Origin of the sequence: Salinicoccus siamensis (genome assembly GCF_042429615.1) — a bacterium.
GTDB lineage: Bacteria > Bacillota > Bacilli > Staphylococcales > Salinicoccaceae > Salinicoccus > Salinicoccus siamensis.
Genome location: NZ_JBHMAH010000001.1, coordinates 1 through 56,926 on the forward strand (window position 1 = coordinate 1; position 56,926 = coordinate 56,926).

Here is a 56,926-nt window from a genome sequence, read left to right on the forward strand (position 1 = left end):
CAGCAGTTAAGCTCTCCAGCGCCGATGGTAGTTGGACTGACGTCCCGTGAGAGTAGGACGCCGCCGGGCAATTTATAGATTGATCCACAGTAGCTCAGTGGTAGAGCTATCGGCTGTTAACCGATCGGTCGTAGGTTCGAATCCTACCTGTGGAGCCATTTTTTTGTTTTAAATAAAAAATTATCCTGGCCCGTTGGTCAAGCGGTTAAGACACCGCCCTTTCACGGCGGTAACACGGGTTCGAGTCCCGTACGGGTCATTTATCTTTAGGAGAATTAGCTCAGCTGGGAGAGCATCTGCCTTACAAGCAGAGGGTCGGCGGTTCGAACCCGTCATTCTCCATTACGGAGGAGTAGCGAAGTGGCTAAACGCGGCGGACTGTAAATCCGCTCCTTCGGGTTCGGCAGTTCGAATCTGCCCTCCTCCATTCTATTATTGGGCTGTCGCCAAGCGGTAAGGCAACGGTTTTTGGTACCGTCATGCACAGGTTCGAATCCTGTCAGCCCAGCCATGAGCCATTAGCTCAGTTGGTAGAGCATCTGACTTTTAATCAGAGGGTCAGAGGTTCGAATCCTCTATGGCTCATCATCAAGACACTTTCTAACGGGAAGTGTCTTTTTTTTATACTTTATGCGAAATATTATTTATATTTGCATAAAAATCCAATGTTGTATATTATATATGTTGTGAGAATTGACTGAAAAGGGGATTGTTATGAGTCAGAATATACATATTATCGGTGCTGCGACAACATTTGGACAACCCAGGTTAGGAGTAGATCTTGGACCAGACGCAATACGATATGCAGGTCTTGATAAAGCGCTTTCTTCGTTAGGTTATACAGTTACTGACGCGGGGGATATACGAAGTAAGTACCGGGTTAATGCTTCCAATCATTCCATTAAGAATGAAACGAATCTATTAAATTATAGGGAAGTGATGGATTTCAGCCTCGAGCTTGCGGCTGAAGTGGACAACACAGTCTCTTCAGGACAGTTCCCTTTGATACTTGGAGGAGATCATTCTTTATCGATTGGTTCTTTAGCGGGCATAAGCAAGCACTATGAAGATTTGGGAGTCATTTGGTACGATGCGCACGGTGACCTCAATGATAGCCGCACATCGCCTTCAGGCAACATCCATGGGATGCCGTTAGGCATATCATGCGGAGTGGGCGACGAGGATTTGGTCAATCTCTACAATCCAGGCATAAAGGTAAAACCTCAAAATGTTGTGCTTATAGGTATGAGGGATCTGGATGAAGGGGAAAAGTTATATATTAAAGAGAATGGTATATTGACATTTACAATGGGCGACATCAGAACAAAAGGTATAGAAAGTGTCATGAAAGAAGCTTTAACCCATTTGGAGGGACGTACAGATGGCATTCACCTATCAGTGGATGTAGATGCCTTGGATCCACTGGAAACACCGGGCACAGGCACTCCAGTAGATGGAGGATTATCGCTCTCTGAGTCACAGCTCGCTATGGAGATACTGAACGATAGTGGGAGGATCACTTCGATGGATCTGGTGGAAGTGAACCCTCTACTTGATGAGAAGAATAAAACAGCTGAAAAAGCCGTGAAGATTGCAGAAAGCCTATTCGGAAAAAAGCAGCTTTAATAAAAAGAAACCTGTAGCCGTTCGAGATGACCTCAAAACGTTCAATTTTTGGGTCACGTCGTTTTCCGGCACAGGTTTTTTTATCTGCCTTCAGTCTTCTCCTATAGGCATGATCTGGACCTTATAATCTTTTGAGTTTTTCGTACTTTTCTTTACTGAATTATCTTTAACGAACTTTTTCAGCTCTTTTTTAAAGGGTTTGAGATCATCTTCCTTGATTCTTAAGTTATAGGACATGCTATCCTTCTTCTTTTCATCTGAACTATATTTTAGAAGATCTATATTAGGAACTACTTTTTTGGCGATGGGCTCATAGAACTTCTGTACAATACTATTCTTCTCTTCTGTCTTCACTACATGGATAATTCCGTTTTTGAGCAGTTCATTCAGATGATAATGGATTTTGGCACGAGGAATTTCAAGTTCGTCAGCAAGCATCTGTCCTGTCTTTGGTTTTTCTCCAAGCATGGTGAGGAGTTGGATGCGAAATGGATCGCTGACACTTTTTAATTGAGCGAGATTATCTATTACAAGCAGTTTTTTCACATTTAACACCCCTTATAATGTATGTTTATAGTATGATTAAGTGAAATTGTTATGTCAACGGAATAAACATTCATTTATTTGACTGATAACACTTGTAACATTTGTTGCATAAAGGGCAATTTGATATGATGGAATTGTTAAGTAAGTGGAGGGGGCACCTTTATGATAGGACAGCGTATCAAGGAAATCCGCAACAATAATAATTTGACTCAAGAAGAATTGGCCGAGGGAATCATCTCCAGAACCTATTTAAGTCTTATTGAAAAAGGCAGTGTCCATCCTTCCACAAACGTTTTGATCAAACTGAGTGAACGGTTGAATTGTTCAGTCAATGATTTCATGCAGGAAGTTTCTCATTTCAGGTATAATGATGTGGAGATACTGCGCGAAATCTCTTATTATGAACAGAAGGTGGATCAGGGCGATTTTTCCTCATTTGAGTACTTCATCGATAAAGAATATCATAGGGTGGATGAGGTCCCAGCACCGGATAATGGCAGGATCCATTTATTATATGCTAAGTATTATAGGCATATCGGGGACAGAAAGAATCTTAATGTACATATCGGTCAGGCTGTAACACTCCTTTCAGCTGTCTCCTTCAATCAAACCTATATTGATGCGATTCTTCTCAAGGTGGAATTAATGGTCGAAGAAAGAAGGGTGGAGGCTGCCCTGGATTTGTTGGAAGATACTTTATTCACAATCCTCCGGTTTTCCGATCAGAATTTCGGAGTGATCCGTATCATGTTTGCCGTGGCGGACTGTTATCAGAGATGCGGAGAGTATCTTACATCATTAAGGATGCTTAAAAGGGTGGAAAAGCAGTCCAGAATGCTTCAGATCCAATACAAACCAAGTGAGTTGGCTCTGATCGAAGGAAAAAATTTTGCGATGATTGGCAATTATGAGCTGCTTCAAAAAAGAGTGGAAAACATGAACATTCCAGAGGCAAAATTATTGATGAGTTATGCCTTTTTTAAAAAAGGGGACATTGAAAGTGCCGCAGCACTTTTTGGTGATATCAAATCTGATATCCGGCCTGTGGGAAATGATGAAGTGCTGGCTTTAATTCATCGGGAATTGGAAAAAGAATTCGACAGTATATGAATGATTAAGTGAGGGACATATTATGCAGATGGACAGTGTTTTAGGAAATTTCACAACAGCTACTATAATTACAAGTATTGTCGATCTGCTGATCGTATGGTATGTCATTTACCTTTTGATGACAGTCATGAAAGGTACAAAAGCAATTCAGCTGATTAAAGGTATATTCTTCATTCTCATCGGCCGGTCGATAAGTAACTATTTTGATCTTACCACGACCACTCAGATGTTCGATACAGTTTTAGAATGGGGTTTCCTGGCAATAATCGTGATCTTCCAGCCTGAATTAAGGCGTGCCCTCGAGCAGCTTGGACGGGGCAGCCTGTTCCGTACAAATGGTAATGGAAGTTCTACATCGGAACACGATAAACTTAGGGAAGCAATGGTGAAATCAGTGCGTTATATGGCCAAACGGCGCATCGGGGCACTGATTGTTTTTGAAAGGGAGACTGGATTGAAGGATTATATAGAAACAGGCATACCCATAAACGGAAACATAAGTTCAGAACTGCTGATCAATATATTCATACCAAACACCCCGCTACACGACGGGGCGATGATCATCCAAGGGAACCAGATAGCTACGGCAGCGAGTTATCTTCCATTATCCGACAGCAACAAAATAGCTAAAAATCTTGGAACGAGACACCGCGCTGCAGTTGGTATCTCGGAAGTGACCGATGCCTTCACGGTAGTTGTGTCAGAAGAGACAGGGAACATATCTGTTTCATACGACAGCAACCTGACTAAAGAAATTACACTCGAAGAGCTAGATGACCTGTTGAAGACACATTGGCATATACTTCCACCTGTGAAGGAAGGAGGCGGTTTATTTGCTAGAAAGTAAATGGGGGCTCAGATTTGTCGCCTTGGCATTGGCACTGTTCATGTTCTTATCGGTCAATAATGTATTTGATGAATTATTGAATGCGGACAGTGATACAGCAGATATGGAAATAATTGAGGATGTCCCAGTAGAAATCCTCTATGAAGAAGAAGATTATTACGTGTCAGGTGCGCCTGAACAAGTCAATGTACAATTATTTGGTAATGCTTCGAACATCAAAAGGCTCCAGACTACGAGGGATCTCGCTGTCTATCTGGATTTGAGGAATCGCGATATCGGAGAATATGAAGAACATTTTACAATAGAAGGTCTGCCAGAAAATGTGACGGCAGAAATAGTCCCAGAAGCGGCGAATGTAGATATACAGGAGCTTGTAACGAAAACGTTTGAAGTACAGGCAGAAATCAGTGACAGTCGCATAGGATCAGATCATGAACTTAAATCAATTACGGTGGAACCTGAAACAATCACTGTCGTGGGTGGAGAAAGTCAGATGAATCGTATACAATATGTACGTGCCACCTTAAGTGACAATTCAAAAATTACTGAAGATCGCGTTGAAGAAGCTGAAGTCAGTGTATTCGATGCCCAATTCAATAAACTGGACGTCAAGTTAGATCCAGGGCGTGTCCGGGTTGAAATCAAGGTTGATGAACGAAGCAAGGAAGTACCGGTAAGCTTTGAGGTGAATGGCCAAGTCAAAAAAGGATATTCATTGAAGAGTGTAGACCTCAATTATGAAACGGTAGAAGTATTCGGTTCAGAAGATGTATTATCAGGAATCGATGAAATGAATGTAGATGTAGATATAGACGGTTTAAGCCAATCTACTTCACAAGATGTGAAAATCGATCTACCGGAAAATGTGGACCGCACAGAACCAGCGGTTCTGCAGGCAAAAATACAGGTTGAGGAAAACAGTTAAATCTTGGGTTAAAAAGGAGAAAGAGATGGGTAAATATTTTGGAACTGATGGAGTCAGAGGTGTTGCAAACACTGAACTCACTCCCGAATTGGCGTTTAAGCTTGGCAGATTTGGCGGCTATATATTAGCGGGAAATGAAAACACCAACCCCACCGTGCTGGTAGGGCGGGACACACGCATTTCAGGGGAAATGCTCGAATCCGCTCTCGTGGCCGGACTTTTATCAATTGGAGCAGAAGTGATGCGACTTGGTGTCATCTCGACTCCAGGCGTCGCTTATCTGACCAAAGAGATGGATGCCGATGCAGGCATCATGATCTCAGCTTCACATAACCCTGTAGGGGATAACGGCATCAAATTCTTCGGGTCCGATGGATTTAAGCTGAGCGACGACCAGGAAGCTGAAATAGAAAAACTTCTGGATACAGATAAGGATACATTACCAAGACCGACAGGTGCTGAACTTGGCAGCAAATCGGATTATTACGAAGGTGGGCAAAAATATATAAGTTATCTGAAGTCCACAGTGGATATCGATCTCGAAGGAATGAAGATTGGCCTGGATGGTGCACATGGTTCGACGTATTCTCTGGCACCTTATCTTTTTGGTGATTTGGAAGCAGATACAGTGACTATCGGCTGTAACCCTGATGGCAAGAATATAAATGCGGGCGTAGGCTCAACCCATCCTGAAAAACTTGCAGAGCTTGTTGTAGAAGAAGGTTGTGATTTCGGGTTCGCTTTCGATGGGGACGGCGATAGGATAATAGCAGTGGATGAAAAGGGCAATATTGTAGATGGTGATAAGATCATGTTCATCCTGGCTCAGCATATGAAATCGGAAGGCATGCTGAAAGATGATATGGTTGTATCGACAGTCATGAGTAATCTAGGTTTCTACAAAGCATTGGAAGCCCATAAGCTCAGAAGTGACAAGACTAAAGTCGGGGATAGATATGTTGTTGAAGAGATGAGAGCAGGAGGATATAGCCTTGGCGGCGAACAATCCGGCCATATCATCATGATGGACTACAATACAACGGGCGACGGACTTTTGACAGGTGCCCACCTCGCAGCGATCATCAAATCCTCCGGCAAGACGCTAGGACAACTTGCAAAACAAGTTGAGACGTACCCTCAGGAATTGGTGAACATCCGGGTTTCCGACAAATATAATGTCGTCAAAAATGAAAAAGTGTCTAAAAAGATTGAAGAAGTTGAGAAGGAAATGAATGGCAATGGTCGTGTCCTTGTCAGGGCTTCAGGTACAGAACCACTTGTACGGGTAATGACTGAAGCGGAAACAGAAGAGCTTTCAAGCGGTTATGCCAATGCTATAGCTGAGGTGGTTCAACAGGAAATGGGACTGGAATAAATCTTAGGCTTCCGGATGAATAATCCGGAAGCTTGTTTTTTCGAGGAGACAATATCTGTTATCCATATTTATATTGCGGCAGTAAAGCATTTCCATTAGAATGAAAGCATTGACAGTAAAGGAGAATAAAGAGAGTTCAAGAAATCGGAATAGCGCCTGGACAGGGTTTCCTGTTGACGAGGAGGACAGTTATCGAAAATCGGCGGATGCTGTCCCGGATACTAAAGTATTCGTGAAGCCAATTGATAAAACTGCCGGGTGACTGGTGGGACAGAACGTTGGCATAAATCTACTAAATTGGAAAGGGTGTTTTTTATGTGTGGAATTGTTGGTTATATAGGAAGCAAAGATGTGAAAAACATATTGCTCAACGGCCTTGAAAAGATGGAGTATCGCGGCTATGACTCTGCAGGTATCGGTGTCAGAAATGAACAGGAAGTAAAGGTCTTCAAAGAAAAGGGTAGGATCAAGGATTTGACAGAAAAGGTCGATATGGATTTTGCTTCGACAGCGGGTATCGGTCACACAAGATGGGCCACCCACGGGGTACCGAATGTCAAAAATGCCCACCCTCATCAAAGTACGGATAAACGCTTTACATTGGTCCATAACGGTGTCATAGAAAATTATGAACAAATTAAAGGAACGTACATTCCGGAGGTTGAATTGGTCTCGAGCACTGATTCTGAAATCATCGTCGAGATCATCGCCAAGTTCGCGGCGGAAGGAATGACTACTGAAGAAGCTTTCACGAAAACTTTGGATCTTCTTCATGGATCATATGCCATCGGTCTGCTGGATGAAGAGGAGCCTGAAGTCATCTATTCGGCAAAAAATAAATCCCCACTTCTACTGGGCAAAGGCAAAGGTTTTAATGTCATCACTTCTGATGCAATCGCAATGCTTAAAGAGACAAATGAATTTGTTGAATTGATGGACCGGGAGATCGTACTTCTGAAAAAAGATGAAATCATCATTAAAGATGCTTTGGGTAAAGAAATTAAAAGGGAATCCTTTATAGCCGAAATTAATGAGAGTGAAGTTGAAAAAGGGACTTACGACCATTTCATGCTCAAGGAAATCAATGACCAGCCAGCAACCATGCGCAAAATTATACAGGAGTATCAGGATAAGGACGAAAACCTTAAAATCGACGGTGCAGTGATAGATCAACTCAAAAGTTCGGACCGCATATACATTATAGCCGCCGGAACAAGTTATCATGCCGGTCTGATCGGCAAAGAATACTTTGAAAAATGGGCGGGGGTGCCGACTGAAGTGCACGTGGCTTCGGAATTCGTCTATAATACACCGCTCCTATCAGAAAAACCGCTATTCATCTTCATTTCCCAATCGGGTGAGACGGCAGATAGCCGGGCAGTACTGGTTGATGTCAAAAAGCAGGGGCACAAATCCCTGACTGTGACTAATGTACCTGGATCCACCCTTGCCCGGGAAGCGGATGAAACACTTATATTGCATGCGGGGCCTGAAATCGCCGTTGCTTCAACAAAAGCCTACACGGCTCAAATTGCAGTACTCTCGATTCTGGCTCAAGTCACTGCAAGGGAGCTCGGCAAAGATACTGAAATCAATCTGATGCGTGAACTCGCTAAAGTTACAACAGCCATTACAGCTGTTATCGATGATGCGCCTGAAATCGAACAGATCGTCAACGAATACCTTGAAACAACAAGAAATGCTTTCTTTATCGGCCGCACTATGGATTATTATGTTGGTGTCGAAGGCGCTTTGAAATTGAAGGAAATATCCTATATTCAAGCAGAAGGCTTTGCCGGTGGTGAGCTTAAGCATGGCACCATCGCATTGATTGAAGAGAATACACCAGTATTTGCCTTAGCGACACAGGAACGGGTCAATTTGAATATCCGAGGCAACGCCCAGGAAGTCGAGGCGAGAGGGGCTAAAGTCTGCATGGTATCCATGGAAGGAATGGATCAGGAGGGGGACACCTATGTCATTCCACAAGTGCATGAGATGCTGACACCTCTCGTTTCGGTAGTGGTCTACCAGCTTATTGCCTATTATGCTGCGCTACATCGTGGCAACGATGTGGACAAACCGAGAAATCTCGCAAAATCAGTGACAGTGGAATAGAAAGCAGAACATTTAATGATGCCCTTATGGATAAAAAACTTCTGTAAAGGGCATTATTTTATATTTTCGGTGAGCTAAAAAGTCATATGTACTTCATGTAATGTTCACATTTCAAAAAAATTAAGCGATGTGGCCCCCTTAAAAAATGGAAATAAGTCCATGGTGTGTTAAAATGACGGACAGTAAGTATTGGAAGGAGTTCTAAAATAATCATGAAGAAAATATTAATGGCTCTGACTCTAGGCACATTGGTTCTTGCCTTAGCAGCATGCGGAGGGGAAGAGTCAGCTGAAGATAAGAATAATGATGCGAAGAAACAAGAAGAAACAGCAAGTAAGGGTGAAGGAGAACAGCCAGAAATGCCTGAACCTGAGCTTGATGATGTGCCAGACGTCGTGGCAGAAGTGAATGGCGAAGAAGTGAAGAAAGATGAGTTTGAAAAAACTTATACAGCACAGTTTCAACAGCTTGCGATTCAGCAGCAGATGGCCGGTGAAGAAGTAGATCAGGATGAATTGAAGAAGCAGATAGCAGATGGAATAGTCGGTCAGAAGCTGCTTGTTCAAGAAGCTGAAGAACGGGATTATAAAGCTTCCGATAAAGAAGTTGATGATATGCTTAGTGACCTGGTTGAGCGTAATGGCATGGAATCCAAAGAAGATTTCTATGCTGCAGTAGAAGAACAAGGCATGTCTAAAGAGGAAATCACCTCCCAGATTAAAACTCAGGTGAAAGTAGATAAGCTGATTGCTGAAGAAACGGGCGAAATTAAACCGACAGAGAAGGAATTGCAGTCACTTTATGATGATGCGAAAGAGCAGCGTGAACAAATGGAAGGTGCCGAGGAACTCCCATCTTTTGAAGAACTTAAGCCTGAACTGGAATCCCAGATCAAGTCGCAGAAAGAGAGTGAAGCCGTCCAGAAACTCGCCGAAAAACTTCGTGAGGATGGAGATATCACTATACACCTGTAAAATGCCAGTAAATGAAAAACGACATTACAATCCCCTGTATCCGGGTTTCAATACCGGTGCAGGGGTTTTAAGTTTAGAGGTTCAACGACGATAGAGGCTTATTATTATATCACGATTTTAAGGTTAAACACTTGAAAGTCAAACAAGGTCAATGTATAATAATAATATAGTCAAAGTTAGTCAAACAAATAAGGGTTCAAATAAAATTTCAAGCAAACTCTTTGAAATGATGTCTGAGGAGCTTTATAATATGTATATAGTCAAAGTTAGTCAAAGTCAATTATATAGGAGGTATGACTCATGAAATGCCAAAATTGTGGGATAAATGATGCAAACGTTAATGTTGCAATGAAACTCAACAATAAAAAAGTACAGATGCACTTATGCAACCAATGTTTCCGGGATATCAGACAACAAATGATGAACTCTGATGGATTCCAATCCGGATTCCCTTTCAATGGTGAAGGGCATAATGATGGATATTATGAAGGAAATGGATCTGGCCATACCGGCACCACCGTCAAGCAAGGCCAAGAGGGTAATGACAGCCTGATAGAGCAACTTGGCAAAAACGTTTCAGAAGCGGCCAGAGCTGGAGAAATCGACCCTGTCATCGGTCGCGATCAAGAAGTGAAGCGTGTAATCGAAACATTAAACAGGCGCAACAAAAACAACCCGGTATTAATTGGTGAACCAGGGGTAGGTAAGACGGCCATCGCAGAAGGACTGGCATTGAAAATCACTGAAAGTGCAGTGCCGACAAAATTGATAGGCAAAGAAATATATATACTGGATGTCGCTTCGCTTGTAGCCAATACAGGCATCCGCGGGCAATTTGAAGAACGCATGAAGCAATTGATCGAAGAAATACAGCAAAGGGATGACATCATCGTATTCATTGATGAAATTCATCTGCTGGTTGGAGCAGGTACAGCGGAGAGTTCACAGATGGACGCGGGAAATATTTTGAAACCTGCGCTCGCCCGTGGGGAAATGCAACTCATTGGGGCGACCACGTTAAAAGAATATCGTCAGATTGAAAAAGATGCGGCCCTGGAGCGTCGTTTGCAACCGATTATAGTGAAAGAACCAACGCTGGAAGAAGCGGAACAAATTCTTCAAGGGATTAAGGATCGCTATGAGAACTTCCATGAAGTACGTTATTCCGACGAAGCGATTCACGCTTTTGTATCTCTTTCTGACCGCTATATCCAAGACAGGTTCTTGCCGGATAAGGCGATTGATCTGATGGATGAGGTCGGTTCACGGCTGAACTTGGCAAATGCAGAAAACGATGCGCATGCCATACAACAGCATTTGGATGAAATCGAGAAAGAAAAAACCGAGGCGGCAGAACGAGAAGATTATGAAAAAGCAGCAAACTTGAAGTATGTGGAAATCCAGCTCGAGAAACAGCTCGAGAAAGTTAAGGATGAAGAGAAGACCATCGACGTTGATGTCTCTGATATCCAATTGATAATCGAGGAGAAAACTGGCATTCCTGTAACGAAGTTGCAGGCAGATGAGCAAGAGAAGATGCGTGATCTGGAAGAGAGAATGACCAGCAAAGTCATCGGTCAGGAAGAAGCTGTCGCAAAAGTTGCGAAAGCAGTACGCCGTAGTAGGGCAGGTCTGAAATCGAAATACCGTCCGATAGGTTCCTTCCTCTTCGTCGGACCGACTGGGGTCGGCAAGACAGAACTGACTAAGGCGTTGGCGGAAGAATTGTTCGGTTCCCGAGAGTCCATGATACGCCTTGATATGAGTGAGTATATGGAGAAGCATGCAGTGTCTAAGATCATTGGTTCCCCTCCGGGTTATGTTGGCCACGAGGAAGCTGGACAACTGACTGAAAAAGTGCGGCACAACCCGTACAGCATCATCCTGTTGGACGAGATAGAAAAAGCACACCCTGATGTACAGAACACTTTCCTTCAGATTATGGAAGATGGCCATTTGACAGATTCGCATGGCCGTATGGTCAGTTTCAAGGATACAGTCATCATCATGACAAGTAACGCAGGTACAGGAGCCAATACAGCGAGTGTAGGATTCAACGCAGATGCACATGAGTCTGTATCGACACTGGAGAATCTGAGCGACTACTTTAAACCTGAGTTCCTGAACCGTTTCGATTCAATCATCAACTTCAATGAACTCTCTGAAGATGATCTATTCCTGATAGTTGATCTCATGTTGGCAGAACTTCGGGAAACTGTCGAAGACAACGACATCGGAATCACGATTACGGATGAAGCGAAATATGAACTGGCAAGGCTCGGATATGACAAACGATTTGGAGCAAGACCATTAAGAAGAGTCATCCAGGATAAGGTTGAGGACCAACTTACAGATCTTATACTGGAAGAGGAATCAGTAGGCAATGTTGAAGTAAGACTAGAAGAAGGAGAAGTGAAAGTTGCAGTGGTCTAAAAATTGAGACGGACACATGTGATATGTGAACTTCTTGAAATGAAAGCATGAAAACAGATGATGAGTATCGGCTGAAGAGACTTCCGGGGAATCCCGGGAGTCTTTTTCATATATGGAACTTTTATCAATCGAATCAAGACATGCGGCGCTTAGACACAACCCGGTCTCGCTGTTAGAATGGTTTTAGAAGTTTGTCTGCAGCCATTGAAATGGAGAAGGATGGGTGAAGACAGATGGAGTCCAGATGAGGAGGTAGTTTCATGAAAGCAATCAAACTATTGGTGGCCGCCGGTATGACACTCATGCTGTTGACCGCATGTGGTACAGGCGATGACGAGGAAGAGTTCAATAAACAGCAGACCATCAATGACTATTGACGATAAGCTTACCAATTCTTATAAAGTTTAAGGCCTCCTGGTTAAGGGAAGATGAAAGATAAATATTTCTAGGAGGCGTCGTTGTGCAGGAACATAAATTGTACATTAACGGACAATACGTCGAATCATCCGGTAATGAATGGCTCGACATCATCAACCCGGCAACAGAAGAAAAGATTTCCAAAACACCAAAAGGTACTGAAAAAGATGTAGACAAAGCTGTAGAAGCGGCATTCAATGCCCAAAAACAGTGGGAAATGACCCCAAACATTGAACGCGGTAAAATTGTACGCAGGCTAGGCGATGAGATTGAAAAAAACAGGGAAAGATTTATCGATATTCTTCAAGAAGAGCAAGGTAAAGATTATGAGTTGGCAAGCGGAGAAGTAGATCTTGCCATAGACTATTTCCGCTATATGTCTGAATGGGCGAGAAGGATTGAAGGGGAGATAGTTCCAAGCGATCGCCCTAATGAGAACATCTTCATCTATAAAAAGCCGATCGGTGTTGTAGCGGGAATCATACCATGGAACTTTCCAATTTTCATCCTGGCAAGGAAAGTTGCCACCGCGCTTGTAACCGGTTGTACAATTGTAGTGAAGCCGAGTCAGCACACGCCCAATACAACAATGGAATTTACAAAACTTGTGCATGAAATGAAAGATATACCAGATGGTGTATATAATGTTGTGACAGGTGTCGGTTCCGCAATAGGCAATGCGTTGGCTACTCACAAGAAAGTTCACATGGTGACCATGACAGGAAGTATCCCAGGTGGCTCGAAAGTGATGGAAGCCGCTGCACAGAACATCACGAAAGTCAATTTGGAATTAGGCGGGAAGGCGCCAGCGATTGTGACGAAAAACGCAGATTTAGATCTTGCAGCACAAAATATAGCAGCATCACGGCTTGCGAATAATGGTCAGGCATGTACAAACGCAGAGAGGGCTTATGTACATGAAAGTGTAGCTGACGAGTTGACTGAAAAACTAAGAGCAATATTCGAATCTAAGAAAATGGGTGATCCACGCACAGACAAGGAAATCTCAGTCGGACCGTTGGTTAATAAGGAGCGGCTCGAAACTGTAGATGGAATGGTGCAGCAAGCAATCCAAGGTGGTGCTGAAGTGGTCACTGGAGGCGCACCTGCCGAGATGGACGAGGGGTTCTTCTATAAACCGACCATATTGACTAATGTCACCCATCAGTCGAATATAATGAGCGATGAAATATTCGGTCCAGTAATTCCCATTTCTACGTTCACCACATTGGATGAAGCGATTGAAAAAGCGAATGATACAGTATATGGCCTTTCATCTTCAGTCTATACAGATGATTTGAATGAGGCCATGCGCGTAGTCAATGAAATGAAATTCGGCGAAACGTTTGTTAACCGTGAGAACTTTGAAGCGGTGCAGGGCTATCATGCAGGAATGCGTCAGTCCGGACTTGGAGGTGCGGACGGCAAGCACGGAATGGAGGATTTCCTGGTGACTCAGGCAGTCTATATGCAATATAAAACTGATGACCAGCAGTAATTGGGGAGCCGTGGATTAGACATCCATAGGCTCTTTTTAAAGGAGGTGTATTGATGGCGCATGATCATACGCATAATGCCAATAAAAAAGTGCTCCAGATTAGTTTTTTTATCATTGCAGGCTTTATGATTGTGGAAGCAATTGGTGGTTTTTTGACAAATAGTCTTGCGCTGTTATCTGACGCTGGACACATGCTGAGTGACGCCATCTCCCTAGGAGTGGCAGTGTTGGCGTTCAGGTTTGGCAGTAAATCTGCAGATTACAGTAAAACCTATGGCTATAAGCGTTTTGAAATACTCGCAGCCATATTCAACGGTGTAACGCTTATCCTTGTTTCGTTATATATATTCTATGAAGCTTACCAGCGTTTTATAGATCCGCCTGAAGTGGCTTCAACGGGTATGCTTATAGTTGCCATCATAGGCTTATTGGTCAATCTAGCTGTGGCCTGGCTGATGATGCGCGGCGGTGATACCGAGGGCAATCTTAATATCAGGGCCGCGTTTCTACATGTGATGGGGGATCTCCTCGGTTCAATTGGAGCAATCATAGCTGCACTCCTGATTCTGTTCTTCGGTTGGGGGATTGCAGACCCTTTGGCAAGTGTAATTGTAGCAGGTTTGATCCTTTTCAGTGGTTGGAAAGTAACGAGGTCATCGGTACATGTACTGATGGAGGGTACACCAGCTGATATAGATGTCGATGACATCATTAAAATCCTAAAAGAGGATGACCGGGTTGTAGATCTCCATGATCTTCATGTGTGGAGCATTACAAGTGATCAGCATGCTCTGTCTTGTCATGTGACAGTAGATGGGGACAAAACGATAACGGAGAGCCAGCTGTTGCTTGATGAACTGGAGGAAAAACTGATGGATGAAGGAATAGGACATGTTACGGTACAAGTGGAAAGTATGGACAATCCGCATGATGAGAGCATATTATGCGGAGCATCAGATGAAGAAAATCATGAATAGATCTAAATGGGATGGGGCATACATAAGAAGTTATGCCCCATTTTTTTATATATCCTCGTATAAGCATTCGCTAAATGAAGAAAGTTATAAAATAATGACAAATGTCATATATTTTTACTGACACTTGATTCTATTTATATGATTGCCCCCGTTATAAAATGAAGGTAATTGGAATAATGGGAAAGAGGGTACACGTATGACTAAAGAAAAACAGGCTCAACTCAGAAAAGCGGTCATGCCTTATGCAAAATCACAGACGAAGACCAGCATCATCCAGATCCTCAATACAATCGTGCCATTTTTTGTATTGTGGTTCCTAGCCTACCAATCATTAAGTGTTTCTTTCTGGTTAAGCCTCCTGTTTAGTCTCGCTACAGCAGGCTTCATGATTAGAACTTTCATCATCTTTCATGATTGTGCACACCAATCTTTCTTTAAAAGTAAGAAATGGAATAGTATATTGGGCACGTTCACCGGTATAATCACGCATTTCGCTTATGAAAAATGGAAACGTGAACATTCCATCCACCATGCAACCAGTGGGAATCTCGATAAGCGTGGCATTGGTGACATCTGGGTCATGACCGTTGAAGAATATAAGGAAGCAAGCAGGAGTGAGCGGCTCAAGTATCGCCTCTACCGTAATCCACTTGTCATGTTCGGGCTTGGCCCCTTATCGCTGTTCCTGTACGCCAACCGCTTCAATCGTAAGGGAGCGAAGAAGAAAGAACGTATGAATACGTACATCATCAATCTCTCCCTCCTAGCCATTTATGCCTTGATTGGTTTCTCTTTAGGCCGGCATGTTCTTCTGCTTGTGCAACTTCCGATCATCTATTTTGCAGGTGCACTGGGTATTTGGCTCTTCTATGTCCAACACCAATTTGAAGATTCCTACTTTGAGAATGAATCCGAATGGGATTACGTTAAAGCGGCAGTCGATGGCAGCTCGTATTATAAACTGCCACGATGGTTGGAGTGGATGACGGGCAGCATTGGCTATCACCATGTTCATCACCTCGCTCCAAGAGTACCAAACTATCATCTCGAGCAAGCACACGAAAGTACACCGCCGCTGCATCAGGCGACAACCATCACACTGAAGTCCAGCTTGGAATCGATCCGATTCCGCTTATATGACGAAAAAAATAAGACCTTCGTCGGTTTCAATGAAATTGAAGAGAGGTTGAAACAGAAGCGTGCGAGCCTCCAGTAGAAACGAATTCCCCCTTATGGGGGAATTTTTTAATATAATGCCAATAAAACTGTTACACTTGAATAAAATGAGGGGGATCAGCATGCGCGACTGGTATCATATATTTCCAAAAAACACGGGGCTCAGCCTATATATATGGATTATTTTGTGCATACTCCCATTTTATTTTATATTCCGTTCGAACTTATTGACGGAAATAGTGTTCGGTAGTGTCATGACATTGCTTTTCTTCACAGTATATTGGCTGACATTCAACACAAAAGGTCCGCTCGTATATATTGGGCTAAGTATAGAAATACTCATCAATATAATCATGACGATTCTTTATGGCTATGTATACTTTGCACTTTTTATCGCGTTTTTTGTAGGTAATATAAAAAGTAAAGCGGGCTTCGTCTCCATGTATGTCATTCATCTGGTGATGACAGCAGGAGCCATAGTAACAGGTTTTTTCTATAACTATAGTCTCCTTTTCAGTCATCTGCCATTCCTGATTATGACAGTGCTTGCAGTCACGCTCCTTCCCATCAATCAATATAATAGACTTAAGCAGGAAGAGTTGGAGTCTCAGTTGGAAGATGCAAATCTCAAGATAGCTGAACTCGCAATCGTCGAAGAGCGTCATAGAATTGCCCGGGACCTCCATGATACGCTTGGACAGAGATTATCCATGATCAGGTTGAAGAGTGAACTCGCCCAAAAGTTGATGACAAGGGATAAGGAAGCGGCTAAAGAGGAGTTGAATGATATTCGAATTGCATCCAGGCAGGCATTGAAGGAAGTGCGTGAGATGATCAGCAATATGGAGAATGTCACACTGCTGGAAGAAATCGCCCATGTCAAGGAACTTATGGATGCCGCCCAGATCAGTTACGATATCAATATTGATGGTGATCTTGGAGATATTCCCACACTAGCGGAAAATGTGTTGAGCATGTGTCTGAAAGAAGCCGTCACAAATGTCGTTAAGCATAGCCGCGCACATTTTTGCGCAATAGAAGTCATTGAAACCAACAAAGATATCTTCCTTAAAGTTATGGATAACGGAGACGGTAGAGGAGGAACTTTTGAAACAGGTCATGGAATCAGTGGTATGCGTGAGCGTTTGGAATTTATAAATGGCGACCTCCAGATAATCAATAGCATGGACGGATTTGAAATCAATATTACAGTGCCGAAGGTACTGAAACAGATCGGGGAGGGTCAAGCGTGATCCGGATTGTAATTGCTGAAGACCAGAATCTATTGAGAGGTGCGCTTAGCGCATTACTGGAGCTGGAAGAAGATGTAGAAGTAGTGGGCCAAGCAGAAAATGGCAAGGAAATACTGGATATAGTCGAACGTGAACGGCCGGATATCTGTCTGATGGATATTGAAATGCCTGTCATGACCGGACTCGATGCTGCAGAACAACTCCAGAAAGCAGATTGTAAAGTGATCATACTTACCACGTTTGCCCGGCCGGGCTACTTTGAAAGGGCGAAGCGTTCAGGGGTCAGCGGTTACTTATTGAAAGATAGTTCCAGTGAGACTCTGGCACACTCAATCAGGCAGATTATGAAGGGGAAGAAGGTCTATTCCCCTGAACTTATTGATATAGCGTTTGAGGCTTCCAACCCATTGACTGACAGAGAAAAGGAGATTATCCAACGCCTCAGGGAAGGGAAAAGTACGAAAGTGATCGCTAAGGAACTGTATCTCTCGAATGGGACGGTCAGAAACTATATATCAATCATATTGGATAAGATGGGCACAAAAAATCGTATTGAAGCAATATCGAAAGCACATGATAAGGGATGGCTCAAGTAGAATTAAGCAACCTATAGATAAAACCATGCTATATATTTAAATATGTAGTACCAGCATACGAGGGTGAGTATACTGAGGAAAAACTTCTCGATCCGCCCACCTGTCTTTACAGTGATGGGAAAGCGTATTACGATCGGCAACGGAAAGAATAAACGAATGCCATTATGGGTAGCCATATCAAGCAGATAATGGCTGATCATCCCAGCAAGAAGACCGTACTTTATAAGATCATCCGAGAAAATCTGATCGGTGATGAGTGATATCAGGACAAGGAATAGTAGGCTATGTGTGACGGTACGATGCCCAAACAGCAGGTTGATGAGTTTCGATAGAAATGGGAACTGACGCCCAATCCTGCTACCGCTATGACATATATCCGGCAATAACGCGCCCACTATACCTGCGGTTGTTATGATGAAAGGGCTCTCGCCGATGCCATAGGACACTGCAAGGCTTGCTGCGATCCCCCCGATTAAATGTGTTTTTCCAGTCATGGCTGTTACCTCCTAAATGCAGTCAGATAAATATTATAATACAATCTAAGGTTATTTTCCCGGCAAACGCAGAAAAATCTAAGGTGATTTATGTCCATTGACGTATAATAAGCTTATCCTATCGATTTGAAGGGAATGTAAAGTACGAATATCCTGGAAATCGATTTGATCATCAAGCAGGCGTGAGGAAGTATGGAAGTGCAGGAACAGTGAGGCCCCCTTGGAGAAATATAAATTTGAGGGGAGACTGGCAAAACAATAGAGGAGGAGCATTATAATATGAAAGGAACAAATAGAGCGGACATCAATATAGGCAGCACAGTTAAAGTGGTTCAGAAACATCACCAGAAGTCTGGACAGCTGACTGAAGGGAAAGTAGCAAGAATTTTGACCAATTCTCCAAACCACCACCATGGCATTAAAGTAAAGCTTGAAGATGGGACTGTGGGTAGGGTCAAAGAAATCGAATCGTAAAAATAAGCGCCCCTAAAGGCGCTTATTTTTATAGAGTCATATATGATCAAAGTCATCAGGGGATCCGCGGTAGACGCGGAATGCAAGGAATATGGCAACGAGTGAGAAGAGGAAGGCGATGAAATAGACGAGTTCCACTCCGGCAACCATGGCCTGGGCAATAGTTACAGGATCATCAGGTCGTTCTGCAACATTGAGGTAGGCAGCTTGTCTCGCATTCAATATACTGATGAATACAGATACTCCAATGGCACCAGCCAGCGGCTGTAATGTTGAGATGACGGCTGTACCATGAGGGTATAGATCCTTAGGCAATTGATTGAGACCGTTTGTCTCGACTGGCATCATAATCGCAGAAACCGAAACCATCAATAGAATGAAACTGATGAGGATGGTCCAAATTGAACTATCCACATCCAGTCGACTCATCGTGAACATGGTTACAGCCAGTACGATGGAGGCAGGTATCATCAACGGCCGGGGCCCGAACTTATCGAAAAGACTGCCCATGAATGGGGATAAGGCACCGTTCAGAAGACTACCTGGCAGCAGCAACACTCCTGCAGTCGCCGCACTTAGCGCAAGTGGCCCCTGCATATATACTGGGAGTATGATTTCTGACGCAAACATAGTCATGATGATGATCAGAAACATGAAGGCGGCTTGACGGAACATAGGATATTTGAAGACCCTCAAGTCCATAATCGGATCATCCAATTTAAATTGCCGCCACGCGAATAGGGCGATTCCAATGAAGCCGATCAATATGGTTTCGACTACTTCCGGGGTCAAAAAACCAGCTTCACTCTGTCCAGCGGAACTGAAACCATAAATTGTCGCTCCAAACCCGACTGTAGAAAAAAGTATGGAAAGCAAATCAATTTTGGGCTTTGTAATTTCTGAAACATTAAGCAAGAAGAAATAAGCAAATATTATTGAAAATAAAGTAAACGGAATAACAGAGATGAATAAGAATCTCCAACCAAGATATTCTACAATGATACCTGATAGCGTTGGGCCGAGTGCTGGCGCAAACATGATCACCAGACCAATTATACCCATGATTTTCCCTCTGCGGTGGGGTGGATAGAGGAGTAGGAATACATTGAAGAGTATGGGAATCAGCATGCCAGTTCCAATGGCCTGAATAAAACGCCCAAGAAGTAGTATGCTAAATACAGGCGCAGAAGCTGCTATCAACGTTCCTAAAGTGAATATGGCCATCGTCCCTAAGAACAGCTGGCGGGTGGGGAACCACTGTATCACCAGTGCAGAGATGGGGATGACTACGCCCATGACGAGCATGAAGCCTGTAGCCATCCATTGGACAGTGGGTAGCGTGATGTTGAATTCTTCCATCAGGGTCGTAAACGCGATGTTAAGAAGTGTTTCATTTAGTATGGCAAAAAAAGCACCTATGATGAGCGACAGCATTATCGGGAGCGTTTTAACATCAGGATTTTCGGAAAGATATTCGTAATTAGTGTCGTTCGTCATGGTCAACCTCCTGATTATGTATTGGAACAAATTACTTCAGTCTATGGGTACATTCCAATATAATATTATGTATATATGATATGTACAAGCAGATAGACTTACGTGGAGGAGATAAATATGCGCTGCGGAACGAAATGTTTTATCGTCACTATAGAGATGGACCAGCAGACATTTGTCGAAGAAATCGGGGCAAGGAGTCAGGCAGAAGCAAGAAAAATGACAAGACATCACTATGGAAATGAAGCTAAAGTGAAAAGGATCATAAAAAAGACGGACTGATGAAATAAATATACATGACATCGCAGCAAACGGGTATAGATGTATTGAAACCTAAAAAACGCATTATCCAATAAGGAGGAATACATATGGAAAGATTCAAGGCACTTGTTGCAGATAAACAAAACGATAAAATGGAAATGAACATAAAAGAATTAGGCATAAAAGATTTATCAGAAGGAGAAGTAGTCATCCGAGTAGCCTACTCAAGCGTCAATTATAAAGATGGCATGGTGGGTGTGACTGGTGCTATAGCTGAAACCTTCCCGATCATACCCGGTATAGATCTCGCAGGCACCGTTATCTCTTCAGAAGATGATCGGTTCAAAAAAGGGGACGAAGTGATTGCGACAAGCTATTACATCGGCACACGCCATAGTGGTGGATTCAGTGAAGTGGCACGCATACCTGCTGAGTGGGTGGTGCCGCTTCCTGAAGGATTGACTAAAAAAGAAGCAATGGAAATCGGGACTGCCGGTTTTACTGCAGCATTATCGATCCAGAGGCTTGAAGATAACGGGCTTGCTCCAGGAGATGGTGAAGTACTGGTCGATGGTGCCAGTGGGGGCGTCGGTAGTATCGCCATCAACATGCTTGCAGGCAAAGGATATGAGGTGGTTGCAAGTACAGGGCGTACAGAAGAAGCAGAATATTTGAAGTCTCTTGGAGCGCGGAAGGTCATCCACAGGGATGAAGTGACTGATACAGACGGAAAATCTACACGCAAAAGAAGATGGAAGGCGGCAATCGACCCAGTGGGGGGCAAAACGCTCCAGTATATATTAAGCAGTCTGGACTATGGTGGTTCTGTTGCGACATGTGGGCTTGCTGGAGGTATCGAGGTCGAGACTACAGTGCTCCCATTCATTTCCCGGGGAATAAACTGGTTGGGTATCGATTCGGTGAAGTACCCGATGGAAAAACGTTTGGAAGTGTGGGAAAGGTTGGCCAGTGACATGAAGCCAGCCGCTCTTGGCACACATATCGCACATGAGGTGACGCTTGAAGAATTGCCTGATACGTTGCGGGATATTTTAAATGGAAAAGTGAGAGGGCGCGTCATAGTAAGGTTATAAAAGGGTGCCCTTCATCCTGGTGTAGGATGAAGGGCATTTTTCATTTATCTATTGAGCATAGGCCTCTTCTTCAAGTTTTTTGATTTGTGCTTCGACATACTCGGGTGAGAGGTCATTTTCTATGATATATCTATTCCTTGAGTGCTTGCTGCATTCCAATGAACAACCACCAAGATGTTTCGCCTCATTTTCTTCTGAGGCAAGAATCTGATCGTTGCAATCCGGATTGGCACAGTTGATATAGCGCTCACAAGGCGTGCCGTCGAAATGGTCGCGCCCTACGATGTTATGCTCCACCTGGTTGACTGGAACTGTCAATCTTTCATCGAAGACATACATCATACCGTCCCAGTTTTGACCTTTTGCGACAGGATCTTTTCCGTAGGTAACGATGCCTCCGTGGAGTTGCCCGACATCTTCAAAACCCTCACGTTTCAACCATCCAGAAAATTTCTCGCAACGTATGCCCCCCGTGCAATATGTCAGTATGCGTTTGCCTTCAAGCATATCACGGTTTTCTCTTACCCAGTCAGGTAGGTCGCGAAATGTTTCCACTTCGGGGCGGATGGCACCACGGAAATGACCAACGTCATATTCATAGGTATTCCTGGCATCGAGCACAATTGTATCCTCGTCTTGCATCTGCTCAAGAAAGTCTGCAGGCGCCACATATTCACCTGTCAACTCACGTGGATTGATATCATCTTCCAGACTCAAGTTGACGAGCTCAGGTCTCGGACGCACATGCATCTTCTTGAAAGCATGACCCTCTTCCTCATCAATTTTGAAGGTGATTCCTTCAAAGAGTGGGTGCTCCTTCATATATGCCATATACTTCTCAGTATCCTCCACTGTGCCGGACACAGTACCGTTGATACCTTCTTCGGCTACAAGTATGCGGCCTTTAAGATCCATGCTTCTACATAGTTCAAGATGTTCTGAAGCGAATGCTTCCGGGTCCTCGATATCAACATAATAGTAGTACAGTAATACTTGATATTTCATTGTCTTTTCCACCTATCAATTATATTTGCAGGATATACCTGATAGTTGCATGAACACTTCATGCAATACTTCATTATACCAATAACCCGTCTGATTTTAAAGCCTCCCTTGTAAAAGTGGATATTCATGAAAGCGGCAGTATGATGAAGGGATAGAATTAACATCTTGGACATGATCCGATAGCTTGGATAGTGGAAATTTCCTATAAAAATTGATAAAATCATATAATTGGATATTTAGTGATGAGAGGTAGATGGCTATGAATAGGAAAAAGGCACTTGTTGTTTTCTCGGGAGGCCAGGACAGTACGACCTGCATGTTCTATGCAATTGCCCATTACGATGAAGTAGAGTTAGTCACTTTCAATTATGGGCAACGTCACAGCAATGAAATTGAAGTGGCAAAAAGTATAGCGGAGGAGCAGGGGCTTAAACATCATATATTGGATATGTCATTGCTTGGCCAATTGAGTCCTAATGCCTTGACGGCACATGACATGGAAATTACGAAAGAAGCAGATGAAGAGATGCCGAATACGTTCGTTCCAGCCAGAAATATGCTGTTCTTATCCTTTGCGACGGCGCTGGGTTATCAGATAGGCGCAGGTACAGTCATCACGGGCGTCTGTGAGACAGATTACAGCGGCTATCCTGATTGCCGGGATATTTTTGTCAAATCGATGAATGTAACGGCAAATCTTGCCATGGATCGCAACTTCGTCATAGAAACACCGCTCATGTGGCTCGATAAGAAGGAAACGTGGGCGATGGCAGACGATTATGGCAAATTGGAATATGTACGGGAAAAGACATTGACTTGCTACGAAGGGTTCATCGGCGATGGATGCGGAGAATGCCCGGCCTGCAGGCTTAGAAATGAAGGATTGAATGCCTACTTGAACGAAAGGGATTGAGATAATGAATTATAATACTCCGATGCATGACTATACATTTGAACTAAATAAAGACTTCAATTTTTCTGCTGCACACTATATTCCTGATGAGCGGGCAGGGAAATGCAGTAATGTGCATGGCCATACGTACCATGTGAATATTACGATTGCAGGAAACGAACTGGATGAATTGGGTTTCCTGGTCAATTTCGGGGAGCTCAAATCACTGATAAGTAGTGCGTTTGATCATACGCTCCTTAATGACCATAAACGTTTTAGGGATGTGCCCCCAACTTCAGAAACGATGGCTAAAACGATATATGAAATGGTGACGGAATATATATCCGAATTGGATAACAATCCGGTATGTCTTCAAGTTATTCTGAGGGAGACACCAACAAGTTATGTCGTATACCGTCCTAAAAAGGAGATGCGATGATGAGAGTCCCAGTACTGGAAATTTTTGGCCCCACATTCCAAGGGGAAGGTGCTGTAATCGGACAGAAGACCATGTTCGTCAGAACAGCAGGGTGTGATTATAGCTGCAGCTGGTGCGATTCGGCATTTACCTGGGATGGGTCTCAAAAGGATCGTATTAGAATGATGACGGGAGAAGAAATTTTAGCAGAACTAGATGGCCTTGCGCCAAACAACTATAGCCACGTTACCATTTCCGGGGGGAATCCTGCTCTGTTGAAAAACATGTCTGGCTTTGTGGAACTTGCCAAAGAAAGAAATATTCAGATGGCTGTAGAAACACAAGGTACCGTTTTCCAAGAGTGGATGAAAGACATTGACGATGTCACCATCAGCCCAAAACCGCCAAGCTCCGGCATGGTGACAGATTATGGAAAACTGGAGAAGGTAATGGCAGGGCTGGATGCTGGTGGGGCTTGCTATAATTTTAAAGTAGTGGTCTTTGATGAACAGGATTTTGAATATGCGGCACATATCCATCAGAAATATCCGGATGTTGCATTCTACCTGCAAGTAGGCAATCCATTCCTTGGAGATAATGTTGCAGACCATACCAACAAATTACTTGAGCGTTATAACAATCTAGTGGACATGACTATGAAAGACCAAAGAATGAATGATGCCAGAGTACTTCCGCAGCTTCACACATTACTCTGGAGCAACAAACAAGGCGTATAATGAGATGGAGAGGTTCTTAGCACCACCCTCTATAAAAAACTGAGGCATACAGCGGATGGCTGTATGCAAAAAGGAGTATTACAATGCATAATGAAAACACTAAAGATCTGAGTCTCCTGGGGAATCAGGAAGTGAAATACGACTTCGATTATAACCCTAAACTTTTGGAGACGTTCGATAACAAGTATCCTGACCGGGACTACTTTGTAAAATTCAATTGTCCTGAATTCACTACGCTTTGTCCCATCACGAATCAGCCTGACTTTGCGACTGTCTATATCAGCTATATACCAGACGTGAAAATGGTTGAAAGCAAATCATTGAAGTTGTACCTATTCAGTTACAGAAACCATGGTGGCTTTCACGAGAGCAGTATGAATCTGATCATGGATGATCTGATTGAATTGATGGATCCGAAATATATAGAAGTGTGGGGCAAATTCACCCCGCGGGGAGGGATCTCGATCGACCCATACTGCAATTATGGCCGTGCAGGAACCAAGTATGAAGAGATGGCGCACTACCGCATGATGCATCACGACATGTACCCTGAAAAGGTAGATAATCGATAAGAATAAATAAAGCGCCCATCCAGGGCGCTTTACTTATTCAGATACAGTCTTGTTGGACTTATTGAATGTAATGATTTTATACAAATGATATATCGCTCCGTAAAGTACTAGTAAGGGTGTGATGATGAGCAATAGGAAAAATAGAGTGCCTCCAAATTCACGCAAACCGAAATTCGAGAAAAACTCCTGCGTAGCAACATCCTCCAGCGGCGGATAGAATACAAAAATGTAGATTAAAGTAATGACTGCAAGTGTGAGTATGTAGAAAATCATATTGGTGATATGGTAGGGCATGGTGTACTTATCGAACTTAAACATATTAAAAAAACCCCTCTATATTCATTCTACAGACATTATACACTATAATAGGGCTATGTGAATATAAAAAAAGTGAAAATGATGAATTATGGAAATATTAGGAGGTATAATATGATCAGACAAGCAAGAAAAAAAGATTTGAGCCGGGTTATGGAAATAAAAGAAGCAGTCGTCCCCCTGATGGTTGCTGCAGGGAATACCCAGTGGAGTCCGGAGTACCCCAATGCCCAGCGCTTCACCAAAGATATAGAGGCGGGAACTTTGTATGTCTATGAATCGGATGAAGAGATAGTCGGGTTTGTGGTGGTGGATGATGAGCACCCCAAACCTTATGAAGAAATATCCTGGGAAGTGGAAGCTTCACAGGCGAAAGCAATGCATCGTATGGCAGTCGATCCTGGGGCACAGGGACAGGGAGTCGCCAGAAAAATGATGGAATCGATAGCGGAGATACTAGAGCAGCAAGGTATCAAAGGCATTCATACAGACACATCACTAGAAAATGAACGGATGCAGAAACAATTTGAACGTAATGGCTATCATTACAGAGGGAAGCTCCATCTCGATGATAATATAGAGGACTGGTATATCGCCTATGAAATAACATTTTAGCACTAGTGAATGCATTCTAATGTTTTTTTAACGCGCTTAGATGGTGTAGTATATAAGAGGGAACAACAATTGAATAGGAGGAGTTATTGTGAAATTGTTATTGAAGCTGATAACCGGCATCGTGGTCGGTATTGGCGTGGGTGCCCTATACTATGGGGTGGGTGGAGCAGGTGGTCTTGGAGCTTTCCTTGAATTCCTGGTCAGGTTGTTCATTACGATAAAGTCTATTATTGGAAGCTTCATATTCTTCATGATTCCATTGATTATACTCTTTTTTATCGCAAATGGAATTTCAAAGATAGGTATAGGATCCGGGAAAGTTGTCGGGGTCACCTTGGGTACAGCATACATATCGACACTTGGTGCAGGACTTCTTGCGTATATGGTGGCAATGATGGTGATGCCGCGCATCACTAATGGAGGCAGTGTCCCAGAAGAGGCAGCCGGCCTCGAACCCTTCTTTACATTTGAAATAGCACCATTGATGGATATACTTACAGCGCTTGTATTGGCTTTCGCCTTCGGTATAGTCATTACTCTCACGCGCTCAGAAGTGATGGAGAAATGGTTTGAGGAAGGAAAGAATATCGTTGAGTTTCTGATCCAGAAAGTTGTCATTCCAATTCTGCCGTTTTATATAGCTGGCGTGTTTGCAGAAATGGCTTCACAGGGGACGGTATTCAACACATTATCTGTATTTGGACTTGTACTGCTTGTGGCAGTCGCCCTTCACTGGATCTGGATCACTATCCAATATACGATTGCCGGTGCATTACTTGGCAAAAATCCTTTCAAGATGATTAAAACGATGATGCCTGCCTATTTTACTGCGCTCGGTACGATGAGCAGTGCAGCGACGATACCGGTCACCTTGCAGCAGACGAAAGATAATGGCATACGGGGGCGGATAGCAGACTTTGTCATCCCGCTTTGTGCAAATATTCATCTCTCGGGCAGTACGATAACGATAGTCAGCTGTTCAATTGCAGTCATGTCGGTATTGCCCGAATATCAGCTGCCAGGTTTTCTCGCAATGCTCGGTACGATAATGCTCCTTGGAGTAATCATGATTGCGGCGCCTGGAGTGCCTGGTGGTGCAATCATGGCAGCAAGTGGTGTCCTAGTCACCAACCTCGGCTTTACAGAAGCGGCTGTTGCCTTCATGATTGCACTGTATATGGCACAAGACAGCTTTGGTACAGCAGCGAATATTACAGGTGACGGAGCGGTTAGTGCCATTGTCGATGCCTACGAAAGAAAATTGAATAAATAGCGGGAAAAATTGCATATGAATGATTGCCCTTCAAATGTTCTACTTGAGAAAGTCGAGAGTTTGGAGGGCTTTTCTGTAGGCAATAAGAGAGGGAAATGAAAAGATTTCGGGTTTATATCACTTGTACGGCCAGAATTGGATGATCTGTAACATTTACGAGTCATAGAATCCCCAAGCGACTGGAAATATGTTTATAATAGTAGTTATGATTATATGGATAAAGGATGCACTCTATGAATAAGTTTTTGTATTTCATCATCGTCATTTGCTTTTTGGATCTGTTCATTCAGCTGCCAATCATCACCCCATTCGCATTATCACTTGGTGCTGATGAATATGCGGCAGGTATCATTGTAGCGATATATTCTTTGTTTAATATAGTGGGCAATATATTTGGCGGATTTTTCTCTGATAAACTCGGGAGAAAGAACATGCTGCTTCTCGGAATGGGCTTACAGATCTTCATTCTGTTGTTGTATACCGTAGTGCCGACTGTAGGACTTCTCATTGTCATACGGGTTATACATGGCTTTTCTAGTGGTTTACTGACACCCGCTGCATTCAGCCTTGTAGCTGATATATCCCGTAGGTCAGCAATTGGTAAATCAATGGCGTTGACTGGAGTATCCATAGGGGTTGCTGCAGTACTTGGGCCCGCACTCGGCGGCATCATATCCAGCCAGGCTAGCTACCAGATGGTATATCTTGTCATGTCGGGCATATTCGTATTTGGTATTCTGCTGATTCTCCTGACTGTCAATGAGAGTACAACAGTGAAGAGTCGTGAAGAGCACTATACTACGAACTTTGGTGAAATCATCATAAGGCCCTCCCTGATAGTGGCTTATATCTCTGCGTTCACTCTAATGGTTTCAAATGGTTCACTAGCATTCGGCCTGCCGCTTAAAGTTGCTGAGGTTGGATTATCGGACCAATCAACAGGCGCGATGCTTAGTGTATTTGGCATCACGGCCATCGTTATTTTTGCGAGTCCGCTCAATAGGATATACACAGACTATAGTCCGGTGTCACTTGTATCCTTTGGGGTTCTGATTGTAGGCTTTTCCATGATGGCTCTCCACATCGTCCCTACAGCTTTGCTGATCTATCTTGTGATGATCCTCTATGGTATTGGCTTTAGCCTGATTTTCCCTTCTATGAATAAGATAATTGGGCAAAATACGGAAATATATGAGCGGGGGAAAGCCAATGGGATATTCTATTCATTCTTTTCCCTGGGATCTGTAGCAGGTGCCTATTTATCGGGAATCTTTGCTACGTATTTTACAACTCCTTTCCTTTTCATTGGAATGATACTCATCATATTGCTGAGCGGCATCCAGTATGCACATAAGAAAAGTGGCGTTTAATATCTCCAGTCAAAGAAGCATAAGGACTAAGGGTGTGGTTATGTGAAAAATGTTTTGCTTATGGGTACCAACGGTAGAATAGGGGGAAATCTTTATGAAGAATTGAAAGGTGACTTCAATCTTTTTGCGTTTTCAAGTCCGAATCAAATAAACAACGAGATGGATATCACGTTTTTGAAAAAAGATCTGTTTATTTTACCTGAAGTGGAAGAAGCACTGAAGGGAATCGATACGGTGCTCTTTTTCGAAGACCCAATAATGCGGTTGAACAGGCAGACGCAAGGACGCTTTGAGGACTTTTATATTTTGATAGCGGACAATATCGCCAGAGCTGCGCAACTACATGAAGTCGAACAGATAATATTCATCGCAGATGAGGTCAGTGATCCTTATATTGTTGAAGTGCTGGCTGCGTTTGGTGCAAAGGTGCGGGTCACACAGACTCCAATTAAAAGATACGGCAAGACCCTATCCTACAAAACAACCGATTATAACAGTGTGCGGAGTGTACAGCGCGCTCGCCTGCCCCGTGGCTGGAACATCGAAGATGTTGGGAAATATTATTTTGACTGGCTCGATAATATACTTTACGGGCTCATCAATATCAGATATGAAAAACAAACAATCAACATGTACCTCCCCAAAAAGGCGCGCCCTATCCTCGTCATCGAATATGATGCAAAAAGCAGCTATAACGGTCTTGAAATCTATAGGATAAAGGGCGGCAGCCTATCGAAAAAATTAATGAATAAAACACCCAGGTTTGAATTCAGAGCACTGCCGGGCGGGGAAGATTTCCTTATGGCACTGCATGATTTTGAACCCAAGCTTTCCTGGGGCATCTACCAAATCGTACAGGCCCCTTTATACACATTGATCAACCGCATATATCAAGTGGAGATGATCATAAATAACCAGGCACCGGGCTCACATAATCGTCCTAATCTGGAACGATGAAAAAACGGGACAATCGATTAACCGATTGTCCCGTTTCATATTAGTGGATGAATGTATGGTTGGATACTTGTGATGAACTGATGGTCCTGAAGCTTTTAACACCTTTACCGCTACCGAAGTTCATTTCGGAAATGAGGATGGAACCGTTGGAATTGATGCGTTCCACTACGGCTACATGTCCAAAGCTCCATGCATAGTTCGTCCATGCTTCCGTCTGCATGATGGCGCCGACTGAAGGTGAATTGTTGACCCTATACCCTTCGCTTCTTGCTCCATTGTCCCAGTCGTAGGCGTTACCCCAATTGTTTCCGACAGGTTTTCCGAGCTGTTTGCGGCGTTCGAAGACGTACCATGTGCAATCGCCCCAGTAGTAGTAGTTCGTGCCGTATGATGTGCCTGAAGGAGCAGGCGCCGATATTTTATCAGAGATTGATGTATCGTTATTGGAATCCGGCTTGCTTACAGAGCTTGAACTTCCACTGACGCTCAACTTTTGTCCAACATAGATGACAGTTGAAGATAGGTTGTTCAAGTTCATGATTTTTCTGTATGTAGTACCGTATTTATTGGCAATTTTACTTAGCGTATCTCCGGATTTTACGGTATATGTACCATTAGAGCTTGCACTGGAGTCTGAGCTTGACGTTGAACTGGAGTCGGAGGTATTGGAACTGCTGGAACTACTAGAAGGTTTAGAACTTCCATCGACACTCAGTTTCTGACCCGGATAAATGATATGTGAAGAAATATTATTATTTTTCATTAATGTACGGTAATTCATGCCATGTGCAGATGCAATCTTGCTAAGTGTATCACCAGGTTTCACAGTGTATGTGCCGCTGGATGAATTGGACGTACTTGCTGATGAATTTGATGATGAGCTTGAACTCGAAGAGCTAGAGCTGCTTGAACCGCCTTCTACAGTAAGTTTTTGGTTAATGTAGATCATGTCTGAAGATAGGCTGTTCCAAGATTTGAGTTGGGCCACGGATACATTATTCTGGTTGGCAATCTTCCAAAGTGTGTCTCCACCTTGTACTGTGTATGATGATGCTTCAACCTGATCTGCGAGACCATATGTAGAGAGTGCAGCTGTAGCTGTAAGAGCTGTGATGGCTTTTTTCATGAATATATTGACCTCCTAAGATGTATAATTGAATATGTGGTATATGATTTGAATGTTCTGATACTTCCTTGTCTGTGATTACAAAACATATAGTACCAAATTAAGAGGACAAATAGTGGAATGTAATAAAACTGTAATATAAACTCAATAACATTAATATATTCAGAATATTCTTGTAACGATAGGGGGATAAACTCCCTACAAGAGGGTATATGAATCGTGTTGATTTGGAGGGGGACGATAGAATGGCAAGAAAATACGATGAGCGGATGGCTTGGCTCTATTTCCTTTATTACTGGGTGATTTTTGGGATTGGTGCGTACTTTGGACAGTATCTGCCAGAGGAGTGGCGACCGACAGCGTCTGCAATGGTTTTTGGAATATTGATGATCTCAATATTCGTCCGGGGTTTTAACCGTAGTGGGCCAGTCATAAGCCACTTGTACGCGGTTCTTATAGGGCTTGTGTCATATGGAGTGTTTGAAAATTTCATCAACGATTTTGGGGCTGGTACTTTCTACCGGATCATCCTGATGGGAATAATTGTATTCATCTTTTTCGGTGTTATTGGTTATTTTTTTCTCAGGGATGTTAGGCATTGGGGAAAGTATTTATTTATCGCGTTGTTGGTTTTAATTGTGGCAACGCTGCTTAACTTCTTTATTGACTTACCCTATTTGACATTGTCTCTTACAATTGTAGGTCTGATATTATATCTGCTCTACACAATCTATGACTTCAACAGGATGAAGAATGGTAAGTTCAGCCCAAGGGAAATGGGGTTCAACCTGTTCATCAATCTGCTCGTCATCATAAAAAGGCTCCTCAGGCTATATCGGTATGTTAACAATAGGAGATAGATGGTATAGAATGATATATAATAGCATATAAACTTTTAATGAAGGAAGATGAAGTATGGGGCGTAAATGGAATAACATTAAAGAGAAAAAAGCTCAGAAGGATAAGGATACCAGCCGCATCAATGCCAAATTCGGGCGGGAAATATATGTGGCCGCCAAAAAAGGCGAGCCTGACCCTGAGAGCAACCAGGCGTTGAAAGCTGTCCTGGATCGTGCCAAAACATACTCCGTACCAAAGCACATCGTAGATAAGGCGATTGATAAGGCAAAAGGCAGTAATGAAGAGGCATTTGATGAACTCCGCTATGAAGGCTTTGGACCGGAAGGCACGATGATTATAGTCGATGCACTTACAAACAATGTGAACCGCACAGCTTCCGATGTCCGTGCAGCCTTCGGGAAAAATGGTGGGAACATGGGGGTAAGTGGTGCAGTCAGTTATATGTTCGATGCGAAATCTGTGTTCGTCTTTGAAGGATTCGACCCGGAAAGTATAATGATGGAACTGATGGAGAAGGATCTCGATGTGGAGGACGTGAGAGAAGAGAACGACTTCACAGTTGTATACGGACCGCCTCAAGCTTTCCATGATTTGAAGAAATCACTAGATGGCATGGGGGTTGAAGACTATGAAGTGGCAGAACAGACGATGATTGCGCAAAACGAAGTATCATTGGACGAAACTTCAAAGGATCAATTTGAGACATTAATCGAAGCACTGGATGAACTGGAAGATGTGTCTAACATCTATCACAATGTTGATTTAAGCAAATAAATGGAGGAGGAAGCATAATGAACTTTGGCTATGAAGGTAAGGTTGCTGTAATTACAGGAAGCAGTCAGGGGATAGGACGAAAAACTGCCGAACAGATGGCTCGACTTGGGGCAAAAGTCATGCTTGTCGCTCGAGGTGAGAATCAACTTCAAGAAGCTAAAAAAGAAATAGCACAATTTGGGGAAGTGGATTACATTGTTGCCGATGTGAAAGAAAACGACTCAGCAGAACGGATCATCGAAGAAACAATCAAACGTTATGGCCGTTTGGATGTATTGGTCAATAATGCAGGAGGGTCATTTGCGAAACCATTTGAAGAAGTGGCAATTTCAGACTGGGAAGATGATCTGGACTTGAAACTGCTGGCAGCAGTCAGAATGTCCAAAGCTGCCCTCCCCCATATGAAGGAAGACGGTGGGGCAATCCTCAATCTGACGGCTGTCCTCGGTAAAACACCGCCGTCATCTTCATTGCCGACGACTGTTTCGCGTGCCGCAGGCATGGCAATGACAAAGGCAATGAGTAAAGACCTTGGAAAATATGGCATTCGGGTCAATACAGTGTGCATTGGCCTCATAAGGAGTGCGCAAATAGAAAAGAAATGGCAAAATGAAGCACCTGAGCTGACTTGGGAGGAATATTCGAAACTCGATCGCCATAATATTCCACTCGGCAGGATAGGAGAGACCGAGGAAGCAGCGAATGTCATAACATTCCTTTGCTCTGATCTTGCGTCCTACATTAGTGGGGACGCCGTCAATATAGATGGTGGCTCAGGCCATGCCTTATAGAGTATTAACGCCTACGGGCGTTTTTTTATTGCTTTAAAATTACACCAGCTATATTATTTAGAATAATACAATAGAATGTAAGCAAGAAGATGATTGGACTGGATATCGATTAAAAATGGGGGTGAGGTATATGAACCTTGAAGTGGTACAACTTGATAAATCGTTTACCGGAAAAAAGTGGTAGACTCAATCACTTTGTCTGTTGAATCTGGAACAATCCATGGGCTTTTGGGATTCAATGGGGCAGGTAAGACCACTTTCATGAAACTACTCAGTGTCATCTATAGACCAGATGATGGATGCAGAAGAAATTACAATTTCAATGAATCAGGAATTCAATATTCTGGGAATCGAATGATCAGCTGTGTCTGTAGAATTTAATCCTTCACATTCTTCCTCTGATTTTTGTATAATTGAGGGAAGGAGATGACCGTGATGAAAACCAAATATCTCGATAAAAGAGGATGGAGACGTCTTCTCCGCTCTGATTATAGAGAAAAGATCATCCATTATGAAGACGAAAAGATATTGGTGGGTCTGCTGGACATCCATAAGGTCCGCTCACCCCTGACCGTATCGATATTGGATGAGAAGGTGAAGGTGTGCGACAATCGATACAGTTGGTTGCAGATTCTTCCTGAAAAAAGGAAGTATAGCATAACTGTGATGTATGATGCCCGTGGCAAAGTACTGCAATACTATTTCGATATCAATATCAAGCACATCCTCGAACTCGGCAATGCCAGACGCAAGGATATTTATCTTGATGTCTTGGCTCTTCCAGATGGTCGTTATGAACTGGTCGATGAGAAGGATATAGCACGTGCCGTAAGAAGGGGCCATATATCAAAAAAACAATATGATTTTGCATATAAGGCTGCAAATGAATTAATGGGAGAAATTGATGGGAACTTTGAACGGTTCATCAGTTTGGCTGAATACTGTAAAAAAATGATGAAATGAAAAAGGCAGCAGGGAAGTGATCATTTCCCTGCTGCCTTTCTGTTAAGTTGTCGTGAAGCCCCCACCATTGACATGAAGGACCTGTCCCGTCATGTAACTTGAGTCTTCAGAGGCCAAAAGCACATAGCATGGAGCAAGTTCACTCGGCTGCCCACGCCTGCCCATCGGTGTTTCATGACCATGCTTTTCGACTTTCTCGGCATCGAAAGTGGCAGGGATGAGTGGGGTGTATATAGGGCCTGGGGCCACACCGTTTACACGAATCCCCTTATCCGCAAGATTGGCGGATAATGAACGTGTGAGTGATGTGATGGCGCCATTTGTTGCAGAGTACTCGATTAGCTCGGGAGAACCTCTATATGCGGTTACACTCGTTGTGTTGACTATGGCATCTCCTTTCTCAAGATGTGGAAGAGCGGCTTGAGCCATGAATATGAAACCATATACATTTGTTTCAAAGGTGGTCTTCAGCTGTTCTTCTGTAATTTCAAGGAGATCTTCAGTCGGATATTGCACACCGGCATGGTTGACCAGTATATTCAATTTACCGAAATTATCCACTGTAAATTCTACGAGTTCTTTACATTCGGATTTTTTTGTGACGTCAAATGACTTGATTTCACACTTCACACCATATGACTGCACAACTTTTTTAGTTTCCTCAGCATCCTTGTCCTCATCGAGGTAACCAATGACCAGATCTGCACCTTCTTTAGCATAAGCCACTGCCACGGCACGTCCTATACCGGAATCTCCACCGGTGATGATGGCGACTTTGCCTTTTAGCTTACCGCTGCCTTTATAATACTCTGCGTCGTATATGGGAGCTGGATCCATAGTATGTTCAGTGCCAGGTTGCTCTTCCTGGGTGTATCCTTTTATCTCTTCGTCAATGCGTTCATACTTGTTCTTGCTACTCATGTTAAATCTCCTTCCCTAATATTTAATGTAATGTGCATCTACCCGTTATTTTCATCATCTACACCCCAAAAGCTGATGATTGTAAAATAAAGTTTTTATGATAAGATTTTCTTATCAGTGAAAGGGGAATGAATAGATGAAGGTCGATGATTATAAACTTCTGGTCACATTGGATGAAACACGCACCTTGAGGAAGGCTGCTGAAAAACTATTCATATCTCAACCAGCTGTCAGTCAAAGGCTGAAATCGATAGAAGATGAGTGGGGCGTCAAAATTTTCATCCGGACCAAAAAGGAACTTTATGTAACAGGGGAAGGCGAAAAAATCATCGAGCATGCACGCGATGTTACTGAAAAAGAGGCATTGGTGAAAGAATATATTCGAAGTAATGAAAATTCCATCCAGGGCAACTTATCGATAGGAGTATCATCGCTCATAGGACACACCATCTTGCCTGAAATATTGTCCCAATACTTGAAACTATACCCTAATGTAAATATAAAGATAAAGGTGGGCTCATCCCAGCAGATCATCGATGAGCAGAATGACTTCCATATATCGATCGTCAGAGGAAGCCGCATTCTCAACAAGCAGAATGAATTGTTGTTCGTCGATAGGCATTACTTGGTCACCCCCATTGGAAAAGAAGAGGAAAAGCGGTTACCTATAATAGAATTTCAGGCAGACCCGATATATATTAGTGAAATTGAACGTTTTTTTGAAGAACGCTTCAAAAGAAAATATGAATCACAGATCAAGGTCGACCAGATTGCAACTTGTCGGGCTCTTCTCCTTGAGGGCATAGGCATGACGGTTTTACCCGAGATAGTCTTGAAGGATTTCGATAAAAGTCAATTCAACATCGACGAAGTATTACATGAAGAACGTGCGATAACCCGCGACACCTATATTGCTTTTGATAAGAGTGTCATGGCACTTCCACAAGTCGAAGCATTTTTGAAATTAGTGCGGACGTTTGTGAATGCAGATTCAGTAGAATTCAGGTGACAACAATAAGTAGATGGGTTTAATGTAAAAGGAAGAAACTTATATTTTGTGATACTGCTATGTTATCCAGTCCCTCAGGGTAATTGCCATGTCTCATACGGGGCAATGGGAGTATCTTCCACCCTATGTTTGTTAAAATGAAATTAAAAAGGAGAGATTCGATGGAAATCGTCTGGTGGCTCATCGTCATTGCATCATTCATATTGGGTTTTCTTGGCCTTGTTTTCCCGGTTATACCTTCTATCCTGATGTTTTGGGCGGGTTTTCTAGTATTCCAATTTGCAATAGATGGAGAAGCGTTATCATGGATGTTCTGGCTTATCATATTCGTACTGACACTCTTGGTGTTGTTCAGTGATTTTATTGCAAACAGTTATTTTGTTAAAAGATATGGGGGGACGAAACGGGGGGAGTATGCCTCTATAGCCGGGGTCATCATCGGTATGTTCCTCTACCCCCCATTTGGCATCATATTTGTCCCGTTTGTTTTTGTGCTCGTTGTGGAACTTCTCAACTCAAAAGACATCAATCAAGCTTTGAAAGCTTCTGTAGGTTCATTGCTCGCTTTTGTATCGAGTGCTGTTTTCAACCTTGTCGTCTATGTGCTTATGGTTGTCTGGTTCCTGCTTGATGCACTTCTATTTTAAAAATATCCTTCCCTTTGCATACACCAGTGACATTAAAAAATGATATGATTATAGACGAATGGAAAGAGTGATCTGATGAAACGTATGATGGCAATCATAATGCTGTTCTCCATTGCGGGGTGTTCTGGAGAAGATAGCCAGGCTGAAAAAGATCTGGAGGAAGTAAACCAGGAGAATCGGTCGATAGAAAACAAAGTGCAAAATCTAAAGAATGAAAATGCCCAGTTGAAAGAAAATATTGAGGCGAAGCAAGAAGAGCTTAATGCGCTTCAGGATTCTAACGCAGAATCTCAGGATAAAAGCAAAACAGAGGCAGATGATACTGATTAAAGGTAATTGATTTGGGAATATATACAGTAAATAATTGAGAGTGAGGAGATTTAATATGCATGAGGAGAAGTTCAATATCATTGAAGGCAAGCAGATGACCCTTGAATCCCTGGGACATGAATTGGAACAGATAACAGGTTTATCGGTTCGGGACTTCAAAGGTGATGCATCACGCTCTGTTGCCACTAAACCAAATCAAGATCAGGATTTTGAGACATTCAACGTCCGGTATGACTTCAAAGAATCAAACGACTTTGTAGACGTAGTGTTTACAGTCAAGAAGGAAAGGTCTTTGGAGGACTACAATCTTGATGAAGCTGAAGTGACGGTACAACTCATCACCTATAAAAGGGAAGGTGCGCCACAAGAGAATGAGAGTGATAAAATCAGCGAGTAGGCCCAGTGCTTGCTCTTTTTTGGTGATATTACTTCAGCCGTATAAAGGAAATCAAACGCTTATAATATAGATGGAAAGTGGTTGTGAGAGCGGATGAAATATATAAAAACCAAAAGGCTTATCCTACGAGATTGGCAGGATAGTGACATCCATCCTTTTATAAAAATGAACCAGGATCCAGATGTCAGAAGATATTTCCCCAGTAGATTATCTGAAGAGGATTCGAGAAATTTTATAAGAGAAGCGCAAAAGGATATAGAGGACAGAGGGTTTGGTCTTTTTGCGATTGAGCGACGCGATAATGGGGCGTTTATCGGCTTTGCTGGTATGCAGGTTCTCGAAGAAGATGGGCCGTTCAGATTAGAGTTTCTACCGTGCATTGAGATTGGCTGGAGACTTTCAAAAAGAAATTGGAATCAGGGTTTTGCAACGGAAGCTGCACTTGGAGTCCTTAAATTTGCTGAACGGCATACAGACATTAAAGAAATATATGCATTGGCGGCTCAGAGAAACCAGCCTTCCATAAACGTAATGGAAAAAATCGGTATGGATAGAGTTGGTGAAATTTCGCATCCGTTGGTAGAAGATGGCCATTCATTGAAACCACATATCGTTTATAAGATGACAATATAGAACCAAAAAGACATCGATGTTATCATCGATGTCTTTTTGAGTCATATGATCTGATTTCAACAGGTTCGAAATCATCAAACCCTTTCAATATTTCATCTATATCTTCTGAAATGAACAGGTGGGTTAAATATTCTTCCTGTAGGAACCCTTCGGCAATCAAATTTTCAAACAGGTTGACGAGCGGGTCGAAGAATTGGTTGATATCAAGGATGCCAATCGGTTTTCTATGCAATCCTATCTGGCCCCATGTGAACATTTCGAAAAACTCTTCTAAAGTCCCCGCCCCGCCGGGCAGGGTAATGATTGCGTCTCCCAATTCTTCCATCAACGCTTTTCTCTCATGCATCGACTCCACAACACTCATATGTTGAACATCAGGGTGGGCCATTTCCCTATTGACGAGGAATTCAGGGATCACACCCTTTACGGTCCCCCCTTTTGACAAAGAACCGTCAGCAAGAGCCCCCATGAGTCCGACGGCGCCTCCTCCATACACGATGGTGATGCCGCGTTCAGCCAACGCGGCTCCCAGTCCGAATGCTTTTTCTTTGTAGAGATTGCCTTTGCCTTGGCTTGCGCCGCAAAAAACCGTCACGCTATTTACCTTCAAACTGCGCCACCTGCCTTTTCGTGTTTCTTGTATGAATGGTATGGATAATTACTTATATTGTTTTCTACGCTGTTTCTCTATCTTCTTCTCGAGTTTCATCTGTTTCTTTGATTTTGTCATTGAACTGGGTTCACCAGTTCTGCGTCCTATCTCTGAGACTCTTTCTTCCTGCATGGTACGGTGGCGATTAAAGAGGGAGTCCTGGTCGTCCGCTGAGGATGAAGATTTTGAGGTTGCGTGTTTTGGGTCCAGTATATTTTTATGCTTTGTAAAGAGTGGGCCATTTTCGTAAGTTTCCTCTTCATGTCCTTTAACATTCTTCTCGATGTAGTGGTTCATATTTTGGTTCATGTTGTCTAATCTCTCCTGTTCTTCATTATTGGGTGGTACTTCCCGAAGGTTGTCATCCTCTCTCGATGACGAGCGGTCAGATGTACCACCATCTTCTGTAGAGTATACATCATCCTGGTCATCTTCATCAGCAATCAATCGACTTGATGCATGATTATCTTCATATGCCAATGCAAACCCATAATTATCAGGATTGGATTTCATATCGGTTTTTATTTCAGGGGCTACAGGATCTGCTTCTTGGGAATCGTATGATACCCCATCATTGTTTTCATCTTGGGACTGCATTATTTTAGGGACTTCGGACTTTGGGATTTCTTTCAAACGGGATTTGCGGTGTTTTTCTTTATCTTTTTGGAAACGGGATTCCAAGGCCTCTGCTTCTTTCAGACTATCTTCATATTGCTTCATTTCTTTGGTGTGTAAGCGTTCGCTACGTTTCTCCTCTATGGCCCCGGACACTTTGGACAACGCCGTTCTGCCAGTCGTATACGTCGTGGCCCCGGCATTTTTTACCGTACTTAATGCATTGGTGCTCTTGTCTTTTGCAGCATGATAAGCATGAGAAGATTTCTCTTCGAGCTTTTGTACGTCAGGGTGCTGTTTAATCCGCTTTCTTTCATTTAGGAGAGGAACGAGGATAACCGGCAGGAGCGTTACTGCCTTTTTCACATTTTCATTCATTAGATTCAACCTCCGTGGTCTTCATATATGATGATTATAATATACCCTAGCCGATGTTTCATTAAACTGGTGGAGAAATCGTTTAGATGATGCGCTATAAAGGTATGGTTACAATAAAACAGGGAGGAATGCAGGTTGAAAAATATAACAGCACAGATGACATTAGGCGAGATTGTGACAGAAGTCCCAAAAGCCGGCGATATGATGCGGAAACTGAGAGTCGATTTTGCCAATGAGGGTGGACGGACATTGCAGAGTATAGGAGAAGCGCAGCAATTGCCACTTGAAAACCTCTTGTATGAAATAAATCAATACGATACTGAAAATATGGATGGCATTGATGTCAAGTATATGGACGAAGAGAGTCTCATCAAATATATTCAACGGAAGTATCATGAAGACTTGAAAGACGAATTGCCGGTATTGGAAGAATATGTTGAAAAAATGACCAAAGAAAATCGTGCCCTTGAGGAAGTGGAAACTGTTTTCCTTAACTTGAAGACTGCGCTCCTCGACCATACGAGGGATGAAGACGACAATGTATTTCCAATGCTTAAAGAATTCATGGCGACACCATCAGCCGAGTTGAAAGAGGCTTTAAAACCTCATTTGACAGAACTCGAAGATGAACATCGGAACGCGGTAGAGGCTTTTTGGCGAATGCGCGATCTGACGAATGATTTCACACCGGAAGAAGGAGACTCCGGAATCATACGCTTTGTATATCAAAGGATGGAAAAGTTGGAAAAAGATACGTTGGACCATGTCCATCTAGAAAACAATATCTTATTCAAGAATGTTAGAGAGGAACACTATGAGTGATTCACTAGAGTCCCCTGGCCTTTTAGGTCAGGGTTTTTATATTATGTAAACGATACATATATGCTTGAGGGTTATGACCATCATCAATTTCATATTAATACATCCCAAAAGTAGGAAATTCCCTAATATCTTTATAGGCGCTTTAGCCAGATAATATAGATATATGTTAATCAAATAGCAGAAATTTTGATGGGAGTGGCACAGATGGATGGTTTGTTTGGACTTAAGTTTTTCAAGCCTACTGAGAAGTTCAATGGTAACTGGTCGATTCTGGAAGAAAAGAGTCGCGAATGGGAAAAAATGTACCGTCAACGATGGAGTCACGACAAAGTAGTCAGAACGACACATGGAGTAAACTGCACGGGATCCTGTTCTTGGAAGGTCTTCGTCAAGAATGGGAATATAACTTGGGAAAATCAACAGACGGACTACCCTTCATGTGGTCCCGACATGCCGGAGTATGAACCGAGAGGATGCCCTCGTGGTGCTTCATTCTCATGGTATGAGTATAGTCCGATGCGCATAAAGTTCCCTTACATGAGAGGGGAGCTATGGCGCCTATGGCGAACAGCATTGGAAGAACAGCAGGACCCGGTGAAAGCATGGGCGAGCATCGTCGAAGACGAAGAGAAGGCGAAATCCTATAAGCAGGCAAGGGGGATGGGCGGTCATGTGAGAGTCAACTGGAAAGACGCCACACAACTCATAGCAGCTCAGCTCATATACACAATCAAGACATACGGACCGGATCGCATTGCAGGATTCACTCCAATTCCTGCCATGAGCATGCTCAGCTATGCAGCGGGTTCAAGATTCATTTCCCTAATTGGGGGCGAGATGCTCAGTTTCTATGACTGGTACGCCGATCTTCCGAATGCGTCTCCGCAGATTTGGGGGGACCAGACTGATGTACCCGAATCTGCAGATTGGTATAACTCCAATTATTTGATGATGTGGGGCTCAAATGTTCCGCTGACACGTACGCCGGACGCACACTTTATGACTGAAGTCCGATATAAAGGGACTAAAATCGTATCCGTTGCTCCAGACTATGCAGAAAATGTCAAATTCGCCGATAATTGGCTGGCACCAAATCCAGGAACAGACGCGGCACTGGCACAGGGGATGACGCATGTCATCCTGGATGAGTTCTATCATGAAAGAAAAGAACCGATGTTCATCGATTATGCCAAACGCTTTACAGACATGCCGTTCCTCATCCTGTTGGATGAATTTGAGGATACTTTGAAGGCCGGCCGGTTTTTACGGGAGAGCGATATTGGCCTTGAGTCAGAGCACGCAGAATGGAAGCCGGTCATACTGGACGGCAATACCGGCGAAATGATCGCTCCAAACGGTACGATGGGCCAAAGGTGGGAAGAAGGCAAGAAATGGAACTTGAAACTCGAAAAGGATGACGGAACTCCGATTGACCCGCGGATGATGGTTGAAAGTCCAGAATCGCAAGTAGTTGAGATTGTCTATCCATATTTTGATAATGCTGGAAATGGCACTTTCACCCGTCCCATCGCAGCACGCAAAGTGACCTTGGCAGACGGTACAGAGCGTTACGCAGCAACCATATATGACCTGATGTTGAGCCAGTACGGCATCAACCGCTTCGGTACTGAACACAAAGCAAAAGGATATGATGATGCATCTTCCATCTACTCCCCAGCATGGCAGGAGAAAGTAACGGGAATCAAACGATCACTTGTGGTACAGATCGCCCGTGAGTTTGCACAGAACGCTGTAGACACAGATGGACGCTCGATGATCATCATGGGAGCAGGCATCAATCACTGGTTCAACTCGGATACAATATATAGGGCCATCCTGAACCTGGTCATCCTGTGCGGATGCCAAGGTAAAAATGGGGGTGGCTGGGCCCATTATGTCGGCCAGGAAAAAGTAAGGCCGCTTGAAGGATGGGGCCAGGTAGCATTTGCAAAAGACTGGGGCGGACCATTGATCTGACCCCCTCCAGGTTTTACAGATGAAATAAAACATCTGTAAAACCTGGAGGGGGTTCTTTTATGACTGACAAATATTATTCATTTGAAGAAAAGCTGAAAATGATTCAGGAATTGAGGGTAGGCATCAGTCCAAGCCATATATCCACAAAGCATCAGGTGTCTGTGGAGACACTTAGAAAGTGGCGGATAAAGTATGAGAAGCATGGTGCTGAGGGATTAAAGAAACGGGACAGGCATAGAACATATACCCGCGGCTTTAAAGAAATGGTCGCAAAAGAATATATGAATGGAATGATCTCCACTCACGAACTCGCACACAAATATGACATACCGTCGAAAACAACTGTTCGGAATTGGATTATACGTTACAATAATGGTGAAGAAATAAGAACGACGCGGGAGGGAGCTTCACCATTGACCAAGGGACGGAAAACAACGTACGCAGAACGGGTTGAGATTGCGCAGTATCATGCACAGGGGGATATCAGTTATCGTGAACTTGCCGAAAGATTCGAGGTGAGTTACCAGCAGGCCCGGAACATTGTTGTGAAGTATCAGGAATATGGTGAAGCCGGTCTTGAGGACAGACGCGGAAAAGGAAAATCAGAAGACCAGCTCACTGAGACGGACCGCTTGAACAGAGAAATTTCCATGCTCAAAGCAGATAAACGAAAGCTTGAGGTGGAGAACGCCCTGCTAAAAAAGTTGGCGGCACTCGAGAGGGATTAAAATACAGCCGGGTTCCCAGTCACACGCTCCACACTGCCATCACTACGTTGCATAATGAAGGCTATGCCATCTCTGAATTATGCCATACGGCAGGCATCTCAAGACAAGCGTATTATCAATATCAGAAACGCCCCGTGCCACACGCTGAAGCAGAGAATGACACAGTGGCCAGTGCGATTGCCGAAATCTATGTTGAAACGGACGGCATCTATGGCGATCGTCAGATGTGCCATGCGGTCAACAAATCCTTGAGGACGGGGTATAACAGGAAACGCATCTATCGGCTGATGACACGGATGGGCTTGAAATCGGTGACCCGGATCAAAAGGAAACAATACGTCCCCCACACACCGCAACAGGTCGCTGAGAACGTATTGAACAGAGAGTTCCACGCAGCCCATGTGAATGAGAAATGGCTCACCGATGTGACTGAATTCAAAGCGCTGAACGGAGAGAAAGCCTACTTGAGCGCGATCATCGATCTGTACGACAACAGTATTGTGGCCTACAAATTCGGCCGTGCAAACAATAATCAGCTTGTTTTTGATACATTCACTTCTGCGATTCAAAAGCACCCGCAGGCAACGCCGCTTGTGCACAGTGACCGTGGCTTCCAGTACACCTCCTACGGCTTTAAAAAGATTCTGGATGTCCAGCAGATTCAACAAAGCATGTCCCGCGTCGGAAGATGCATCGATAATGGCCCGATTGAAGCATTCTGGGGAAAAATCAAATCGGAACGGTTCCACATCAGACGCAAGCAGAAGTACTATGCGGATTATCAAACAATTATAGAAGACATTACACACTATATTGAGTTTTACAACCACCACAGACCGCAACACAAATTCAAGGGATTGAGTCCGCTGGAATTCAGGGCATTGGCGGCATAGAAAAGCGCCTGAGAATCTCCATTCTCAGGCGGGAAACATTTATATTATTTCATCTGTCAACTTGATAGGGTTCAGATCATTTTGCAGCCAGCCGTATTACAGAAGCTTTTCCAGAAATCAAAGTATTGATATTGACCATGTATGATGATGAGGAATATATCACCCATACTTTCAAAAGCGGCGCACACGGCTATATATTGAAGAATTCACCAGACGACGAATTGATTTCAGCAATCAGGACTATCTACAACGGTAAACGGTACATTGATCCAGTGCTGATGGATGGAGATATGGAGCGGCTGCTGAACAATGATCAGTATCCGGAACATTCGAATGAACCATTCAATATCCTGACAAAGAGGGAGTTGGAAATCCTGCCACTTATCGCCAAAGGGTATGGAAACAAAGATATTGCAGGCATGCTTTTTGTTTCCGTTAAAACGATTGAGGCCCATAAATCAAGAATCATGGAGAAACTGGAATTGACATCACGTCCGGAACTTGTTGAATATGCAATGAAGAAAAAACTGATGGATTTTTAACTGGAGGGGAATGGAGTGGCACAGGACACGTTTCAGTTTAAAGTGAAAGCATTGAGGGTGCTGGAAAACGAACATCGCTACCTGAAGTATCTGATGGATGATTGGTTTAGATTGGTATTGAAGTTTGAGCATGATGACGTGAAAAGCAGATTGGAAGGGCTGATGGTCATCAAAGATCTCAGACAGAAATTGAATGCGTTCGAAAAACCTTTGAAGCGGCATCAGGAGAAGGAGGAAAGGTTCTTCTTTCCGATGCTCGGTGCATACTTCGGGTTGGAGCAGGGACCGATCATGTCGATTGAGGAGGAGCATGCAGAGATAGACTCATATATCGCCCATTTTTTTCATCACTCCATGCATGATATGAACGAGATGTCCCTTGAGAGCATGAATGAAATGGTGAAAGACGTCATGGAGGCTTATGAAGTGTTGATGGTACATATGGTGAAAGAGGAGTCAGTCCTTTTTGAAATGGCAGATAAGATGCTGAAGACAGTCGACGAAGAAGTGTTATTTGAACAAGTGAATACACTCATCACTGAACTGGCATGAGTGCCCAACGCTAAATATAGGGTTTTCCCTTCTTAACTATATTGCGGATTTTGAATTATACTATGTATGTATAATAAATCACAATATAAGATAAAAGAGGTTGATTCCTATGAATGAGAAAATGGGTAAAAAGCAACTGCTTCTCCACACATTCAGTCTACTTGCCGGCTTCATGGTGTGGACATTGCTTGCACCACTCTTCCCTGAAATCGTCGAAGATATCCCGGAAGCGGCCACGCAACAATCTTTGATTGTTGCCCTCCCGGTGATTTTGGGTTCTGTCCTGCGCATACCATTCGGCATACTGGCCAATAAGATCGGAGCGCGCCTAGTGTTCCTGTTCAGCTTCATTTTCCTTTTGGTTCCAGTTTTCTATCTGGTTATCGCTACTACACCGATGGACCTTATGATAGCAGCGGTATTCCTCGGCGTCGGCGGAGCGATTTTCAGTGTAGGTGTTACGAGTCTTCCAAAGTATTGCCCGAAAGAAAAACACGGGTTTGTAAATGGTGTATATGCCATGGGTAATATCGGGACTGCCGTGACAAGTTTCGGAGCGCCATTGCTGGTTCTCGCACTTGGTGGGTGGCAGGCAGCTGTCCAGACATATCTTATGGTATTGGCGTTATTTGCCATTCTGCAGTTCATAATGGGCGATAGAAATGAAAAGAAAGTAAGTCTGCCTCTTGGCAAGCAATTCAAGGAAGTCATGCGCGACTATAAGTTCTACTTCTTCAACTTATGATACTTCATTACATTTGGTGCCTTCGTTGCTTTCGGCCTCTTCTTACCGGCATTCCTGACGGATGAAGCTTTGTTTGGACTGACGACCTTGGATGCTGGTGTCAGAACTGCGGTTTTCATTATAATCGCGACGGTGCTCAGGCCGATAGGCGGGCTGATTGGTGATAGGTTCAATGCGCTGCACTCTTTGATCATTGTATTTATCGGGCTGGCCGTTTCAGGACTACTGCTTGCCTTCACATATAATTTCATCTTCTTGTTTACCCTGGGAAGTTTGCTTGCAGCGGTATGCGCGGGGATCGGAAATGGACTTGTCTTCAAGTTCGTGCCGACATACTTCTCGAAACAGGCGGGTATCAGTAATGGAATCGTTGCAATGATGGGTGGCCTGGGTGGCTTTTTCCCGCCGATTGTAATCGATCAGGCGCACAATTTGACGGGTAGCTATGCAATTGGGTTCATCCTACTGTCAGTTTTCTGCATCATCAGTCTGTTTACAATGTTCTACATGAATAGTAACCTTAAGAAAAATGAACTTGCATAAGAGGGATGATATGGAACGATATTCGAGGCAGATGCTTTTTAATAAAATAGGGGCAGAAGGCCAGCGCCTGATCGGCTCACGCACAGTCCTCATCATTGGGGCCGGGGCGCTCGGTTCCCTTTCCAGTGAACTGCTTGCACGGGCAGGTATCGGCAAGCTGATCATGATTGACCGTGACTATGTCGAACACTCCAATCTTCAGCGCCAAACCCTTTTTACCGAACAGGATGCAGATGATAAGAAACCGAAAGTAATTGCTGCGAAAGAACGTCTACAATCAATCCGTCCGGACCTCGAGATAGATGCACATATTGCGCATTGCGATGGCCCGCTATTGACGGAGCTCGCCATGGATGCAGATATTCTGTTGGATGGAACAGATAATTTCGATACGCGCCTGCTGATCAATGACGTTGCATATAAAGCATCAAAACCCTGGGTCTACGCAGCTTGTGTAGAGGCCTCTTACAGCAGTTGCGGTTTTGTGCCTGACGCTACACCATGCTACCGCTGTCTGGTGCCAGTGTTGCCGAGCACCACATTAACGTGCGACACTGCCGGCATCATCGCTCCTGCAGTACAGATGGCAGTGGCCGAGCAGGTCACGACTGCAATTAAAATACTTACAGACCAATATGAGGCACCCTATTACTTACGGATCGGCAACGTCTGGGATATGGAACATATGAAGTATAAGGTCGATGCAATGAAAGATTCAAATTGTATGACATGTGGATGTGCCCCTGTCTATCCGGCATTTGAAGAAGAGAATACGGACAATGCCATGCGGTTATGCGGCCGCGACACCGTCCAGGTGATCGATGGTCGGCTGACTGCGGAAGTTGTAAACCATACATTGACTCGGTTGGATATGAAAGTGAACCGCACGCCGTACTTCCAGGAGTTCCACTATAGTGGCCAAAGGTTCGTCTGCTTCAATAATGGACGCATTCTGATCCATGGCCTGCATGATATGAATCGTGCGAAGACCCTTATCAACCAATTGTTCGGATAGGAGGATCATCATGAGTCTAGTGGGAGAAATAGATCGCGAAATTCGTATGGGCGTTATAACGGTCAGTGATACACGCACTAAGGAAAGCGATAAAGGCGGACGCCTTGTCATGGATTACGTGTCAGGAATGAATGTGGAAATCAAGCCGGAGTGGTACAGCATCGTCAAAGATGACCAGCAAGAGATTGTAGATGCGGTACATGAGCTTTTGGATAATGGCGCAGATGCCATCATAACGACGGGGGGGACGGGCATAGCACCTAGAGATGTCACCATCGAAGCAGTGCGGCCTCTTTTTGATAAGGAGATAGAAGGATTCGGAGAAATTTTCCGTATGCTCAGCTTTACAGAGGATATCGGGTCACGAAGTATACTCTCAAGGGCTATAGCCGGAAGCATCGGCAACGCAGTGGTGCTTTCATTACCGGGATCGACAGGAGCGGTCAAGTTGGCGATGGAACGGTTGATTGTCCCTGAATTAAACCATATCGTCCACGAATTGAATAAATAAAAGCGTGCCGTATGGCACGCTTTACTTGTCTATATGGTAATCACCGGATTTCCCGCCAGTCTTCGAGACCAGGGCGGTTTCGCGGATGATCATCCCCTTATCGATCGCCTTGCACATATCGTAGACGGTCAGGGCAGCTGCACTTGCTGCTGTCAATGCTTCCATTTCGACACCAGTGCGACCGGAAGTCTTAACTGTTGCTTCAATATGAAGTGCGTAGCCATCAGATAAATCCCAAGTGAAGGAAATATCTATGCCGGACAGAGGAAGCGGATGGCACATTGGTATGATCTGATGCGTGTTCTTTGCAGCCATGATGCCTGAAACCTGAGCCACAGAAAGCACATCACCTTTTTCTACAGTCTTGCCTGTAATGGCTTCGTGTATTTCTTTAGAAACAATGAGCGTACTTTTGGCGAGCGCTGTACGGGTGGTTATCTCTTTATCGGAAACATCGACCATCCGGGCTCTGCCTTCTTGGTTGAAGTGAGTGAATTTCGACAATTTAAACTTCCTTTCTAGTATAATGAGTATAACAGAGTTCATGATAGGAAAGTAGGGATGATATGAATTTGAACCGTAAGCCGATCCCTGTACCGGAGGCAGTGGATCGTGCCGTTGCTGAAGTAACGCCTCTTAAGAGTGAAGCGGTTTCCTATAGGGAAACATATGGGCGTATTTTAGCGGAAGATCTGAAGGCCACCATGCCAGTGCCTCATTTTGACAAATCAGCTATGGATGGATTTGCGATACGTTCAAAGGACTCAATAGGGGCTTCAGGTGATGATAGAATCGAGTTTACGGTGGCAGAAGAAGTGCCAGCAGGCTCGACAAGTGATTATATACTTAAAGAAAATGAGGCTTTCCGTATAATGACCGGAGCGCCTGTACCAGCAAGCGCTGACGCAGTTGTCATGTTTGAACAGGCGAAGATGAATGATGAGGCTTTTACGATAAGGAAAGCGTTCGATCCAGGCGAAAATATTGCGATAGAAGGCGAGGAGTGTCAACAGGGTGAAGTGATCGTACCTCGGGGCACGTTCATCAATCCTGGTACTGTGGCAACTTTGGCGACATTCGGCTATAAAAACGTAGAGGTCTACAGACAACCCGTCGTCGGCATTTTGGCTACAGGGAGTGAATTGATAGAGATTGACCAGCCACTCAGTCCAGGTAAGATACGAAATTCCAATGGCCCGATGATCATGAGTCAACTGAAGCGGATGAACATCACCGGGAAAATGTATGCATTGGAAGCCGATGATTTTGACACACTCCTCGAACGCGTTGAAGATATGTTGGATGAAGTGGATGCCATAATCACAACTGGCGGCGTTTCCGTAGGCGATTACGATTTCTTGCCCAAGCTGTATGAGTCCCTTGGCGCTGAGGAACTCTTCAATAAAGTGGGTATGCGTCCAGGGAGTGTCACAACAGTGAGCATGCTCGGAGGAGTCCCTCTCTTCGGTTTGAGCGGCAACCCTTCAGCATGCTACACAGGATTTGAATTGTTTGCAAGGCCGTCACTGCTTAAGATGATGGGGCACGATAAAATCTATGCACCTGTAGTGGATGGTGTACTTGACGGTGACTTTAAAAAAGCCAATCCGTTCACACGCTTCGTCAGGGCAGAGATTGACTATCGTGCCGGAGGCATATACGCAAAACCGGCTGGTTTCAATAAGTCGAATGCGGTCACGTCCATTGCGAGAAGCAATGGCATCATCGTTTTGCCGGGCGGTTCAAGGGGGTACCAAAAAGGAGATCCAATCAAGGTGATGATGACTGATATGACTACCGGGGCCAGGCAGTTCAATCTATGAAGATTCTGCAGATAACCGGTTTCAAGAACACTGGCAAGACCACCCTGATATTGAAGCTTGTAAAGCGACTGAAACAGCAACAACAGAAAGTTGCAGTGATAAAGCACCATCATCTGGAAGAAGAAGCCGGAAGCACCGATACGGAGAGGTTTTTGCTTGAAGGTGCCGATACGACGATATTGAATACCCCGTCCATAACCATTGAGACAAGGAAACACCCCAATCTGGCCGAACAGCTGGCAGAATTTGAAGGTGCAATGGATGTCGTATTGATAGAAGGGTACAAACATGAAGCGTACCCTAAAATAGTACTGACCTACTCCTTTTCCGATGGACACACTAATGTCAGTGAAATAGGGATGCGGAATGTTTTAATGGAAGCGGATATGAGGTATGATGAGGCTAAGGTTTTCCAATGGTTTGACGAATGGAGTTCTGGAATATGAAGCAATATGAAATAGTGGATACACCAATAGATATCAACAAGTACCATAGTTATACGGTCAACGAAGTGCAAGGGGCTGTATGCATGTTTACAGGTCATGTGCGCGAGTGGACAAAAGGGACTAGAACTGTCCACTTGGAGTATGAAGCCTATAAACCTATGGCGGAAAGTAAAATGGCCCAAATTGGGGATGAGATTGCACAACGTTGGCCTGGGGTCATTACAACAATCGCCCATCGGGTGGGCAAGCTTGAAATATCAGATATTGCTGTCGTCATAGTAACAAGTGCCCCACATCGGAAAGATAGTTATCAAGCCAATGAATATGCGATAGAACGGATTAAGGAAGTTGTTCCAATCTGGAAAAAAGAAGTATGGGAAGACGGTGAAGAATGGATGGGGCATCAGCGTCAGTACCATTCAAGTGTGGAGGAGGAATAATGATGGATATCATGGTGTTCGCAGGGCTGAAGGAGAAGATTGGGGGTACCCACATCACATTGGACATCAAAAATGAACCTACGGTCAAAGAGTTGAAAGAAACGGTATATAGGCAATATCCCGCCCTCGAAGGGGATGTTTTCCAAGTGGCCTGCAACGAATCATTCGTTAAGGATACGCACATACTTTCAAAAACGGATGAGGTTGCTCTGATTCCACCAGTGAGTGGAGGATGACAGGCACTATAGGCATAGTCATGGCAGGAGGGAACTCGACCCGTTTTGGTGAAGATAAGGCTTTCTTTGAAATAGACGGTAAGCCGATGTATCGGCATATAGTAGATGCGTTGGAACAATCGGGCGTGTGCGATGATATCATGGTCAGCACTAATTCGAGATTAAGTGGTCGATTTGATGATATGCCGGTAAAAGTGGATGTGAAAAGGTTCAGGGATAGGGGGCCGCTTGCCGGCATATATACATTTGCCGATGCCTATCCGGATAAGCGATTGCTCATCATATCATGTGACACGCCCTACATTAGCCCAGAGTGGATCAGGACTCTGCATGAAGTGGCTCTTGATGACCAGTCAATCGTTGTGACACGGTCTGGAGACAGGTTACACCCACTTGTTGGCATCTATCAGGGGGGCGGGCTCGCTTCAGACATTGAAAGATTATTGACGACAGACCGAAGAAGCATGAAAGCACTATTCGCAGAAAGAAAGACAATCGAAGTGGACAGTAAACTTTATGATATTGATGTAACCAGTTTCCTGAACATCAATAGAAAAGCAGACCTTCACTGAGGAGGGGTACGATGGCGGGAAGTATAACGGATAAATTTGGCAGACCGATTCGGGATCTGAGGATATCAGTGACTGACCGTTGCAATTTCCGATGCAGATACTGCATGCCGAAAGAGATTTTCGGGGATGATTTCGAGTTTATGAAGAAGGACGAGCTCTTATCTTTTGAGGAAATTGAACGCATTGCAAAAATATACGCGTCCCTGGGCATCAAAAAATTGAGGATCACTGGCGGGGAACCGCTTCTTAGACGGGACCTCGATGTATTGATAAAAAGGCTTAATGATATAGAGGGTATTGAAGATATAGGTATGACCACAAATGGTCTATTGTTGAAGAAACATGGCAAGAAACTTTATGAAGCAGGGCTCAGGAGACTCAATATCAGCCTTGACGCGATGGATGACGAATTGTTTGGACAGATCAATGATCGCGGTATCGGCACTTCAAGGATAATCGAGCAGATTGAGTATGCCATTTCACTCGGATTTAAGATTAAAATCAATATGGTTGTGCAAAAAGGCTTGAATGACCATGAAATACTGCCAATGGCCCGCTTCTTCAAAAAGATGCCTGTAACATTGAGATTCATAGAATTTATGGATGTCGGAAACGATAATGGGTGGAATTTTGATAAAGTAGTCACCAAAAAAGAAATACTGGAAATTCTTGAGAATGAATTTGATATTGAACCTTTGGAACCGGCATACTACGGGGAAGTGGCAAAAGTCTATCGTCATAATGACGCAGATTCGCACCTTGGTTTCATCACCAGCGTGTCTGAAAGCTTCTGTTCGACATGCACCCGTGCCAGACTCTCCTCAGATGGAAAGTTCTATGGTTGCCTTTTCGCTGTGGAAGGTTTTGATGTCAGGAAGCACCTTAGAGAAGGTGTATCCGACCAGGAATTGGAAGAGATACTGACTGGGGTATGGAACAGGCGGGACGACCGTTACTCAGATCTCAGGACGGAAATTACTGCAGAAAACCGCCGGAAGCGCAATAAGATCAATATGAGCTATATAGGTGGCTGACAAAGAACGTGAAGTGTGACTTCACGTTCTTTGTCGATGGAAAGGATAATTATGAAGCTGAACATACCAAAGAAATATATCCTGTTGTATACACTGATGTCCATGATGGGCGTGGCGGCTTTCGTCTTGTTTGGACATAACCTTTCGCTAGTGCTTGAAGAAATTGTAATAGAAAAGAAAACTCCAGCTGTTAAAGGGATGACGTTGGCCGGCCTTTTCTTCATCATCTATGCAATGCTGTTGATGATCTATAGGGTGACTTCGGCTAAAATTGCAAACAGCCGTATAGAGGCATTGACCACCGAGTTGATTGAGAAGATCGGGGATGGCACCAAAAAGCAATCAGAAGCGATGCTCAATGCAGTATTTGTCCATATGGAGAAATACCGCCCTTTCGAAAAGGTCTTCATCCCCACTGTCATACAGACTGCTGTCAAACTAGCAGTAATTATCATAGCATCATTCTTCGTCCATAAAAATGCTGCTTTCATCATGTTATTCACAGCACCATTCGTACCTTTGTATTACATCCTTGTGGGATTGCGTACGAAGGATGAATCGGAAGCTCAGGCCACGCAGTTCGACGAGCTTGGTACGCTTTTCCTCAACCTGATAAGGGGGAAGGATACGGTACGCTACACACAATCTCAGCAAACTGTCATCGATAGGCTCAGATCATTTAATTCGGGCTATGTAAAAGAAACGATGAATATTTTAAAATATGCCTTCCAATCCACTTTAATGCTTGAGTTCATTACGATTCTCGGGATTGGACTCATTGCTCTTGAAGTTGGGTTGCAGATCATAATTTTTGATGGCATTACATTCTATGCGGCATTTTTCACGTTGCTGCTGGCGCCTGAGTTCTATAATGCATTAAAAGTACTCGGCATCGAATTTCATAATGGTAAGCTTGCCCAAGGGCATTTGGACCGTATTGAAGTGCTAATCGACCAGGAAGAACCAACCGAAGAGTACCGCATTTTCAATGCTCAAACGAGTGCAGTGAGACTTGAAGGTGTTTCAATGGGCTACGGGGAGCTATCGCTTCTGGAAAATGTTAATCTATCCTTGCCGAAAACAGGGCTCACTGCCATAACAGGTCCTTCCGGCATCGGTAAGAGTACCTTCATGCGTATGTTGCTTGGACTCCACCGCCCTACTGAAGGTGCCTTATATCTTCATACGGATGATATCGGATATATATCCGATGAAGTCTACTTCTCGGACACTTCCATCTATGACTATGTTTCTGATGGGCGTTACAGCGAGGAAGACGTCGTCAGTATATTGAATCGCCTTGACTTGATGGGAAGCTTGAACAATCTGGAGCAGGGCATCCATACTGAAATCGTAAACCACAACATCCCCCTCTCAGGCGGGGAAGTGGTGAGGCTCAAGATGGCGCGTGCACTGATAAGAAAGCCTGAAATCATCATTATGGACGAACCTACAGAGTTCCTCGATGCAACGACGGAAGAGATGGTTCTCTCATACTTGGATGAAATCAAGCATGAAAGTGCCATCATAGCAGTGGTACACCGTAGGAAACTGCTCAACATTGCTGATATACACTACACGTTCGCCGACCGTAACATTGTAAGGGGAGGGGCTTTGTAATGGAATATTTGAAGAGTGAAAGGAAAAATATCCTCTACAGCATCCTTCTCGGCCTTGCAGGTGGTCTGGTGGGGGTCTCTCTATTCGGGCTCAGTGGCTATATGATCAGCCTCAGTTTCTTCGACCCGCCATTTTTCATAATCGTCCTCATCATTGCAGTAATCAAGTTTTTCGGGATGATGAAAGGCGCCTTCAAATATATTGAGCGTCTACTCTCGCATGATGCGACATTCAGGCTCATCGGGCGCCTTAGATTGAATTACTTCAAAGCCGCCATACAACATCATGCGGACACCCATAGCGTTAAATTCATACAGCGGCTGAACCAGTATTTTGAAGAGGTCGAAAATTATTATATCCGCATTGTCTATCCGTATATAGTAGCGTTGCTGTTATCAATGCTGCTGATCATTCTATCCATCTATTTCGGGTCAGTATTTGTAATCATGTCGACAGTTGTGGCGCTGGTGCTTCTTTATGCCATACCGAAAATGTTTGAAAAGCGGGTAACAAATGATCTGCGTGCCAGAAATGGTGTTGAAGACGCGCTCTATGGCCGTCTCTACCACTATATCCACGACTTTACGGACTTATTTGTGACAGGAAGGATGCAAGATAAGAAAAAAGAGATTTCCCAGGAAATCTCCAGGGTAAAAGCAACAGAAGATAAGATTGCCTTCTCGGACGCTGCAATGCAGTTTATCGCCCAACTGCTTCAGATTGCGGCACTCCTGTTCATCATATTTTGGCTGTATGAAGACATGCCACTCCTTGTGCCGATGATCATGTTGCTGGTGCTCAGCTATTTCGATCTCGTCATGCCGGTCATGCAACCTGCAAGCCGGTACAGATCAGTCAAGGAAGCGGTAGGGGTACTCAACGCTGAGACGTCACCCAAACCGACAATAACGAACGATGTCTCCCTCGACCAAATAGATGTGACGCTGCTTGATTATCGTTACGCCACTGCCTCAGTCGATGTCCTAAAAGGCATCACGGCCAACTTCAGGCGTGGTGAAAAGCACGCAATCATCGGCAGCAGTGGATCCGGCAAGACAACCTTGCTTGAACGCATCATTGAGGGTGGTCCTTCAATCCGTCTAGGTCACGATTCTGAGGAAGTCAGCCAGGAGGCGTTACTTCAAAATGCATCCATCATGCCCCAACATCTCGACTTCTACAATGCTTCAGTCACTGACAACGTCACTCTTTTCGGTCATCTCAACAGAACTAGAGAAGAAGTTGTCGAAGATCTCGAATTGATGGAAATGTCTTACTATACACCAGAAGAAATGATCGAGTTCACCGGCCGGCTATCGGGAGGGGAACAAAAGCGTCTGCACTTCATAAGAATGTTGGCCGAAGATAAGTCATGGTGGATTATGGATGAACCGACAGCGCGGCTAGATGACAGGCTCAAGCAAAAAATGTGGGATCAAATATTGTCACAGCCGACAGTAATTGTAAGTACACATGACTTAAGTCGCCTTGAGGAATTTGACTACATTCATTATATGGAACAGGGCAGTATAATAGAATCAGGCAGCTATTCTCGTCTGATGGCTGAAAAAGGGCATGTTTTTCAGGCTGTTCAGCGCTTCAATGATTATTTATAGTCATAAAATCATATGCATGATAGAATCATGGCAGTTATTTTATAGAGAAAGTGGGAAAATGACGATGAAGAAAACAGCAATCGTGACGGATTCTTCCTCAGGTGTAGAAAAAGAGTATGCAGAAGAACATGATGTCTTCGTATTGCCGATGTCTGTCATCATCGACGGAGTCGCCTATAGGGACGGCGTTGATGCAACAACTGAAGAGATTTACGATATGCTGAAGCAGAGTGGGGAGGGCGCTAAAACGTCGCAGCCGACAATCGGTGAGTTCATGGAGATCTATGAGAAGATAGAAATGGATGACTCATTTGATTCGATCATTGCAATCCATGCATCCAGCGAACTTACCGGGACTTACCAAAGTTCGCTGAGTGCTTCTGAAAACATCGACAAGCCGGTCCATGTCATTGACTCCCGTATTGGAAGCTACCCTATGAAGCAGATGGTGGAGCATGCTGTCGACTCGAAAGGATCTGACAAAGGAATTGAAGAAGTGGTAAAGGAAATCCAAGGAATGACCGACCACACTCAATTATATCTGTTGCCTAAAAGCTTCAACCAGATGAGGAAGAGTGGCAGAGTATCGGCATCACAATCGATGCTCGCTTCTGTATTGAATATCCATTTGAAGCTTGAATTCGATGATGGAAGAGTAGTCATTGGAGAAAAGATCCGTACAAAAAAGAAAATCATCAATAATGTAATGGAAAAATTGGAAGAATATGTCAAGGAAAAATCGGTAAGTACCATTGCGATTGTCTATGCAGGTGGCATCGATTTGACCGAAGAATGGAAAGAACGACTGGAAACACATCTGCCGGATGTCAAATTGGTTATAGAACCACTCGTCACTGTGGCAGGTGTCCATG

Annotated in this window: 59 protein-coding genes, 6 tRNA genes and 3 pseudogenes (1 of these 68 cut by a window edge); 58 read left to right on the forward strand and 10 right to left on the reverse strand. The window is 43.8% G+C overall.

All coding sequences use genetic code 11. The features are described from left to right. Nucleotides 1-83: 83 nt before the first annotated feature. From ACFFLE_RS00005 to rocF, 7 genes are all read left to right on the forward strand, one after another. Nucleotides 84-158: transfer RNA gene (locus tag ACFFLE_RS00005), tRNA-Asn, on the forward strand. A 29-nt stretch (nt 159-187) separates the two neighbouring features. Then, nucleotides 188-259, forward strand: a tRNA-Glu gene (locus ACFFLE_RS00010). 10 nt (nt 260-269) lie between these two features. Beyond that, nucleotides 270-342, forward strand: a tRNA-Val gene (locus tag ACFFLE_RS00015). A gap of 4 nt (nt 343-346) precedes the next feature. Next, a tRNA-Tyr gene (locus tag ACFFLE_RS00020) sits at nt 347-427 on the forward strand. A 9-nt stretch (nt 428-436) separates the two neighbouring features. Next, a tRNA-Gln gene (locus ACFFLE_RS00025) sits at nt 437-511 on the forward strand. Nucleotide 512: 1 nt separating this feature from the next. Continuing rightward, nucleotides 513-585, forward strand: a tRNA-Lys gene (locus tag ACFFLE_RS00030). 129 nt (nt 586-714) lie between these two features. After that, entirely contained in the window at nt 715-1,626 is a 912-nt protein-coding gene (gene rocF, locus ACFFLE_RS00035; RefSeq protein ID WP_380569045.1) for an arginase, read from the forward strand. 90 nt (nt 1,627-1,716) lie between these two features. On the opposite strand, the gene ACFFLE_RS00040 is transcribed toward rocF, so the two are convergent. Continuing rightward, nucleotides 1,717-2,172 carry an ArsR/SmtB family transcription factor gene (locus tag ACFFLE_RS00040; RefSeq protein ID WP_380569047.1) on the reverse strand — a complete coding sequence of 152 codons (456 nt, stop codon included), beginning with the start codon at nt 2,170-2,172 and terminating at the stop codon, nt 1,717-1,719. 162 nt (nt 2,173-2,334) lie between these two features. On the opposite strand from ACFFLE_RS00040, the gene ACFFLE_RS00045 reads away from it, so the two are divergent. The 12 genes from ACFFLE_RS00045 (at nt 2,335) to ACFFLE_RS00100 (ending at nt 17,871) form a co-directional block, all read left to right on the forward strand. Further along, nucleotides 2,335-3,282 carry a helix-turn-helix domain-containing protein gene (locus ACFFLE_RS00045; protein WP_380569050.1) on the forward strand — a complete coding sequence of 316 codons (948 nt, stop codon included), beginning with the start codon at nt 2,335-2,337 and terminating at the stop codon, nt 3,280-3,282. Between the two features lie 22 nt (nt 3,283-3,304). Beyond that, nucleotides 3,305-4,129: a diadenylate cyclase CdaA gene (cdaA, locus tag ACFFLE_RS00050; protein ID WP_380569052.1), complete on the forward strand. Its 825-nt coding sequence runs from the start codon at nt 3,305-3,307 to the stop codon at nt 4,127-4,129. Continuing rightward, nucleotides 4,116-5,054, forward strand: a complete 939-nt coding sequence (locus ACFFLE_RS00055) for a CdaR family protein (RefSeq protein WP_380569054.1) — start codon at nt 4,116-4,118, stop codon at nt 5,052-5,054. Before cdaA ends, ACFFLE_RS00055 begins: the two co-directional genes overlap by 14 nt. A 25-nt stretch (nt 5,055-5,079) precedes the next feature. Next, nucleotides 5,080-6,429 carry a phosphoglucosamine mutase gene (gene glmM, locus ACFFLE_RS00060; RefSeq protein WP_380569056.1) on the forward strand — a complete coding sequence of 450 codons (1,350 nt, stop codon included), beginning with the start codon at nt 5,080-5,082 and terminating at the stop codon, nt 6,427-6,429. Between the two features lie 315 nt (nt 6,430-6,744). Continuing rightward, entirely contained in the window at nt 6,745-8,547 is a 1,803-nt protein-coding gene (gene glmS, locus ACFFLE_RS00065) for a glutamine--fructose-6-phosphate transaminase (isomerizing) (protein ID WP_380569059.1), read from the forward strand. Nucleotides 8,548-8,759: 212 nt separating this feature from the next. After that, on the forward strand, nt 8,760-9,521 hold the full coding sequence (locus ACFFLE_RS00070) for a SurA N-terminal domain-containing protein (RefSeq protein WP_380569061.1): 762 nt from the start codon (nt 8,760-8,762) through the stop codon (nt 9,519-9,521). A 300-nt stretch (nt 9,522-9,821) separates the two neighbouring features. Next, on the forward strand, nt 9,822-11,954 hold the full coding sequence (locus ACFFLE_RS00075) for an ATP-dependent Clp protease ATP-binding subunit (protein ID WP_380569064.1): 2,133 nt from the start codon (nt 9,822-9,824) through the stop codon (nt 11,952-11,954). A gap of 460 nt (nt 11,955-12,414) precedes the next feature. Continuing rightward, the gene (gene aldA / locus ACFFLE_RS00080) at nt 12,415-13,869 is read left to right on the forward strand and encodes an aldehyde dehydrogenase (RefSeq protein WP_380569066.1); all 1,455 of its coding nucleotides are present in this window, start codon (nt 12,415-12,417) and stop codon (nt 13,867-13,869) included. 53 nt (nt 13,870-13,922) lie between these two features. Then, on the forward strand, nt 13,923-14,846 hold the full coding sequence (locus ACFFLE_RS00085) for a cation diffusion facilitator family transporter (protein ID WP_380569069.1): 924 nt from the start codon (nt 13,923-13,925) through the stop codon (nt 14,844-14,846). A gap of 196 nt (nt 14,847-15,042) precedes the next feature. Next, nucleotides 15,043-16,062, forward strand: a complete 1,020-nt coding sequence (gene desA, locus ACFFLE_RS00090) for a Delta(5) desaturase DesA (protein ID WP_380569071.1) — start codon at nt 15,043-15,045, stop codon at nt 16,060-16,062. 82 nt (nt 16,063-16,144) lie between these two features. Continuing rightward, nucleotides 16,145-17,275 (forward strand): sensor histidine kinase, encoded by a 1,131-nt coding sequence (locus ACFFLE_RS00095; RefSeq protein WP_380569073.1) that lies wholly within the window; start codon nt 16,145-16,147, stop codon nt 17,273-17,275. Then, a complete protein-coding gene (locus ACFFLE_RS00100; protein ID WP_380569075.1) occupies nt 17,272-17,871 on the forward strand; it encodes a response regulator in 600 nt (199 codons plus the stop codon). The genes ACFFLE_RS00095 and ACFFLE_RS00100 overlap by 4 nt, the downstream gene beginning before the upstream one ends. Nucleotides 17,872-17,882: 11 nt before the next feature. On the opposite strand, the gene ACFFLE_RS00105 is transcribed toward ACFFLE_RS00100, so the two are convergent. Continuing rightward, on the reverse strand, nt 17,883-18,365 hold the full coding sequence (locus ACFFLE_RS00105) for a metal-dependent hydrolase (protein ID WP_380569077.1): 483 nt from the start codon (nt 18,363-18,365) through the stop codon (nt 17,883-17,885). Nucleotides 18,366-18,644: 279 nt separating this feature from the next. Here ACFFLE_RS00105 and ACFFLE_RS00110 point away from each other — a divergent pair, with 279 nt between their 5' ends. Continuing rightward, nucleotides 18,645-18,839: a YwbE family protein gene (locus tag ACFFLE_RS00110; RefSeq protein ID WP_380569079.1), complete on the forward strand. Its 195-nt coding sequence runs from the start codon at nt 18,645-18,647 to the stop codon at nt 18,837-18,839. 36 nt (nt 18,840-18,875) lie between these two features. On the opposite strand, the gene ACFFLE_RS00115 is transcribed toward ACFFLE_RS00110, so the two are convergent. Beyond that, nucleotides 18,876-20,336 (reverse strand): MDR family MFS transporter, encoded by a 1,461-nt coding sequence (locus ACFFLE_RS00115; RefSeq protein ID WP_380569081.1) that lies wholly within the window; start codon nt 20,334-20,336, stop codon nt 18,876-18,878. Between the two features lie 117 nt (nt 20,337-20,453). On the opposite strand from ACFFLE_RS00115, the gene ACFFLE_RS00120 reads away from it, so the two are divergent. Further along, nucleotides 20,454-20,615 (forward strand): hypothetical protein, encoded by a 162-nt coding sequence (locus ACFFLE_RS00120; RefSeq protein WP_380569083.1) that lies wholly within the window; start codon nt 20,454-20,456, stop codon nt 20,613-20,615. A gap of 86 nt (nt 20,616-20,701) precedes the next feature. Beyond that, on the forward strand, nt 20,702-21,688 hold the full coding sequence (locus ACFFLE_RS00125) for an acrylyl-CoA reductase family protein (protein ID WP_380569085.1): 987 nt from the start codon (nt 20,702-20,704) through the stop codon (nt 21,686-21,688). A 48-nt stretch (nt 21,689-21,736) separates the two neighbouring features. Here ACFFLE_RS00125 and trhO read toward each other — a convergent pair whose 3' ends face one another. After that, the gene (trhO, locus tag ACFFLE_RS00130; protein WP_380569087.1) at nt 21,737-22,693 is read right to left on the reverse strand and encodes an oxygen-dependent tRNA uridine(34) hydroxylase TrhO; all 957 of its coding nucleotides are present in this window, start codon (nt 22,691-22,693) and stop codon (nt 21,737-21,739) included. A 259-nt stretch (nt 22,694-22,952) separates the two neighbouring features. Here trhO and queC point away from each other — a divergent pair, with 259 nt between their 5' ends. The 4 genes from queC to queF all read left to right on the forward strand — a co-directional run bounded on the left by queC (nt 22,953) and on the right by queF (nt 25,312). Then, on the forward strand, nt 22,953-23,606 hold the full coding sequence (gene queC, locus ACFFLE_RS00135) for a 7-cyano-7-deazaguanine synthase QueC (protein WP_380569090.1): 654 nt from the start codon (nt 22,953-22,955) through the stop codon (nt 23,604-23,606). A gap of 4 nt (nt 23,607-23,610) precedes the next feature. After that, nucleotides 23,611-24,024, forward strand: a complete 414-nt coding sequence (gene queD, locus ACFFLE_RS00140; protein ID WP_380569092.1) for a 6-carboxytetrahydropterin synthase QueD — start codon at nt 23,611-23,613, stop codon at nt 24,022-24,024. Next, nucleotides 24,021-24,740, forward strand: a complete 720-nt coding sequence (gene queE / locus ACFFLE_RS00145) for a 7-carboxy-7-deazaguanine synthase QueE (RefSeq protein WP_380569095.1) — start codon at nt 24,021-24,023, stop codon at nt 24,738-24,740. Before queD ends, queE begins: the two co-directional genes overlap by 4 nt. 83 nt (nt 24,741-24,823) lie before the next feature. Further along, complete coding sequence (queF, locus tag ACFFLE_RS00150) at nt 24,824-25,312, forward strand: preQ(1) synthase (protein WP_380569097.1); 489 nt, start codon at nt 24,824-24,826, stop codon at nt 25,310-25,312. A gap of 33 nt (nt 25,313-25,345) precedes the next feature. On the opposite strand, the gene ACFFLE_RS00155 is transcribed toward queF, so the two are convergent. After that, a complete protein-coding gene (locus tag ACFFLE_RS00155) occupies nt 25,346-25,630 on the reverse strand; it encodes a hypothetical protein (protein ID WP_380569099.1) in 285 nt (94 codons plus the stop codon). A 111-nt stretch (nt 25,631-25,741) separates the two neighbouring features. Here ACFFLE_RS00155 and ACFFLE_RS00160 point away from each other — a divergent pair, with 111 nt between their 5' ends. The 4 genes from ACFFLE_RS00160 (at nt 25,742) to ACFFLE_RS00175 (ending at nt 29,842) form a co-directional block, all read left to right on the forward strand. Further along, on the forward strand, nt 25,742-26,242 hold the full coding sequence (locus ACFFLE_RS00160; protein ID WP_380569102.1) for a GNAT family N-acetyltransferase: 501 nt from the start codon (nt 25,742-25,744) through the stop codon (nt 26,240-26,242). Between the two features lie 88 nt (nt 26,243-26,330). Next, nucleotides 26,331-27,515, forward strand: a complete 1,185-nt coding sequence (locus ACFFLE_RS00165; RefSeq protein WP_380569103.1) for a dicarboxylate/amino acid:cation symporter — start codon at nt 26,331-26,333, stop codon at nt 27,513-27,515. 233 nt (nt 27,516-27,748) lie between these two features. Next, nucleotides 27,749-28,885 (forward strand): MFS transporter, encoded by a 1,137-nt coding sequence (locus ACFFLE_RS00170; protein ID WP_380569105.1) that lies wholly within the window; start codon nt 27,749-27,751, stop codon nt 28,883-28,885. Between the two features lie 42 nt (nt 28,886-28,927). Next, a complete protein-coding gene (locus tag ACFFLE_RS00175; RefSeq protein ID WP_380569107.1) occupies nt 28,928-29,842 on the forward strand; it encodes a Rossmann-fold NAD(P)-binding domain-containing protein in 915 nt (304 codons plus the stop codon). A gap of 40 nt (nt 29,843-29,882) precedes the next feature. Here the strand turns inward: ACFFLE_RS00175 and ACFFLE_RS00180 are convergent, their stop codons facing one another. Then, the gene (locus tag ACFFLE_RS00180) at nt 29,883-30,968 is read right to left on the reverse strand and encodes a LysM peptidoglycan-binding domain-containing protein (protein ID WP_380569109.1); all 1,086 of its coding nucleotides are present in this window, start codon (nt 30,966-30,968) and stop codon (nt 29,883-29,885) included. A gap of 245 nt (nt 30,969-31,213) precedes the next feature. Between ACFFLE_RS00180 and ACFFLE_RS00185 the strand changes: the two genes are divergently transcribed. From ACFFLE_RS00185 to ACFFLE_RS00205, 5 genes are all read left to right on the forward strand, one after another. Next, nucleotides 31,214-31,828 (forward strand): Bax inhibitor-1/YccA family protein, encoded by a 615-nt coding sequence (locus ACFFLE_RS00185; protein ID WP_380569111.1) that lies wholly within the window; start codon nt 31,214-31,216, stop codon nt 31,826-31,828. 55 nt (nt 31,829-31,883) lie between these two features. Beyond that, entirely contained in the window at nt 31,884-32,603 is a 720-nt protein-coding gene (locus ACFFLE_RS00190; RefSeq protein ID WP_380569113.1) for a YebC/PmpR family DNA-binding transcriptional regulator, read from the forward strand. A gap of 17 nt (nt 32,604-32,620) precedes the next feature. After that, a complete protein-coding gene (locus ACFFLE_RS00195; RefSeq protein WP_380569115.1) occupies nt 32,621-33,394 on the forward strand; it encodes an SDR family NAD(P)-dependent oxidoreductase in 774 nt (257 codons plus the stop codon). 177 nt (nt 33,395-33,571) lie between these two features. Further along, nucleotides 33,572-33,775 carry an ATP-binding cassette domain-containing protein gene (locus ACFFLE_RS00200; RefSeq protein WP_380569117.1) on the forward strand — a complete coding sequence of 68 codons (204 nt, stop codon included), beginning with the start codon at nt 33,572-33,574 and terminating at the stop codon, nt 33,773-33,775. 54 nt (nt 33,776-33,829) lie between these two features. Then, entirely contained in the window at nt 33,830-34,357 is a 528-nt protein-coding gene (locus ACFFLE_RS00205; protein ID WP_380569119.1) for a ribonuclease FAU-1 family protein, read from the forward strand. Nucleotides 34,358-34,399: 42 nt separating this feature from the next. On the opposite strand, the gene ACFFLE_RS00210 is transcribed toward ACFFLE_RS00205, so the two are convergent. Further along, a complete protein-coding gene (locus ACFFLE_RS00210; RefSeq protein ID WP_380569121.1) occupies nt 34,400-35,278 on the reverse strand; it encodes an SDR family oxidoreductase in 879 nt (292 codons plus the stop codon). A gap of 136 nt (nt 35,279-35,414) precedes the next feature. Here ACFFLE_RS00210 and ACFFLE_RS00215 point away from each other — a divergent pair, with 136 nt between their 5' ends. The 5 genes from ACFFLE_RS00215 to ACFFLE_RS00235 all read left to right on the forward strand — a co-directional run bounded on the left by ACFFLE_RS00215 (nt 35,415) and on the right by ACFFLE_RS00235 (nt 38,294). Beyond that, nucleotides 35,415-36,287, forward strand: coding sequence for a LysR family transcriptional regulator (locus ACFFLE_RS00215; RefSeq protein ID WP_380569122.1), 873 nt, complete (start codon nt 35,415-35,417; stop codon nt 36,285-36,287). Nucleotides 36,288-36,448: 161 nt separating this feature from the next. After that, nucleotides 36,449-36,934: a DUF456 domain-containing protein gene (locus ACFFLE_RS00220; RefSeq protein WP_380569125.1), complete on the forward strand. Its 486-nt coding sequence runs from the start codon at nt 36,449-36,451 to the stop codon at nt 36,932-36,934. Nucleotides 36,935-37,009: 75 nt separating this feature from the next. Further along, nucleotides 37,010-37,264, forward strand: coding sequence for a hypothetical protein (locus tag ACFFLE_RS00225; RefSeq protein ID WP_380569127.1), 255 nt, complete (start codon nt 37,010-37,012; stop codon nt 37,262-37,264). Between the two features lie 55 nt (nt 37,265-37,319). Then, entirely contained in the window at nt 37,320-37,661 is a 342-nt protein-coding gene (locus tag ACFFLE_RS00230; protein WP_380569129.1) for a hypothetical protein, read from the forward strand. Nucleotides 37,662-37,754: 93 nt separating this feature from the next. Continuing rightward, nucleotides 37,755-38,294, forward strand: coding sequence for a GNAT family N-acetyltransferase (locus tag ACFFLE_RS00235; RefSeq protein WP_380569130.1), 540 nt, complete (start codon nt 37,755-37,757; stop codon nt 38,292-38,294). Nucleotides 38,295-38,316: 22 nt separating this feature from the next. On the opposite strand, the gene ACFFLE_RS00240 is transcribed toward ACFFLE_RS00235, so the two are convergent. Then, nucleotides 38,317-38,904: an LOG family protein gene (locus ACFFLE_RS00240; RefSeq protein WP_380569134.1), complete on the reverse strand. Its 588-nt coding sequence runs from the start codon at nt 38,902-38,904 to the stop codon at nt 38,317-38,319. Between the two features lie 48 nt (nt 38,905-38,952). Further along, nucleotides 38,953-39,939, reverse strand: a complete 987-nt coding sequence (locus tag ACFFLE_RS00245; protein WP_380569136.1) for a hypothetical protein — start codon at nt 39,937-39,939, stop codon at nt 38,953-38,955. A gap of 135 nt (nt 39,940-40,074) precedes the next feature. Here ACFFLE_RS00245 and ACFFLE_RS00250 point away from each other — a divergent pair, with 135 nt between their 5' ends. The 9 genes and pseudogenes from ACFFLE_RS00250 to ACFFLE_RS00290 all read left to right on the forward strand — a co-directional run bounded on the left by ACFFLE_RS00250 (nt 40,075) and on the right by ACFFLE_RS00290 (nt 48,267). Beyond that, entirely contained in the window at nt 40,075-40,761 is a 687-nt protein-coding gene (locus ACFFLE_RS00250; protein WP_380569139.1) for a hemerythrin domain-containing protein, read from the forward strand. 204 nt (nt 40,762-40,965) lie between these two features. Then, a pseudogene (locus ACFFLE_RS00255) lies at nt 40,966-42,729 on the forward strand (molybdopterin-dependent oxidoreductase); the annotation flags it as partial. 68 nt (nt 42,730-42,797) lie between these two features. Then, the gene (locus ACFFLE_RS00260) at nt 42,798-43,466 is read left to right on the forward strand and encodes a helix-turn-helix domain-containing protein (protein ID WP_380569141.1); all 669 of its coding nucleotides are present in this window, start codon (nt 42,798-42,800) and stop codon (nt 43,464-43,466) included. 38 nt (nt 43,467-43,504) lie between these two features. Continuing rightward, a complete protein-coding gene (locus tag ACFFLE_RS00265) occupies nt 43,505-44,359 on the forward strand; it encodes an IS3 family transposase (RefSeq protein ID WP_380569226.1) in 855 nt (284 codons plus the stop codon). Nucleotides 44,360-44,442: 83 nt separating this feature from the next. After that, nucleotides 44,443-44,901 (forward strand): annotated as a pseudogene (locus tag ACFFLE_RS00270) (LuxR C-terminal-related transcriptional regulator); the annotation flags it as partial. 15 nt (nt 44,902-44,916) lie between these two features. After that, entirely contained in the window at nt 44,917-45,453 is a 537-nt protein-coding gene (locus tag ACFFLE_RS00275) for a hemerythrin domain-containing protein (protein ID WP_380569143.1), read from the forward strand. Nucleotides 45,454-45,562: 109 nt separating this feature from the next. After that, a pseudogene (locus ACFFLE_RS00280) lies at nt 45,563-46,741 on the forward strand (nitrate/nitrite transporter). Nucleotides 46,742-46,751: 10 nt separating this feature from the next. Continuing rightward, nucleotides 46,752-47,756, forward strand: a complete 1,005-nt coding sequence (locus ACFFLE_RS00285) for a ThiF family adenylyltransferase (protein ID WP_380569145.1) — start codon at nt 46,752-46,754, stop codon at nt 47,754-47,756. Nucleotides 47,757-47,766: 10 nt separating this feature from the next. Then, complete coding sequence (locus ACFFLE_RS00290) at nt 47,767-48,267, forward strand: MogA/MoaB family molybdenum cofactor biosynthesis protein (RefSeq protein ID WP_380569147.1); 501 nt, start codon at nt 47,767-47,769, stop codon at nt 48,265-48,267. Between the two features lie 21 nt (nt 48,268-48,288). Here the strand turns inward: ACFFLE_RS00290 and moaC are convergent, their stop codons facing one another. Continuing rightward, complete coding sequence (moaC, locus tag ACFFLE_RS00295) at nt 48,289-48,771, reverse strand: cyclic pyranopterin monophosphate synthase MoaC (RefSeq protein ID WP_380569149.1); 483 nt, start codon at nt 48,769-48,771, stop codon at nt 48,289-48,291. A gap of 62 nt (nt 48,772-48,833) precedes the next feature. On the opposite strand from moaC, the gene ACFFLE_RS00300 reads away from it, so the two are divergent. The 9 genes from ACFFLE_RS00300 to fakB all read left to right on the forward strand — a co-directional run. Next, nucleotides 48,834-50,090 carry a molybdopterin molybdotransferase MoeA gene (locus ACFFLE_RS00300; protein WP_380569151.1) on the forward strand — a complete coding sequence of 419 codons (1,257 nt, stop codon included), beginning with the start codon at nt 48,834-48,836 and terminating at the stop codon, nt 50,088-50,090. Continuing rightward, nucleotides 50,087-50,536 (forward strand): molybdopterin-guanine dinucleotide biosynthesis protein B, encoded by a 450-nt coding sequence (gene mobB, locus ACFFLE_RS00305; protein ID WP_380569153.1) that lies wholly within the window; start codon nt 50,087-50,089, stop codon nt 50,534-50,536. Before ACFFLE_RS00300 ends, mobB begins: the two co-directional genes overlap by 4 nt. Continuing rightward, the gene (locus ACFFLE_RS00310) at nt 50,533-50,976 is read left to right on the forward strand and encodes a molybdenum cofactor biosynthesis protein MoaE (protein ID WP_344704600.1); all 444 of its coding nucleotides are present in this window, start codon (nt 50,533-50,535) and stop codon (nt 50,974-50,976) included. Before mobB ends, ACFFLE_RS00310 begins: the two co-directional genes overlap by 4 nt. Then, nucleotides 50,976-51,212: a molybdopterin converting factor subunit 1 gene (moaD, locus tag ACFFLE_RS00315; protein ID WP_380569156.1), complete on the forward strand. Its 237-nt coding sequence runs from the start codon at nt 50,976-50,978 to the stop codon at nt 51,210-51,212. The genes ACFFLE_RS00310 and moaD overlap by 1 nt, the downstream gene beginning before the upstream one ends. Continuing rightward, nucleotides 51,209-51,784, forward strand: coding sequence for a molybdenum cofactor guanylyltransferase (gene mobA / locus ACFFLE_RS00320; RefSeq protein ID WP_380569158.1), 576 nt, complete (start codon nt 51,209-51,211; stop codon nt 51,782-51,784). The genes moaD and mobA overlap by 4 nt, the downstream gene beginning before the upstream one ends. Before the next feature lie 11 nt (nt 51,785-51,795). Then, on the forward strand, nt 51,796-52,818 hold the full coding sequence (gene moaA, locus ACFFLE_RS00325) for a GTP 3',8-cyclase MoaA (protein ID WP_380569160.1): 1,023 nt from the start codon (nt 51,796-51,798) through the stop codon (nt 52,816-52,818). Nucleotides 52,819-52,869: 51 nt separating this feature from the next. Next, complete coding sequence (locus tag ACFFLE_RS00330; RefSeq protein WP_380569162.1) at nt 52,870-54,438, forward strand: ATP-binding cassette domain-containing protein; 1,569 nt, start codon at nt 52,870-52,872, stop codon at nt 54,436-54,438. Further along, entirely contained in the window at nt 54,438-56,054 is a 1,617-nt protein-coding gene (locus ACFFLE_RS00335) for an ATP-binding cassette domain-containing protein (RefSeq protein WP_380569164.1), read from the forward strand. Before ACFFLE_RS00330 ends, ACFFLE_RS00335 begins: the two co-directional genes overlap by 1 nt. 64 nt (nt 56,055-56,118) lie before the next feature. Continuing rightward, nucleotides 56,119-56,926: the 5' portion of a fatty acid kinase binding subunit FakB gene (gene fakB / locus ACFFLE_RS00340; protein WP_380569166.1), read on the forward strand. It continues 44 nt past the right edge of the window; the window shows 808 of its 852 coding nt (coding positions 1-808); it begins with the start codon at nt 56,119-56,121; its stop codon lies off the right edge, out of view.

Excerpts from the sequence above, each read along its gene's own strand:
- ACFFLE_RS00180 (WP_380569109.1), bottom strand. The coding sequence starts at position 30,968 with ATGAAAAAAGCCATCACAGCTCTTACAGCTACAGCTGCACTCTCTACA.
- ACFFLE_RS00155 (WP_380569099.1), bottom strand. The coding sequence starts at position 25,630 with ATGTTTAAGTTCGATAAGTACACCATGCCCTACCATATCACCAATATG.
- ACFFLE_RS00230 (WP_380569129.1), top strand. The coding sequence starts at position 37,320 with ATGCATGAGGAGAAGTTCAATATCATTGAAGGCAAGCAGATGACCCTT.
- trhO (WP_380569087.1), bottom strand. The coding sequence starts at position 22,693 with ATGAAATATCAAGTATTACTGTACTACTATTATGTTGATATCGAGGAC.
- glmS (WP_380569059.1), top strand. The coding sequence starts at position 6,745 with ATGTGTGGAATTGTTGGTTATATAGGAAGCAAAGATGTGAAAAACATA.
- ACFFLE_RS00115 (WP_380569081.1), bottom strand. The coding sequence starts at position 20,336 with ATGACGAACGACACTAATTACGAATATCTTTCCGAAAATCCTGATGTT.
- ACFFLE_RS00185 (WP_380569111.1), top strand. The coding sequence starts at position 31,214 with ATGGCAAGAAAATACGATGAGCGGATGGCTTGGCTCTATTTCCTTTAT.
- ACFFLE_RS00105 (WP_380569077.1), bottom strand. The coding sequence starts at position 18,365 with ATGACTGGAAAAACACATTTAATCGGGGGGATCGCAGCAAGCCTTGCA.
- ACFFLE_RS00310 (WP_344704600.1), top strand. The coding sequence starts at position 50,533 with ATGAAGCAATATGAAATAGTGGATACACCAATAGATATCAACAAGTAC.
- ACFFLE_RS00160 (WP_380569102.1), top strand. The coding sequence starts at position 25,742 with ATGATCAGACAAGCAAGAAAAAAAGATTTGAGCCGGGTTATGGAAATA.
- ACFFLE_RS00215 (WP_380569122.1), top strand. The coding sequence starts at position 35,415 with ATGAAGGTCGATGATTATAAACTTCTGGTCACATTGGATGAAACACGC.
- ACFFLE_RS00170 (WP_380569105.1), top strand. The coding sequence starts at position 27,749 with ATGAATAAGTTTTTGTATTTCATCATCGTCATTTGCTTTTTGGATCTG.
- ACFFLE_RS00300 (WP_380569151.1), top strand. The coding sequence starts at position 48,834 with ATGAATTTGAACCGTAAGCCGATCCCTGTACCGGAGGCAGTGGATCGT.
- moaA (WP_380569160.1), top strand. The coding sequence starts at position 51,796 with ATGGCGGGAAGTATAACGGATAAATTTGGCAGACCGATTCGGGATCTG.
- glmM (WP_380569056.1), top strand. The coding sequence starts at position 5,080 with ATGGGTAAATATTTTGGAACTGATGGAGTCAGAGGTGTTGCAAACACT.
- cdaA (WP_380569052.1), top strand. The coding sequence starts at position 3,305 with ATGCAGATGGACAGTGTTTTAGGAAATTTCACAACAGCTACTATAATT.
- ACFFLE_RS00120 (WP_380569083.1), top strand. The coding sequence starts at position 20,454 with ATGCGCTGCGGAACGAAATGTTTTATCGTCACTATAGAGATGGACCAG.
- ACFFLE_RS00210 (WP_380569121.1), bottom strand. The coding sequence starts at position 35,278 with ATGAGTAGCAAGAACAAGTATGAACGCATTGACGAAGAGATAAAAGGA.
- queD (WP_380569092.1), top strand. The coding sequence starts at position 23,611 with ATGAATTATAATACTCCGATGCATGACTATACATTTGAACTAAATAAA.
- mobB (WP_380569153.1), top strand. The coding sequence starts at position 50,087 with ATGAAGATTCTGCAGATAACCGGTTTCAAGAACACTGGCAAGACCACC.
- ACFFLE_RS00085 (WP_380569069.1), top strand. The coding sequence starts at position 13,923 with ATGGCGCATGATCATACGCATAATGCCAATAAAAAAGTGCTCCAGATT.
- ACFFLE_RS00245 (WP_380569136.1), bottom strand. The coding sequence starts at position 39,939 with ATGAATGAAAATGTGAAAAAGGCAGTAACGCTCCTGCCGGTTATCCTC.
- ACFFLE_RS00070 (WP_380569061.1), top strand. The coding sequence starts at position 8,760 with ATGAAGAAAATATTAATGGCTCTGACTCTAGGCACATTGGTTCTTGCC.
- moaD (WP_380569156.1), top strand. The coding sequence starts at position 50,976 with ATGATGGATATCATGGTGTTCGCAGGGCTGAAGGAGAAGATTGGGGGT.
- queE (WP_380569095.1), top strand. The coding sequence starts at position 24,021 with ATGATGAGAGTCCCAGTACTGGAAATTTTTGGCCCCACATTCCAAGGG.
- ACFFLE_RS00235 (WP_380569130.1), top strand. The coding sequence starts at position 37,755 with ATGAAATATATAAAAACCAAAAGGCTTATCCTACGAGATTGGCAGGAT.
- ACFFLE_RS00225 (WP_380569127.1), top strand. The coding sequence starts at position 37,010 with ATGAAACGTATGATGGCAATCATAATGCTGTTCTCCATTGCGGGGTGT.
- ACFFLE_RS00075 (WP_380569064.1), top strand. The coding sequence starts at position 9,822 with ATGAAATGCCAAAATTGTGGGATAAATGATGCAAACGTTAATGTTGCA.
- ACFFLE_RS00285 (WP_380569145.1), top strand. The coding sequence starts at position 46,752 with ATGGAACGATATTCGAGGCAGATGCTTTTTAATAAAATAGGGGCAGAA.
- ACFFLE_RS00260 (WP_380569141.1), top strand. The coding sequence starts at position 42,798 with ATGACTGACAAATATTATTCATTTGAAGAAAAGCTGAAAATGATTCAG.
- ACFFLE_RS00220 (WP_380569125.1), top strand. The coding sequence starts at position 36,449 with ATGGAAATCGTCTGGTGGCTCATCGTCATTGCATCATTCATATTGGGT.
- rocF (WP_380569045.1), top strand. The coding sequence starts at position 715 with ATGAGTCAGAATATACATATTATCGGTGCTGCGACAACATTTGGACAA.
- ACFFLE_RS00330 (WP_380569162.1), top strand. The coding sequence starts at position 52,870 with ATGAAGCTGAACATACCAAAGAAATATATCCTGTTGTATACACTGATG.
- desA (WP_380569071.1), top strand. The coding sequence starts at position 15,043 with ATGACTAAAGAAAAACAGGCTCAACTCAGAAAAGCGGTCATGCCTTAT.
- ACFFLE_RS00190 (WP_380569113.1), top strand. The coding sequence starts at position 31,884 with ATGGGGCGTAAATGGAATAACATTAAAGAGAAAAAAGCTCAGAAGGAT.
- ACFFLE_RS00195 (WP_380569115.1), top strand. The coding sequence starts at position 32,621 with ATGAACTTTGGCTATGAAGGTAAGGTTGCTGTAATTACAGGAAGCAGT.
- mobA (WP_380569158.1), top strand. The coding sequence starts at position 51,209 with ATGACAGGCACTATAGGCATAGTCATGGCAGGAGGGAACTCGACCCGT.
- ACFFLE_RS00125 (WP_380569085.1), top strand. The coding sequence starts at position 20,702 with ATGGAAAGATTCAAGGCACTTGTTGCAGATAAACAAAACGATAAAATG.
- ACFFLE_RS00095 (WP_380569073.1), top strand. The coding sequence starts at position 16,145 with ATGCGCGACTGGTATCATATATTTCCAAAAAACACGGGGCTCAGCCTA.
- ACFFLE_RS00290 (WP_380569147.1), top strand. The coding sequence starts at position 47,767 with ATGAGTCTAGTGGGAGAAATAGATCGCGAAATTCGTATGGGCGTTATA.
- ACFFLE_RS00110 (WP_380569079.1), top strand. The coding sequence starts at position 18,645 with ATGAAAGGAACAAATAGAGCGGACATCAATATAGGCAGCACAGTTAAA.
- queF (WP_380569097.1), top strand. The coding sequence starts at position 24,824 with ATGCATAATGAAAACACTAAAGATCTGAGTCTCCTGGGGAATCAGGAA.
- ACFFLE_RS00335 (WP_380569164.1), top strand. The coding sequence starts at position 54,438 with ATGGAATATTTGAAGAGTGAAAGGAAAAATATCCTCTACAGCATCCTT.
- ACFFLE_RS00045 (WP_380569050.1), top strand. The coding sequence starts at position 2,335 with ATGATAGGACAGCGTATCAAGGAAATCCGCAACAATAATAATTTGACT.
- queC (WP_380569090.1), top strand. The coding sequence starts at position 22,953 with ATGAATAGGAAAAAGGCACTTGTTGTTTTCTCGGGAGGCCAGGACAGT.
- ACFFLE_RS00205 (WP_380569119.1), top strand. The coding sequence starts at position 33,830 with ATGAAAACCAAATATCTCGATAAAAGAGGATGGAGACGTCTTCTCCGC.